The sequence below is a fragment of the Enemella dayhoffiae genome, assembly GCF_002250625.1.
Classification (GTDB): domain Bacteria; phylum Actinomycetota; class Actinomycetes; order Propionibacteriales; family Propionibacteriaceae; genus Enemella; species Enemella dayhoffiae.
This window is the reverse complement of the sequence record NZ_NMVQ01000009.1, coordinates 56,187-103,251: the sequence shown is the minus strand read 5'-3', so window position 1 is coordinate 103,251 and position 47,065 is coordinate 56,187. Positions and strand designations below refer to the sequence as shown.

Annotated in this window: 45 protein-coding genes; 21 read left to right on the top strand and 24 right to left on the bottom strand. The window is 69.3% G+C overall.

Translation table 11 applies throughout. The features are described 5' to 3' along the window. The first annotated feature begins 925 nt into the window (after positions 1-925). Positions 926-2,677 (top strand): hypothetical protein, encoded by a 1,752-nt coding sequence (locus CGZ93_RS07310; protein ID WP_141211122.1) that lies wholly within the window; start codon positions 926-928, stop codon positions 2,675-2,677. Between the two features lie 18 nt (positions 2,678-2,695). Here CGZ93_RS07310 and CGZ93_RS07305 read toward each other — a convergent pair whose 3' ends face one another. The 4 genes from CGZ93_RS07305 to CGZ93_RS07290 all read right to left on the bottom strand — a co-directional run bounded on the left by CGZ93_RS07305 (position 2,696) and on the right by CGZ93_RS07290 (position 5,114). Next, positions 2,696-3,301, bottom strand: coding sequence for a GAD-like domain-containing protein (locus tag CGZ93_RS07305; protein ID WP_094363483.1), 606 nt, complete (start codon positions 3,299-3,301; stop codon positions 2,696-2,698). After that, positions 3,301-4,032, bottom strand: a complete 732-nt coding sequence (locus tag CGZ93_RS07300; protein ID WP_094363482.1) for a polymorphic toxin type 15 domain-containing protein — start codon at positions 4,030-4,032, stop codon at positions 3,301-3,303. Before CGZ93_RS07300 ends, CGZ93_RS07305 begins: the two co-directional genes overlap by 1 nt. An 81-nt stretch (positions 4,033-4,113) precedes the next feature. Next, a complete protein-coding gene (locus CGZ93_RS07295) occupies positions 4,114-4,731 on the bottom strand; it encodes a hypothetical protein (RefSeq protein ID WP_141211121.1) in 618 nt (205 codons plus the stop codon). Further along, the gene (locus CGZ93_RS07290; protein WP_094363480.1) at positions 4,728-5,114 is read right to left on the bottom strand and encodes an SMI1/KNR4 family protein; all 387 of its coding nucleotides are present in this window, start codon (positions 5,112-5,114) and stop codon (positions 4,728-4,730) included. Before CGZ93_RS07290 ends, CGZ93_RS07295 begins: the two co-directional genes overlap by 4 nt. Before the next feature lie 476 nt (positions 5,115-5,590). Between CGZ93_RS07290 and typA the strand changes: the two genes are divergently transcribed. The 5 genes from typA to CGZ93_RS07265 all read left to right on the top strand — a co-directional run bounded on the left by typA (position 5,591) and on the right by CGZ93_RS07265 (position 11,639). After that, entirely contained in the window at positions 5,591-7,453 is a 1,863-nt protein-coding gene (gene typA, locus CGZ93_RS07285) for a translational GTPase TypA (RefSeq protein ID WP_094363479.1), read from the top strand. Between the two features lie 253 nt (positions 7,454-7,706). Further along, positions 7,707-9,911, top strand: coding sequence for a L,D-transpeptidase family protein (locus tag CGZ93_RS07280; RefSeq protein ID WP_094363478.1), 2,205 nt, complete (start codon positions 7,707-7,709; stop codon positions 9,909-9,911). A gap of 127 nt (positions 9,912-10,038) precedes the next feature. Next, a complete protein-coding gene (locus CGZ93_RS07275; protein ID WP_094363477.1) occupies positions 10,039-10,410 on the top strand; it encodes an RNA-binding S4 domain-containing protein in 372 nt (123 codons plus the stop codon). 180 nt (positions 10,411-10,590) lie between these two features. Further along, positions 10,591-11,013, top strand: coding sequence for a helix-turn-helix domain-containing protein (locus CGZ93_RS07270; RefSeq protein WP_094363476.1), 423 nt, complete (start codon positions 10,591-10,593; stop codon positions 11,011-11,013). Beyond that, entirely contained in the window at positions 11,010-11,639 is a 630-nt protein-coding gene (locus CGZ93_RS07265; protein ID WP_094363475.1) for a hypothetical protein, read from the top strand. Before CGZ93_RS07270 ends, CGZ93_RS07265 begins: the two co-directional genes overlap by 4 nt. A 7-nt stretch (positions 11,640-11,646) precedes the next feature. Here the strand turns inward: CGZ93_RS07265 and CGZ93_RS07260 are convergent, their stop codons facing one another. Further along, positions 11,647-14,088 (bottom strand): glycoside hydrolase family 65 protein, encoded by a 2,442-nt coding sequence (locus CGZ93_RS07260; protein WP_094363498.1) that lies wholly within the window; start codon positions 14,086-14,088, stop codon positions 11,647-11,649. Between the two features lie 196 nt (positions 14,089-14,284). Beyond that, positions 14,285-15,004: an HAD family hydrolase gene (locus CGZ93_RS07255; RefSeq protein ID WP_094363474.1), complete on the bottom strand. Its 720-nt coding sequence runs from the start codon at positions 15,002-15,004 to the stop codon at positions 14,285-14,287. 506 nt (positions 15,005-15,510) lie between these two features. Here CGZ93_RS07255 and CGZ93_RS07250 point away from each other — a divergent pair. Beyond that, positions 15,511-16,830, top strand: a complete 1,320-nt coding sequence (locus CGZ93_RS07250) for an HNH endonuclease signature motif containing protein (RefSeq protein ID WP_094363473.1) — start codon at positions 15,511-15,513, stop codon at positions 16,828-16,830. Positions 16,831-16,971: 141 nt separating this feature from the next. On the opposite strand, the gene CGZ93_RS18840 is transcribed toward CGZ93_RS07250, so the two are convergent. The 5 genes from CGZ93_RS18840 to CGZ93_RS07225 form a co-directional block, all read right to left on the bottom strand. Further along, positions 16,972-17,364: an ABC transporter substrate-binding protein gene (locus tag CGZ93_RS18840; protein WP_176451667.1), complete on the bottom strand. Its 393-nt coding sequence runs from the start codon at positions 17,362-17,364 to the stop codon at positions 16,972-16,974. Positions 17,365-17,707: 343 nt separating this feature from the next. Next, complete coding sequence (locus CGZ93_RS07240) at positions 17,708-18,346, bottom strand: FMN-binding negative transcriptional regulator (protein ID WP_094363472.1); 639 nt, start codon at positions 18,344-18,346, stop codon at positions 17,708-17,710. 3 nt (positions 18,347-18,349) lie between these two features. Next, on the bottom strand, positions 18,350-19,306 hold the full coding sequence (locus CGZ93_RS07235) for an asparaginase (RefSeq protein WP_094363471.1): 957 nt from the start codon (positions 19,304-19,306) through the stop codon (positions 18,350-18,352). Further along, the gene (gene ygfZ / locus CGZ93_RS07230; protein ID WP_229117274.1) at positions 19,303-20,253 is read right to left on the bottom strand and encodes a CAF17-like 4Fe-4S cluster assembly/insertion protein YgfZ; all 951 of its coding nucleotides are present in this window, start codon (positions 20,251-20,253) and stop codon (positions 19,303-19,305) included. The genes CGZ93_RS07235 and ygfZ overlap by 4 nt, the downstream gene beginning before the upstream one ends. Before the next feature lie 26 nt (positions 20,254-20,279). Further along, entirely contained in the window at positions 20,280-20,810 is a 531-nt protein-coding gene (locus CGZ93_RS07225; RefSeq protein ID WP_094363470.1) for an FABP family protein, read from the bottom strand. A 62-nt stretch (positions 20,811-20,872) separates the two neighbouring features. On the opposite strand from CGZ93_RS07225, the gene dtd reads away from it, so the two are divergent. Continuing rightward, positions 20,873-21,301 carry a D-aminoacyl-tRNA deacylase gene (gene dtd, locus CGZ93_RS07220; RefSeq protein ID WP_094363469.1) on the top strand — a complete coding sequence of 143 codons (429 nt, stop codon included), beginning with the start codon at positions 20,873-20,875 and terminating at the stop codon, positions 21,299-21,301. A gap of 43 nt (positions 21,302-21,344) precedes the next feature. Here the strand turns inward: dtd and CGZ93_RS07215 are convergent, their stop codons facing one another. Beyond that, positions 21,345-21,596, bottom strand: a complete 252-nt coding sequence (locus CGZ93_RS07215) for a ubiquitin family protein (protein ID WP_094363468.1) — start codon at positions 21,594-21,596, stop codon at positions 21,345-21,347. Between the two features lie 21 nt (positions 21,597-21,617). On the opposite strand from CGZ93_RS07215, the gene CGZ93_RS07210 reads away from it, so the two are divergent. Then, complete coding sequence (locus tag CGZ93_RS07210) at positions 21,618-22,274, top strand: winged helix-turn-helix transcriptional regulator (protein WP_094363467.1); 657 nt, start codon at positions 21,618-21,620, stop codon at positions 22,272-22,274. A gap of 163 nt (positions 22,275-22,437) precedes the next feature. Here CGZ93_RS07210 and CGZ93_RS07205 read toward each other — a convergent pair whose 3' ends face one another. Continuing rightward, positions 22,438-23,037 (bottom strand): hypothetical protein, encoded by a 600-nt coding sequence (locus CGZ93_RS07205; protein WP_094363466.1) that lies wholly within the window; start codon positions 23,035-23,037, stop codon positions 22,438-22,440. Between the two features lie 50 nt (positions 23,038-23,087). Between CGZ93_RS07205 and mshD the strand changes: the two genes are divergently transcribed. From mshD to CGZ93_RS07160, 9 genes are all read left to right on the top strand, one after another. Then, a complete protein-coding gene (gene mshD / locus CGZ93_RS07200; protein WP_094363465.1) occupies positions 23,088-24,047 on the top strand; it encodes a mycothiol synthase in 960 nt (319 codons plus the stop codon). Positions 24,048-24,058: 11 nt separating this feature from the next. Further along, entirely contained in the window at positions 24,059-26,167 is a 2,109-nt protein-coding gene (locus tag CGZ93_RS07195; RefSeq protein ID WP_094363496.1) for an RNA degradosome polyphosphate kinase, read from the top strand. A gap of 5 nt (positions 26,168-26,172) precedes the next feature. Further along, positions 26,173-27,075 carry an NUDIX hydrolase gene (locus CGZ93_RS07190; RefSeq protein ID WP_176451666.1) on the top strand — a complete coding sequence of 301 codons (903 nt, stop codon included), beginning with the start codon at positions 26,173-26,175 and terminating at the stop codon, positions 27,073-27,075. Between the two features lie 172 nt (positions 27,076-27,247). Further along, positions 27,248-28,351 (top strand): phosphate ABC transporter substrate-binding protein PstS, encoded by a 1,104-nt coding sequence (pstS, locus tag CGZ93_RS07185; RefSeq protein ID WP_094363463.1) that lies wholly within the window; start codon positions 27,248-27,250, stop codon positions 28,349-28,351. A 118-nt stretch (positions 28,352-28,469) separates the two neighbouring features. Next, positions 28,470-29,468: a phosphate ABC transporter permease subunit PstC gene (gene pstC, locus CGZ93_RS07180; RefSeq protein ID WP_094363462.1), complete on the top strand. Its 999-nt coding sequence runs from the start codon at positions 28,470-28,472 to the stop codon at positions 29,466-29,468. Beyond that, entirely contained in the window at positions 29,468-30,571 is a 1,104-nt protein-coding gene (pstA, locus tag CGZ93_RS07175) for a phosphate ABC transporter permease PstA (RefSeq protein WP_094363461.1), read from the top strand. The genes pstC and pstA overlap by 1 nt, the downstream gene beginning before the upstream one ends. Positions 30,572-30,590: 19 nt before the next feature. Continuing rightward, the gene (gene pstB / locus CGZ93_RS07170; protein WP_094363460.1) at positions 30,591-31,370 is read left to right on the top strand and encodes a phosphate ABC transporter ATP-binding protein PstB; all 780 of its coding nucleotides are present in this window, start codon (positions 30,591-30,593) and stop codon (positions 31,368-31,370) included. 140 nt (positions 31,371-31,510) lie between these two features. Then, positions 31,511-32,614: a substrate-binding domain-containing protein gene (locus CGZ93_RS07165; RefSeq protein WP_094363459.1), complete on the top strand. Its 1,104-nt coding sequence runs from the start codon at positions 31,511-31,513 to the stop codon at positions 32,612-32,614. A gap of 109 nt (positions 32,615-32,723) precedes the next feature. After that, a complete protein-coding gene (locus CGZ93_RS07160; protein WP_094363458.1) occupies positions 32,724-33,818 on the top strand; it encodes a substrate-binding domain-containing protein in 1,095 nt (364 codons plus the stop codon). A 38-nt stretch (positions 33,819-33,856) separates the two neighbouring features. Here the strand turns inward: CGZ93_RS07160 and CGZ93_RS07155 are convergent, their stop codons facing one another. Continuing rightward, entirely contained in the window at positions 33,857-34,369 is a 513-nt protein-coding gene (locus tag CGZ93_RS07155; RefSeq protein WP_094363457.1) for a hypothetical protein, read from the bottom strand. A gap of 89 nt (positions 34,370-34,458) precedes the next feature. Between CGZ93_RS07155 and CGZ93_RS07150 the strand changes: the two genes are divergently transcribed. Further along, positions 34,459-35,466, top strand: coding sequence for a DUF2510 domain-containing protein (locus tag CGZ93_RS07150; RefSeq protein WP_094363456.1), 1,008 nt, complete (start codon positions 34,459-34,461; stop codon positions 35,464-35,466). Positions 35,467-35,468: 2 nt separating this feature from the next. Here the strand turns inward: CGZ93_RS07150 and CGZ93_RS07145 are convergent, their stop codons facing one another. Then, a complete protein-coding gene (locus CGZ93_RS07145; protein ID WP_094363455.1) occupies positions 35,469-36,695 on the bottom strand; it encodes a glycoside hydrolase family 3 N-terminal domain-containing protein in 1,227 nt (408 codons plus the stop codon). Positions 36,696-36,785: 90 nt separating this feature from the next. Continuing rightward, positions 36,786-38,198 (bottom strand): mycothione reductase, encoded by a 1,413-nt coding sequence (locus CGZ93_RS07140; RefSeq protein ID WP_094363495.1) that lies wholly within the window; start codon positions 38,196-38,198, stop codon positions 36,786-36,788. A 147-nt stretch (positions 38,199-38,345) separates the two neighbouring features. Between CGZ93_RS07140 and CGZ93_RS07135 the strand changes: the two genes are divergently transcribed. Together CGZ93_RS07135 and CGZ93_RS07130 are read left to right on the top strand one after the other, a co-directional pair. After that, positions 38,346-38,639 (top strand): YciI family protein, encoded by a 294-nt coding sequence (locus CGZ93_RS07135; protein ID WP_094363454.1) that lies wholly within the window; start codon positions 38,346-38,348, stop codon positions 38,637-38,639. Positions 38,640-38,649: 10 nt separating this feature from the next. Further along, positions 38,650-39,456 (top strand): SDR family NAD(P)-dependent oxidoreductase, encoded by an 807-nt coding sequence (locus CGZ93_RS07130; RefSeq protein WP_094363453.1) that lies wholly within the window; start codon positions 38,650-38,652, stop codon positions 39,454-39,456. Here CGZ93_RS07130 and CGZ93_RS07125 read toward each other — a convergent pair. Genes CGZ93_RS07125 through hemL form a run of 8 tightly spaced genes read right to left on the bottom strand, consistent with a single transcriptional unit; the run spans position 39,419 to position 47,024 of the window. Continuing rightward, the gene (locus CGZ93_RS07125; RefSeq protein ID WP_094363452.1) at positions 39,419-39,832 is read right to left on the bottom strand and encodes a hypothetical protein; all 414 of its coding nucleotides are present in this window, start codon (positions 39,830-39,832) and stop codon (positions 39,419-39,421) included. The two genes, CGZ93_RS07130 and CGZ93_RS07125, sit on opposite strands and share 38 nt — an antisense overlap. Positions 39,833-39,859: 27 nt before the next feature. Then, positions 39,860-41,113, bottom strand: coding sequence for a multidrug effflux MFS transporter (locus CGZ93_RS07120; protein ID WP_229117273.1), 1,254 nt, complete (start codon positions 41,111-41,113; stop codon positions 39,860-39,862). After that, positions 41,110-42,093: a c-type cytochrome biogenesis protein CcsB gene (ccsB, locus tag CGZ93_RS07115; protein ID WP_094363451.1), complete on the bottom strand. Its 984-nt coding sequence runs from the start codon at positions 42,091-42,093 to the stop codon at positions 41,110-41,112. Before ccsB ends, CGZ93_RS07120 begins: the two co-directional genes overlap by 4 nt. 21 nt (positions 42,094-42,114) lie before the next feature. Beyond that, the gene (gene resB, locus CGZ93_RS07110; protein WP_229117272.1) at positions 42,115-43,605 is read right to left on the bottom strand and encodes a cytochrome c biogenesis protein ResB; all 1,491 of its coding nucleotides are present in this window, start codon (positions 43,603-43,605) and stop codon (positions 42,115-42,117) included. Between the two features lie 33 nt (positions 43,606-43,638). Continuing rightward, complete coding sequence (locus tag CGZ93_RS07105) at positions 43,639-44,403, bottom strand: cytochrome c biogenesis CcdA family protein (RefSeq protein ID WP_094363492.1); 765 nt, start codon at positions 44,401-44,403, stop codon at positions 43,639-43,641. Positions 44,404-44,411: 8 nt separating this feature from the next. Further along, the gene (locus CGZ93_RS07100; RefSeq protein ID WP_094363450.1) at positions 44,412-45,005 is read right to left on the bottom strand and encodes a TlpA family protein disulfide reductase; all 594 of its coding nucleotides are present in this window, start codon (positions 45,003-45,005) and stop codon (positions 44,412-44,414) included. Between the two features lie 3 nt (positions 45,006-45,008). After that, positions 45,009-45,665, bottom strand: coding sequence for a histidine phosphatase family protein (locus CGZ93_RS07095; protein ID WP_094363449.1), 657 nt, complete (start codon positions 45,663-45,665; stop codon positions 45,009-45,011). A gap of 45 nt (positions 45,666-45,710) precedes the next feature. Then, the gene (hemL, locus tag CGZ93_RS07090) at positions 45,711-47,024 is read right to left on the bottom strand and encodes a glutamate-1-semialdehyde 2,1-aminomutase (RefSeq protein WP_094363448.1); all 1,314 of its coding nucleotides are present in this window, start codon (positions 47,022-47,024) and stop codon (positions 45,711-45,713) included. Positions 47,025-47,065: the final 41 nt, after the last annotated feature.

Below are 47,065 nucleotides of genomic sequence, written 5' to 3'. Positions count from 1 at the left end.
GCACAACCGGCGACGTCGGCACAGCCAGCTCGGATGGCTCACGCCGATAGAGTTCGAACGCAACCACATCACCGTGGCATGAGAATCCCAAGAATCTCGACTACACGGAAGCCGGGGCACACCAGAGCCTCCAAAGAACCCAGTGCGGTTCACCCGTCTGTCGTTCCCGGCTCGGAATTGACCAGTTTGCGCGGAGTCGGCCACCTTGATCCCCAGAGTGGTCCATGCTGGCTGTGCGTCTGGGCCCGCCCTAGGTTTCAAAGCCTCAATGAGGACCAGGAGGCACTGTGAGCGGCAAACCGCGAGGCACTCGGGGCACAGGCAATGGAAATTCTGCCATGAAAGAAATCGATCGTCGTCATTTCGTTGGCGGGCGTCGCGGATCTACGTTGAGATTCCAGGTGGCGCAGCCTATCATCCACAGGCCCCCGGCCACCTAGATTTGGGGCCCTGTAACAGTTTGTCTGTCCAGGCTCATACCGATCGCAGGTCGCCTTTCCCGTCAGAAGTACACCACCGCTCACCTCCCCCGTTCCCGGCTTCCCGAAAATCGCCAAGGCACCCGCCGAGTCGACTCCGCCTGCCGGTCGAACTCCGCGCAAAAGCAGGTTCATGAACCATCGGGCCGGGGAACCAGCCGAATGTGATCGATCTGGCAACCGCCGCTGCCGAGATCTGCCATGCTCGGAGCATGTGGTATCGGTGCGTGGCCTTGCTCGTCGCGGTGGCGATGACCGTCTCCTTGGCTTCCTGCCACGTAAGCCCGCAGCCAGGCGAGTCTGCCCAGTCCCGGACAACTGTGGATCAGGTTGCTCACGAGTTGCGGAGCGGTGACTTCACCGTGACCGTGCCAGCTGGTGTCGCCCCGCCAGGTACCCCGGCTGTCGTTGAGCAAGCCCCTGCACCTGCAGTCGCAAACGACTCGGTGAAGAGCATCGGACCGGCCATCAAGGTCACCCTTGGCGGGCATCAGCCCGCCGTCCCTATGCCGATCAAGCTCAAGGCGCCTCGAGCCGAACTCGGGCTCGCACCCGATGAAGATCCCGACAAGGCGCTTTTCCTTCTCGCCATTTCTGAGGATGGAACAAGGGACCTCGTGCCCGGGCACTATGACGCGGCCACTCAAACGTTCAACGCGCAGTTGCCTCATCTGAGCCTGTTCAGCTTCATCCGAATCGACTGGCGATCCGTCGGTCAAAAAGCCCGTGACTACGTTCTCCAGACCACAAAGATCGAGAGCGCCCGACCTGCTTGCGTGGACAAGCCGGTGAGCAGGGAAGGCATCCGGTTCAGCGTCATTTCCGCCGCCCAGGCATGGGCCTGTGTTCAGCAGGACGGCGACCGGATCGGACTGAGCATCACCCCCAACACTCCAGTCACCTTCACGGTCAAGCCGCGCCCAGCCGGCAGCGCTTCACTCAACATCCAGGGCGACGGCGGCATGAATCTGCCCGCTGCCATAGCGGTTGCCGCAGGTCAGGCGTTCGCTCCGGGAGAAGGTGCTGTCATCATGGGGCCGGGCGTGAAGGTCGTCGGGTGGCCCGCCCAAAGCGCCACCACGTCCCTGGAGCTTGCGTTCACGCAAGCTCCAGAAGCTCTGCTCCTCATGGTTCTGGGAGCTGTCATCCAAGTGGTGGGCGACGCCATCGGAGCCAAGCTGCCGGAATACGTGGGCAACATTTCGAAGCTGGCTCAGGATTTTGAGCGCCTCGCATGCTGGACAGACGTCGCGCAGGCCGCCGAGAGCCTGCAACGCGGGCTGACCCCCGAATCGGCTGCCAAGATCACCATCAGCTTTTTCACCTGCGGGGGTCCTGTCATCCTCAACATGGTGGGTCAGGGGGCACGAGGTCCCGCGGCTGTGATCCTTGGCATCATCACGGCAGCGCCCGCACTCTTCAGTGGGACGGTTATCGGAGCGATAACCGGCCTCGATCCCAATCTGCGGCAGTTCACGATCAAGCTCGAGCGAACGGGCACACATTCCAAGGGAGAAGTCTTCTCACCGAGCCCGCGAGAGGTCCGCTCGGTCGCCGAGGCGGGGGCGCTGCTGCCTCCTGACCTGGCAACTTTCGCAGCAGAGCAGTTCCGTCGCGATTCCACCACCGCGTGCGCGTCGGGGAGAAAACCTGTCATGTCCTTGGACAAGATGCGGGCCTACGACCTGGTGTCAGGATCGGTGTCACTCTGCTTCGACGGTTACGCCTTCCTGTGGGCCAAGACCGACGGGCGCTGGAAGGTCGCTTGGGCTGGAATGGGTGACCCAGAGTGTGCTGAGCTGCGGCGGTCAGGGGTCTCAGCCATCCCCACAGGTTTCACGGGCGCGGAGTGCGTGGAGGACGGACAACTCGTTCCTTATCGTTCTGTCTCACCGACAGCCGGCGGGACGTGTTCCGTGCCTGTCGAGCTCTTCAGGCAAGGCCTCGGTAACCCCGAGGTTGTGATTCGGGGAACGCGGTGCTCGAGAGTTGACCCGTCATGGGCACGCGTCGAGCTCGCCGCCAGCGCGCACACGACGGGAGCGACGAGCAGCAACGGCCTCGGATTCGCCCACCGGGTTGACGGCGACTGGGTTTATGGCGCCGCCGGCTTCCGGAACGGGCGATTCTGCGAGGCCCGGACCGACCCGACCTTCCCGGCTGACTTCAGGAACGAGTTGGCCGCCTTGTGCCCTTAGGTTCACCGGCCACCCCACTCACCCCTCGGTGAGGATGACCAGGTGCGCGAGCACGTCCACCCGCTGCAGGTTCTCCAGCCGGGCCGGCCCGCCGAGCCGCAGCGGCGGGAAGAAGCCGTACGTCTCGCTGGGGCTCAACTCACCGAGCTCCGCTCGGGCCCGGTCGAACAGCCAGTCCCCGTCCTCGTCCTCGAGGTCGAACGAGTCCGGCCGGGCGATGGAGAAGAACGATCCGGCGACCAGCTCGGCGTCCTCGGGCAGCTCGTCGGAGGTGTCGTCGACGAACACGTTGCCGGTCGCCGGGCTGACGGTGACCACCCCGGTCTGCTGCGACCAGGCGTACACGTCACCGAAGGCCGTCCGCCCGAACGCCGTCAACTCCCCCACCGGCTGCGGCAGTTCGGCCGTCTCGAGCAGCATCTCCAACGTGGGCTGCCAACGCGCCGGATCCACCAGCCAGAACAGTCCCCGGCCAAACCCGCTGAACCCGTGGCTGATCATGAAATCGAGGATCGTCCGCGGCAGCCGTTGCGCGAAATCGCGCTCCAGCTCGGGGCCGGCCGACGGTCCGTCGATCACGCCCGGGAAGTCGTTCAGGAACAGCTCGACGTGCTCCGACACCATCAGACGATCACCTCCACGTTGACCAGGCTGTCGCCGTGGCCGGCCGCCTGCTGGCGCCTAAGGTACTGCTCATAATCCGGCCGCACCCGCGGACCCATCTCGCCGAACGCGTTGTTCACCCGGCCGTCACCGGTGGTGGTCGCGTGCGGGTTGCCGCCCAGGTGCATGTCCGGGTTGTGGGTGACCTGCTCGGGGTTCTTGCCGCCGGTCGGGAACGTCTCGTCGGCGTAGTGCCGGGCCATCTCCCGGGCCTCGGCCGGTGAATAGCCCTCCCGGATCAGGTCCCGCTCACCGCGCCGGGCGAGACGGTCGCGGGCGTCGTTGCGGATCTGCCTGCTGCTGGGTCGCGACGGCTTGTTGTTCAACCGGTGCAGGGTTTCGTTGACCGTCTGGGCGTTCATCCCCTCCTGATAGGCGTCGCGCTGCAGCCGCACCTCGCTCTCGGGGGCGCCGTTGCGGCGGGCCCGGTCGATCGAGCTGCGGCCGTCGATCGTGTGCCGCTCGGGGGCGCGCGGCAGGTCGTGCCGATTGTTCAGCCCGCGTCGGCGCGCCAAGTCGTCGAGCCGGTTGGCGTTGTGCACCCGTTCCAGCCGGCGCCGGGCCGCACGCTGGCTGGCCAGCGTGCCGTCGAGCACCTCGCGTCCGGTCCGCCCGCCGGCCCGTGCCGGGGTCCGCAACAGGTCGTCGACCAGGGGTTTCACGAACCCCTTCAGCGCCTTGCCCTTGCCCATCGGCCACCCTTCTGATCGCGCGGTCCCAAGTCTGTCGGTCCGGGGTTCACGCTGGTGGTCGGATCGGGCGGGAAGTTCCGCTCAGGCGGACCAACCGCTGGTCACCAGCGCCACAGGCCGCCCTTTTGCTTTGCGTACGCCCGGGTGCGCGCGATCCGGCCCCGCAACAGTGCGTGGTCGCCGCCGGGGTTGTTGCGTCGGGCCGAGCCGAGCGCCTCCTCCAGTACGTCGAGCAGCACCAGCGCCGCCGCCCAGCGCACCCCGGTTGTCGATCGTGCCGTCGAGGCGCTGCGCCAGATCGGCCAGCTCGTTGCCGTTGTTGCTCGCCAGGTGCGCCAGGCTCTGCCGGTCGACGCGGGCGCCGTGGGCGATCAGGGTGCGCACCACCTCATCGGTGGCGCGGGCGTGGTTGGTCGCGGCGTGCCAGCTGATCGGGTCGAGCACCGGGAGGCCGAGCTGGCTGCGCCAGTCGATCAGCGCGCGGCAGGCAAAGTCGATCAACCGCTGCGCGAGGTCGCCGGGCAGGGCGGCGTCGGTGATCTCGCGCACCAGGTCGCCGCCGGAGGCGTACTGCTGCACCGGATTGCGGGGGCGTCGATCCAGCAGAGCATCCGGAACGCCGCCGGGAGGTGTGGGGCGAGCACCCGCTGGGTACGCTCGTGCGGTCCGCTGGTCCAGCCCGGGGTGGCCTCCCGTCACACGATCTCCTCGCCGCTGCCGCGGTCGACGAACAACCGGTCGGGATATTCGAACCCGCCGAACGGGACCGCGGGCATCGCACCGTCCCAGTCGATGCCGAGCTCGGCGACCTCCTCGGTGGTGAGCTCGCGCTGGTCGTCGAGCCAGTCGATCAGGTCGTAGTAGCCCTCGGCGCCGACGTAGAACAGGCCGGTCCAGGAGACGCATTCCACGTTGCCGTCGCGCGGGACCCAAAGCTCATGGTCGAGCTCACCGCCCGCAGTGAACCGCCACAACTCGGCGAGCTGGTCGGGCACCGGGGCGCCGATCAGCTCCTCGACGCGGGCCAGGTCGGCGGCCGTGATGGGCGGCTGGGCGCGGTGCACGACACGGTCGGCGACCAACGCGAAACCGTGTGTACGCGGGGTTCTCAGCTCGGCGGCGGTGGAGGGGACGTCGCCGCACCAGAGGGTGTCCCACGCGTTCAGGGTAGGGATCGGGCGGGTCGCTCGCCCCGCTGATGAGTGGTTCCGGTCGGGCGTCCGGGTATCGACGAAATCGTGCGTCTTGCCCTGCCCCGGCCCCGGACCGTGCGTCGCGTGCTCGTCGCCGGGGGCGTGCTGAGCTTTGGTGTGGTTCGGCGGGTGTCTCTATTGGTTGGGGTTCCCGACCGTGGATCCGCCGCGGCAGACCGATGCGGCGTACGTGCTCGCCTCCGGTGTCGGACTGGCCAAGGTGAGCGCGGGCAATCTGCGCGCGCTGCCGGGGAAGGTGATCCCTCGACACACTGCACCGGCCTCCGCCCGGTTCCGTTACTCGGGGAACGTGGGAGGTGTCCCCTAGACTCCCTGAGTCACCCGCACCAAACGGAAAGAGCAACATGCCCACTCGCGCCGACCTGCGCAATGTCGCCATCGTGGCCCACGTCGATCACGGCAAGACCACCCTCGTGGACGCCATGCTGTGGCAGTCCGGGGCGTTCCGGGAGGGCTCCGACGTCGACAACCGGGTGATGGACTCGATGGACCTGGAGCGGGAGAAGGGGATCACCATCCTCGCCAAGAACACCGCGGTGAAGCACGTCATCGACGGCACCGAGGTGACCATCAACATCATCGACACCCCCGGCCACGCCGACTTCGGCGGCGAGGTGGAGCGCGGGCTCGAGATGGTCGACGGCGTGGTGCTGCTGGTGGACGCCTCCGAGGGGCCGCTGCCGCAGACCCGGTTCGTGCTGCGCAAGGCGCTGCAGAAGCGGCTGCCGATCATCGTGGTGGTCAACAAGGTGGACCGCTCCGACGCCCGGATCGCCGAGGTCGTCTCCGAGACCGAGGATCTGTTCATGGACCTCGCCGACGACGCGGCCGACGCCGACGTGCTCGACTTCCCGGTGGTGTACGCCTCCGCGAAGGCCGGGCGGGCCTCGCTGGAACGCCCCGCCGACGGTGGGATGCCCGACTCCGAGGACCTCGAGCCGCTTTTCGAGACGATCATGAAGCACGTGCCCGCCCCGACCTACACCGAGGGGGCCACCCTGCAGGCGCACGTCACCAACCTGGACGCCTCCCCCTACCTGGGCCGGCTCGCGCTATGCCGGATCATCGCCGGCGAGTTGAAGCGCGGGCAGGCGGTGGCGTGGTGCAAGCAGGACGGCACCGTGCAGACCGTCAAGCTGTCCGAGCTGCTGATGACCGAGGCGCTGGAGCGCAAGCCCGCCGACTCGGCCGGACCGGGCGACATCGTGGCGATCGCCGGCATCCCCGAGATCACCATCGGCGAGACGCTGTCCGACCCCGAGGACCCCAAGCCGCTGCCGCTGATCACCGTCGACGAACCGTCGATCTCGATGACGATCGGCATCAACACCTCCCCGCTCGCCGGCAAGGCGGGCAAGAACCTGACCGCCCGCCTGGTCAAGGCGCGCCTGGACACCGAGCTGATCGGCAACGTGTCGATCCGGGTGAACAACACCGAGCGCCCCGACACGTGGGAGGTGCAGGGCCGCGGCGAGCTGCAGCTGGCGATCCTGGTGGAGATGATGCGCCGGGAGTCCTATGAGCTGACCGTCGGCAAGCCGCAGGTGGTCACCCGCACCATCGACGGCAAGCTGCACGAGCCGGTGGAGCGGCTGACCATCGACGTGCCGGAGGACTTCGTCGGCACCGTCACCCAGCTGCTCGGCACCCGCAAGTCTCGGCTGGAACAGATGGTGAACCACGGCACCGGCTGGGTGCGGATGGAATACATCGTGCCGGCGCGCGGGCTGATCGGGTTCCGCACCGAGTTCCTCACCGAGACCCGCGGCACCGGGCTGATGCACCACGTGTTCGAGTCCTATGAGCCGTGGGCCGGCGAGCTGCGCACCAGGCCGACCGGGTCGTTGGTCGCCGACCGGCGGGGTGTGGTGACCAGCTATGCGCTGTTCAACCTGCAGGAGCGCGGCACCATGTTCTGCGGGCCGGGCACCGACGTCTATGAGGGGATGATCGTCGGCGAGAACTCCCGCCCCGACGACATGGACGTCAACCCAACCAAGGAGAAGAAGCTGACCAACGTGCGCTCCTCCACCGGCGACGAACTGGAGCGGCTGATCCCGCCCAAGCTGCTGAACATGGAGCAGGCGTTGGAGTTCTGCCGCGAGGACGAGTGCCTGGAGGTCACCCCGAACGCGGTGCGGATCCGCAAGGTGCAGCTCACCGCCAACGAGCGGGCCAAGTCGCGCAACCGCGCCAAGAACGGCTGAGGCGTACGCCCGGCAGGGCCGTGTCGACAACTGTTACTTTTCCGTGACCTGCCTGTCCGGGTGTGCTGAAATGCCCCCTGACAAGGGGAGATGTGGCGTACCAAGAATGGACAGGGATTAGGCGATGGCGCCGCCGGGACGTACGTTAAGCGTGTTCATGGGCGTCGGGGTCTGATTCGTCGGCGGTTCATGGCGCGCCGGGTCTCCCTTCCCCACCCGGGACACCACGACGGATCGATGACGAGGACGACAGATGAAGCCAGTCGTTTCGACCGCGGTGGGGGTGGCAGTCGCAGCGTTCGCGCTGACCCTGCCCAACCTCGCCGTGGCAGCACCCACCCCCGGCACAACCCCCTCCGCCAGCGCCAGCGCGTCCCCGTCGGCCCGGCCGACCGCCGCCCCGACCCCGCGGGCGACGGCCAGCCCGGCGTCCCCGACCGGGGCGCCGAGTCCGACCGCGACCGCCAGTCCGGTCACCGTGACCCCGCAGATCGTGGCCCTGTGGACCGCCCAGGGCGGCGCCGCGGGCTGGCTCGGCGCACCCGTCGGCGCCGAGACCGCCGTCCCCGGCGGCGTCAAGCAGGCGTACGCCAGCGGCGACATCTACTACTCCTCGGCGACCGGCGCCCACTACGTGCGCGGGATGATCAAGAAGAAGTACGACGAGCTCGGCGGCGCCGGCTCGGCCCTCGGCCTGCCGACCACCAACGAGATGAACTCGGGCGCGGTCGCCGACGCCAAGGTGAACGGGTTCGCCGGCGGCACCATCCTCTGGAGCCCCGGCACCGGTGCCGCGGCGGTGAAGGGCGCGATCTATCAGAAGTTCGCCCAGCTCGGTTATGAGTCGGTGATGGGCCTGCCGCTGGGTGATGAGTTCAACGGCCAGAACAACACCATCATCGGCCGGTTCACCAACGGTGTCATCGTGTACGCCAAGGACACCGGCCGGGTGCAGGCCGTGCGCGGGCGCATCCTCGACGAATACGGCGTGCACGCCTGGGAGGGCGGCATCCTCGGCCGCCCGGTCAGCGACGAGTATCCCGGCGCATCCGGTGCCCAGGTTCAGAATTTCGAGGGCGGCCTGATCGTCTGGAAACCGGAGACCGGCGCCCACGCCGTCTATGGCGCGATCATCGGCGCGTTCGCCGCCACCGGTTATGAGGGCGGCGCGCTCGGCGCCCCGACCAGCGGTGAATACGTTGGCGCCGGCGGCGCCAAGGTGCAGAACTACCAGCACGGCATCGTCGTGTTCACCCCCGAGTCCGGCGCGCAGCCGGTCTATGGCGCGATCCTGGGCGCGTTCGCCGCCAACGGGTTCGAGACCGGTCCGATCGGCGTACCGACCAGCGCCGAATATGCCGGCGCCAACGGAGCCCGCGTGCAGAACTTCCAGCACGGCCAGATCGTGTTCACCCCCGGCACCGGCGCCCACGCCGTGTTCGGGGCGATCATGAACACCTACGCCGCGATGGGCTTCGAGGGTGGCCCGCTGGGCGCCCCGGTCGGCCCCGAATATCCCGGTGTGCCCGGGACCCGGATCCAGAATTTCCAGCACGGCATGATCTTCTGGTCCCCCGGCACCGGCGCGCACGCGGTCTATGGCGCGATCCGCGGCGAATACGGCGCGCTGCGGTTCGAGGGTGGCCCGCTGGGTCTTCCGATCAGCCCGGAATACAACGGCGCGGGCGGTGCTCGGGTGCAGAACTTCCAGCGCGGCCAGATCGTGTTCACCCCCGGCGGCGGCGCCCGCGGCGTCTACGGCGCCATCTGGATGACGTTCGCCGACATGGGTTATGAGGGCGGTCCGCTGGGCGCACCGGTGAGCGGTGAGTACGCCGGCGCCCGCCAGGCACGGGTGCAGAACTTCCGCAACGGCCTCGTCGTCTACACCCCGCGCACCGGGGCGTACGCCGTCCGCGGCGCGATCCTGCAGGAATATGGCCGGCAGGGCTATGAGGGTGGCCGGATGGGCGCCCCGATCGGTGACGAGCTGCCGATCCCCGGTGGCTGGTCGCAGGACTTCGAATTCGCCCGGATCGAGTTCGTGAACAACACGTTCCGCATCGTCTGGCCCGGCCCCAAGGTCGACGCCCGGTGCATGACCGGACGGGTGATGTGCATCTCGAAGGCCGATCGCAAGCTGCGCTGGATGATCAACGGCCAGGTCGTTCGTGAGATGGACGCCCGCTTCGGCGCCGCGGCCACCCCGACCCGCGAGGGCGAGTTCTCGGTGTTCTCGATGGTGCGCGACGAGATCAGCTATCTCTACGGGAACACCCCGATGCCGTTCGCGATGTACTTCTCCGGCGGGCAGGCGGTGCACTACTCCTATGACTTCGCGGCTCGTGGCTATGCCGGCGCCTCGCACGGGTGTGTGAACATCCGCGACTGGAACGGGATCCAGTGGCTGTTCGACACCCAGGTCCGACGCGGTGACAAGGTCGTCGTCTATTGGTGAGCCGACGCTGATCCTCGGACGGGCCCTCGACCTCGGTCGGGGGCCCGTTCACGTTCCCTGCGCGAGCGAGGAACGAGGAGTCGAAGGGGAACGCCACGTCTGGGATGCCGAAGGCTACGCTTGCCGGATGGAGAGCGTGCGCGTGGACACCTGGCTGTGGACGGTACGCCAGCTGCGCAGCCGCTCCTTGGCCACTGCGGCCGCTCGCGCCGGTCACGTGCGGGTCAACGGGCGTCCTGCCAAGGCGTCCACCCCAGTGCGGGTGGGAGACGAGGTACGCCTGCGGGTGCAGGGATTCGACCGGATCCTCGAGGTGCGCAAACTGCTGTCCACCCGCGTGGGCGCCCCGCTCGCGGTCGAGGCGTACGCCGACCAGTCACCCCCACGGTTGCCGCGTGAGCTCGCTCCGGCGCCGATCATCCGCGACCCCGGGGCGGGCCGGCCCACCAAGCGCGAGCGTCGGCAGCTCGATGAGCTGCGCGGACGCCGGTCCCACTGACCCGCACCGCACAACTCCGGTGTCTTGATGGGCGGTGCCGCGCAGACCCGCGTCCTGCCGTCGGCCTCAATCCATGCGACCGGAGTTGTGCGGGCCGCTCACGGGCGACTCCCTCAGGGAACGCGGAGGTTCGCTTGCAAGAGTTTGCAAAACGCTAGCCGCAGCTAGCACAATGGGAGTATGGCCCGGAAGTCATCGACCGTGACGAACAGCTGGGGGGAATCCCTCGGCGAGTTCATCGCGGAGCAGCGGCGCAACGCGTCGCTGTCGATGCGTCAGCTCGCCGAGCTGGCCGGGGTGTCCAACCCCTATCTGAGTCAGATCGAGCGTGGCCTGCGGCGGCCGTCGGCAGAGGTGCTGCAGCAGCTCGCGAAGGCGCTGCGGGTGTCCGCCGAGTCGCTCTATGTCCGCGCCGGGATCCTCAGCCCCGACGACGACGGCACCACCGACGTGACGCGAGCGGTGCTCTCCGACACGGCCATCAGCGAGCGTCAGAAGCAGGCGCTGCTGGAGGTGTATGCGGCCTTCGTGCACCAGCACACCGCCTCGACCCTGCCCACCCAGACCCCACGATCCTCACAACGTAAGGAGAAGACAGCATGAACAAGCCCAAGGAAACCCCGTTGGTGGAGACCAGCCTCAAGGCGCTCTATGTGGCGGCCGGCCTCACCGACGTGCTCGCCGAGCGGGTGATGGAGTACGCCGAGACCAAGCAGGCCGAGGCGCGCAACCGGCGGGCGAAGCGCAAGGAGCAGCTGGACCAGGCCGCCGAGCTGCTGCGCGAGGCGCCGAACCGTGCCCAGGGCCTCCTCGACCAGGCTCCCGAGATGGCGCGCAACCTGCCCGATCAGGTACAGAGCCAGCTGGAGGAGCTGCTCAAGGAGCTCAACCTCAGCTTCGACGAGATGGCCGTCCGCGGAGAGAACCGGATCGCCGAGGTGCGCCAGCAGGCCGCCGGGACCGCCCGCCGCGGCGCGCGGCGTACCGCGAAAACCGCTGACAAGCTGACCGACGACTTCGTCGCCGACGTGGACGATCTGGCCGACGCCACCGCGCGCACCAAGCCGGCCGCCAAGCGCGCCGCGAAGAAGTCCCCGGCCCGGCCGGCCGACAAGCAGACGACGACCGCGACCAAGAAGACCCCGGCGAAGAAGGCTCCCGCCAAGAAGGCCCCGGCCAAGGGCGCGGCGGCGAACAAGGCCGCCGGCACCTCGGGCGTCACCGAGTAAGGACGGCTCAGCCGTCGCGGGAGCGGGGCACCGAGGCGGTGATCAGGCTGCCGTCCTCGCGGTAGCCCCCCTTCAGCGGCCACTGCACGATCTCGCCACGGCGCCGCTCTCCCTGACCGGAGAGCGGCACCGTGGTGGGTTCGGAAGGGTCGAGGTCGAACTGCTCGGCTCCCACCTGGACCCGGATCCCCGGACCGGAGACCACCTCGAAGCGCATCTGGTCGTTGCGCAGCGTGACCAGCAGGCGGGTGTCCCGCCAGTGCAGGCGGAACCGTAGCTCCGGCCAGGATTCCGGCAGCCGCGGCTGGAAGCACAGCTTGGCGTCGTTGTCGTGCATGCCGGCGAAGCCGTATACCAGCGCCGACCAGACGCCCCCGGCCGAGGCCACGTGCACGCCGTCGGAGGTGTTGCCGTGGCGGTCGGCCAGGTCGACGAACAACCCGGCATAGAAATAGCGCAGCGCCAGGTCGTGATAACCGGTCTGCGCGGCCATGATCGACTGCACCACCGCCGACAGCGTCGAGTCGCCCGTGGTGATCGGGTCGTAGTATTCGAAGTTGGCCCGCTTCTCCTCGGGGGTGAAGTCGTCGCCGAGCAGGAACATCGCCAGCACCACGTCGGCCTGCTTGAGCACCTGGAAGCGATAAAGCACCAGCGGGTGATAGTGCAGCATCAGCGGGCGCTTGTCGGCCGGAGTGTTCGACAGGTCCCACACCTCGCGCTCGAGGAAGTGCATGTCCTGCGGGTGCACGCCGACCTCGTGGTCGTAGGGGACGTACATGGCGGCGGCGCAGCGCGCCCACTCGTCGACCTCGCGCTCCTGCAGGTCGAGCCGCTTCGCCACCCGGGCGTACGCGTCGGGGTTGCGGACGCGCAGCTCGTTGACCGTCTCGGCCGCTCGGGCCAGGTTGAACCGGGCCATCACGTTCGTGAACAGGTTGTCGTTGACCACGGTGGTGTATTCGTCGGGGCCGGTCACCGAGTGGATGTGGAATTCCTTGTCACCGTTGGTTCTCCAGAAGCCGAGGTCGGCCCACAGCCGCGCGGTCTCGACCAGGATCTCGACCCCCTCGTGCAGCAGGAAGTCGATGTCACCGGTTGCGTTGACATACTTCACCAGGGCGTACGCGATGTCGGCGTCGATGTGATATTGCGCGGTACCGGCGGCATAGTAGGCCGAGGCCTCCTCACCGTTGATCGTCCGCCACGGGAACAGCGCGCCCAGCTGAGCCATCTCGGCCGCGCGCTTCCGGGCGGCCTCCAGCATCGTGTAGCGGAAGCGCAGCGCGCAGCGAGCCGCCTGCGGGAGGGTGTAGGTGAGGAACGGCAGGACGTAGATTTCTGTGTCCCAGAAGTAATGCCCGGAATATCCCGGACCACTCACCCCCTTGGCGGCGACACCGTACGCCTCCGCGCGCGCGGTCGCCTGGGCGACCTGGAACAGGTTCCAGCGCACGGCCTGCTGCAGGGCCGGCTGGCCCGGCAGCTCGACGTCGGCGTTCTTCCAGAAGTCGGCGAGCCAGGCGAGCTGGTCGTCGTGCACCGACTCGACCCCCTGCTCACGGGCGCGATCGAGGGTACGCCGGCAGCGGTCGATCAGCTCGCGGACCGGGACCGAACGCGACGAGTGATAGGCGACCAGCTTCTCCAGATGGATGGGTACGCTCTGCTGGGCGTTGATCCGATACACCATCTTGCCGGAGTCCGGATCGGCCGAAACCTGTTCTGAGTAATGGTTGTCGGTGAACAGGGAGTGGTCGACGCCGACGGCCAGGGTCATCCGGGACTCGTGCGCGCGATAGCCGAGCATGATCCGACCGTCGCCGCACCACTGGGTGATGGGGTCGAGGATGCGCCGGTCCAGGGTCTCCTGCTTGCGCGGATCGTTGTGCACCGGGGCCGCGCTGTAGTCGTCGTGGCCGTCCTGACGGTTCAGCACCTGGGAGGAGATGACGATCGGAGCGTCCCCCTCGAGCATGGTCACGTCCATGGTCATGATCGCCAGGTGCCGCTGGGCGAAGGAGACCATGCGGGTGGTGTTGATCTGCACCCGCTTGCCGGCGGAGGTGCGCCAGATCACCTTGCGGCGCAGCACGCCGGAGCTGAAATCCAGTGTGCGTTCATATTCGTCGAGGTCGGCCACGTCGAGGGTGAGCGGTTCGTCGTCGACGTAGACCTTGATCACCTTGGTGTCGGGGACGTTGACGATCGTCTGGCCGACCCGGGCGAACCCGTGCGCGTCCTCGGCATGCCGGATCTGCCACACCTCGTGGAAACCGTTCACGTAGGTGCCGTGGGTGTGCGCGTCCCTGCCCTCCTCGGGGTTGCCGCGCATGCCGAGATAGCCGTTGCCGACCGCGAACAGGGTTTCGGTGGTACCCAGATCCTTCGGGTCGTGGTCGGTCTCGACCAGGCGCCACTCGTCGATCGGGAACCGGGTGCGGTCCATCGGGTCCTCGGCCTCGGGCGGGGCGTCGCTCGGTCCGTCGGGCGCCTCGGCGGGTGGTTCGAAGCTCCAGGGGTCGGCGTAGACGTGGCCCGGATCGGGGGCGCTCGATCTGCGCTGGGAGCCGTCCTCGGCGGGGAGGGCGGTGGCGGTGTCGGTGGTCCCCTCATCGCTCATCGGGTCAGCTTCGCCCATCGGATCAGCCTCGCTCATCGATCAGCTCCGCCAGGTCGGTCACCACCACGTCGGCGCCGGCCTCGGTCAGCCGGTCGGCGCCGGTACCACGGTCGACGCCAACGACGAGGCCGAAGTCACCGGCCGCGCCCGCGCGTACGCCGGACAGGGCGTCCTCGAAGACGACGGACTTCTTGCCCGGTACGCCGAGCCGCTCGGCCGCGGCGGTGAAGGTGTCCGGTTCCGGTTTGCCCGGAATGCCCTCCTCGGCGGCCACCCGCCCGTCGACGATGACCGGGAAGCGGTCGAGGATGCCGGCCGCCTCGAGCACGGGGCGGGCGTTCTTGGAGGAGGAGACGACGGCGAACCTGATGCCGCGTTCGGCGAGGGCGTCGAGCAGTTGTACCGAGCCGGGATAGGGCTGGATCCCCTCGCGCTGGAGCACCTCGTTGAAGGCGGCGTCCTTGCGATTTCCCAGCCCGCACACGGTTTCGGCGTCGATGGGGTCGCTGGGGTCGCCCTGCGGGAGCTCGAGGTCGCGGCTCTGCAGCAGTGCGGCGACGCCCTCGTAGCGGGGGCGGCCGTCGAGGTGGTCGAAATAGTCGGCGTCGGTGTAGGGCTCTGCGCCGCGACTGTTCAGGAACTCGCTGAACATGTCCGCCCAGGCGCGCATGTGCACCTCGGCGGTCGGAGTCAGCACCCCGTCCAGGTCGAAGAGGCAGGCCTCGTATACATCCCAGTTCACCCTCCGGACTCTAGTCGTAACCGGTGGCTCAGCGAAGGGGCTGGCCGCGGCTCTGCGTGGAATCGTTGTCAAACGGTCAGAACGGTGGCTGAGGCTGTCGCAGCCACCCGCCGTAACGCGGGCTGAGCCGAGCTTGCCAGTCGAAGCCCTCACGTTGGCTGAGCCTGTCGAAGCCTGTTGGTTGTGGTCACCTCCTGTGGTTGCGTGCGGTGGTTGCGGCGGAAAGGGCGTCCCGCCCACCTCGCTGGTGGTTGGGTTTGTGCTGCCGCGATTGGGTCTCCAGCTCGGTACGCCCGACCACGCCCCGACGCCCTTTCCGCCTCCACCACCTCAGCGCCCCACATCCAGTTTCCAGGCCGGCGGTCCGCGTGTCGAGGGGAACGGCCCTCACCCCTCGTAAAACGCTGTGCTGGAGTGGCCAAAACTTTTCGACCTTTTCTGCCCACACAGCCATTTCGGGCCGTTTTCGGGGTCGGACTGTCAGACCCGACTGATGTACTTGAACCATGAGCACAGCAGCCGACACCCCCACGGTGATCACCGCGGTGTCGATGCTGCCCGAGCTCGACAACCTCGCACTGCTCACCGACGAACAAATCCTCGCGTTGCTGGACCGTGCGGACGCGATGGCCGCCGCGGTCGCCGCAGCGCGTGCGAAGGTGATCGCCGAGACCGAGCAGCGCGAAGCCGCCGAACGAACCCACCTGTGCTCCACCGCTACCTTCCTCACCCGGCAGCATCGGCACAGCAGCCGGGAGGCACGCCGGATCGTGAAGCAGGCCACGATTCTGTTCGGCCGGTTCAGCCTGATCGCCGACGCCGCCTGTGCTGGGTTGCTGTCGGACAGCCAGGTCCGCGGCATCCTCAACGGGCTGCAGGACCTCCCCGACACCCTGTCGGCCGAAGAGGTGCAGCAGGCCCAAGAGCTGATGGTGGGGTTCGCCGCCGACTTCGCCCCCGACGACCTGCGCATGCTGTCCCTGCACGTGCGTCAAACCATTGACCCCGACGGCACCGACGCCGTCGAAGCGGCGCGGTTGGAGGCCGAACGGCTGCAGGCCGAGAAGAACCGGCGGCTGTCGTTGGCGCCGGATCATCACGGTTCCTACCTCCTGGCCGGCAAGCTCCCGCTCGCTGACGGGGAAGAACTGGCCGCGTTGTTGAAAGCGCACGAGTCGGCGCTGTGGCGAGCGGTCACCGAAACGGATGCGGTCCCGCCGACCCGGGCGCAAATGCGGGCGGATGCGTTGATGATTCTGGTTCGCCGGGCCGCGAAGGTCGGTGATGCACCCCGCAACGGTGGTGATCGTCCGCGGATCTCTGTGCTGGTGTCGTTGGAGACGTTGCGCACCGGTCTGGGTACGGCGCAGGTGTCGTGCGGGGAGCACCTCTCCGCCACCGAACTCCGCCGCCTGGCCTGTGATGCCGACATCCTGCCGGTCGTGATGAACGGCAAAGGGGTTCCGATGGAGGTCGGCACCCCGCAGCGGCTGGTCACCCCCGAAATCCGGGCCGCGCTCGTGGCCCGCGACAAAGGCTGTGTGTTCCCCGGCTGTACGCACCCGCCGGAGGACTGCGAGGCCCACCACATCCAACCGTGGTGGGCGCTCGGCCCCACGAAACTGTGGAACCTGGTGCTGCTGTGCCCCCACCACCACCGCCAGGTCGAACCCGCCCGCGACCGACCCTGGAACGCCGACAACCCCGACCGCTGGGCCATCCGCCTCGACGAAGACGGCCTCCCCTTCGTCATCCCACCGACGTGTTTCAACGCAGACCGCACACCACGCCGTCATGCCCGCTTCCGAATCCCCAGACCTGGTTGACAATCCCGTCGACGAGGAGACCCGCAGGAAATTCCCCTCGACACGGCCGGCATCGCTCCGCAAGCTCCACATGCCGACCTAGTCGGGGAACGTAGGTTCGACTCGCAAGCTCGCTCACCCAGTGGACGGCTGGGAATCAGCTCACAGGCCGAGACCGGTCAGCAGACGGTTCAGCAGGGCGGTGATCCCGGTCAGGGGCCCACCACGATCGAGCAGTCCGGCCACGGCGCAAACCAGGTTGCCGAGAAGGTTGCCCCCCGCCCCCGGTACCGCGGTCGCGTCAAGGCTGACAGGGGCCAGATCCACGACCAGGCCCAACAGGTCGAGGTTGAGCGGCCCCAGGTCGAGGGTCAGCACCTTGCAGCCGTCCGGAGCCGCGAGCGACTGGATGGGTGCGGTGAACTCGGTGCCGCCAGCCGGCAGTTCGGTACCGGAGATGGTGCCGGTGAGCTGCTGGGCGCCGTTGACCACCGAGGCGGTCAGGTTGCTGATGGTGCGGGTGAACGTCTGGCCGTTGCTCAGGGTGCCGGTCACCGGAAGGCTGGTGGCCTGGGTCTGCGCCGGGGCCTGGACGGGCCGGTGCCGCATGGGCGGTCACGGCTGCGGGCAACAGACCGGCAACGCGACAACGGCGATCATGGACGTCAACTTACGCTTCGTGAACATGGTGTTCCTTTCGCTCGGACGTGATGCACAAGTCGTGAGCGACACACCTCTGGGGGCGTCGAGATGAGCTGAGTGGCTTGTCGACGCTCTATATGGACATGCTGTGCCGGAGGGCGCAAGGGAGGACACTCGCGTGGCTCTTTGCACTCGCACAGTTATCTGGGTAGCGCCTGGGAAACTTCCGTTAGCAGGCGGAAAGATTGGTTATCCCTCAGCGGAGCCGGTGGCGGTTGGCGTCGGCGACCGCGGAAGCGCCGTCGTGGTCGCCCACCGAACGCAAACCCTGCACCAGCGACACCACGTCCTCGGCCGGGCGGTTCTGACTCTGCTTCGCCTTGGCCTCGATCCGCGACACCCGGAGCTCGACCCCGACGATCGCCCGCGCTAACCCGGCAACGAAATCCGCCGGCGCGTCGCGCACCCGCCACGGTTCGGCGAAGGGCTCCTCAAACTTGTCGGTCTGCGCGTTGACCTGGCGCAGGATCCAATCCGGTTCCTCGTGCACCACCACCCGACCGTGCACGTGCACGGTGGTGTAGTTCCACGTGGGCACGACTTTCGGGTTGGTCGCCTTCGAGGCGTACCAGTTCGGGCTGATGTAGGAGTCCGGACCGTGCACGATCAGCAGCGACTCGGCAGCGGTGTCCCGGAGCAGCTGCCAATGCGGGTTCTGCCGCGCCAGGTGACCGCGCAGCACCCCCAGCTCACCGGTTCCCTCGTCGAACACCCACGGCACGAACGTCGCCTGCAACCCGTCGGGTCCTGGGGTGACCAAGTCGCCCGATCCCATCTCGTGCAGGATTTCCAGCGCCTCGTCTGCTGGCAGCGCGAACCGGTCGGGGATCCACATGGCTCAATCCTGCGACTCGAAGAACCCCGCGCGAACCCGGATCTCACCGACCGGACGACCGTGACCGAGCACCGGCACCGTCAGCTGCTCCACCAGCACCGGGTGCGCATAGCCGAGCCAGCGCAGCACGGACGCCATCAGCGCCGCTCGCCCCCGCGGAGTACCGTCCTCGATCTTGAGCGCAATCCCTGTCCCGTCAGGCAATCCGGCCGCCTGCACCGCCTCGGCACCAGCCTTGGTGACGATCCCCGGCACGGCCCCGTGCAGGGCGGCCTCGTCGCGGCGACTTCCCGACGCGTACGCCGGATGGTTGCGAAAGGCGTCGGCGACCAGCCGCTCCGGACCGCTGCCCGCGGCAGCGATCCGACCGAACGCGCGCGCCAGACCGGCCAGCGAGATGGCGTACAACGGCGCACCGCACCCGTCCACGGTCGCCGGCGGCAGCCGATCCCCGGTCAGCCTGGCGATCGCCGCGGCCACCGCCCGCTGCACCGGATGTCCGGGGTCGCGATAGCCGCTGGTCGGCCACCCGTTGCGGACACTCGTGCGCAGCATCGCGGCGTGCTTGCCGGAGCAGTTCATCGCGACCGGTTCCGCGCCACGACCGGCGCGCAACCACTCGGCGCGCGCCTGCTCGTCCAGCGGCAGGTCCGCAGTGCAGTCCAGGCCATCCTCGGGAATCCCTGCCTCGGCCAGGATTCGGCGTACCCCCGCCAGGTGGAAATCCTCGCCCGAGTGCGAGGCCGCGGCCAGGGCGAGCAACTCGCCGTCGAGGTCCAGCCCGGCCTCGAGCATCCCGATCGCCTGCATCGGCTTGGCCGCGGACCGTGGATACATCGGCGCGTCCACCGCGCCGAGCGCCAGCCGGACCCGACCGTCCGGATCGGTGACCACGACCCGGGCGGTGTGCACGGACTCGACCAGACCGCCGCGCACCACCTCCAGCGCGACAGGGTTCACGGGCGGGCCCGCACGTGCAGTCCGACCTCCGGATCGACCAGAGTCTCTTGTGCGGCAGCGATTCCGTCCACCACCAGGGGCGCGTCGACTGCCACGTTGCGCTTGATCAGCCCCAGTGCGATCGGTCCCAGCTCGTGGTGCCGGGCCGAACCGCCGACGAGTCCGACAGCCCGCTCCCCCAGCGTCAGCTCAGCGCCCGGGGTCGGCAGTGCGTCCATCGACCCGTCCAGGTGCAGCCGGACCAGCCGCCGCGGCGGGCGCCCCAGCGTGTGCACCCGGGCGACGGTCTCCTGGCCGCGATAACACCCCTTGTCCAGGTGTACGCCGTCGGAAAGTCCAAGCTCGTTGGGGATCGTGCGGTGGTCGGTGTCGAGGAAGATGCGCGGGACCCCCGCCGCGATCCGACGAGCCTCGTAGGCCCACAGCCCCGCCAGCTGCCCGCCGGCCACCCCGAACAGGTAGTCGTCGAGGTGATCGCGCGGGATGAACGACTCGAAACCGCCCAACGAATCCGCCGTGGCCCGGGTGATCCGCCCCTGAGGCGGTTGCCCCGGCTGCCACACCACGGCCAACCGGTCGGTGCGCAGGCTCACCTCGACCTGGCGCATGAAAACCATCCTGGACAGGAAATCCACGAGTGCCTGACCCCGACCGGGCTCGGTGTGCGCCCACAGCACCTCACCGTCGTCGACGGCGTAGAGGACGTGCTCGATGTGACCCTGTGGGGACAGCACGAAGGCGGTGGTGCCGACGCCGGGGGCGAGCTGCTCCAAGTGCTGGGTGGTGAGCGAATGCAACCAGGACAGCCGATCCGGGCCGGATACCTGGAGCACGTCACGGTGGTCGAGTCGTACCGCACCGGCACCGGACTCCAGCATCCGCTGCTCGGCCACCGGGTCGCCGTAGTGCCAGATGGCGCCGGCGTCCGGGCCCTCGGTGAGTGGCACCCCACCGTTGGCTGAGCCTGTCGAAGTCACCGTCGCTCCAGCTCCCCGGTGAGCCAGGACCGCAGCGGGATGTCCTGATCGGCCCGGTCGCAGGCGAACATCAGCTTGTCGGCCACCTTGCCATAGAGCCGCGAACCGGCCGTGTGAGTGCCCTGGCTGAGCACGGCGTCGGTGGTCAACTCGATCTTGGTGCCGAGCTCGCCGCCCGGGGTGGACTGCAGCCCGGTGATCGATCCGTGCCACTTCTGTGCGACGCCCTCGGGGTTGGTGATCACCGCCATCACCTCGTTCTTCTCCCCCGGCACCCAGAATCCGGTCTCCATGTAGAGGGGGCGGCCGAGTTGACCGTCCTCATCGGCGTACGCCTGAAGGAGATAGTGCAGATAGGGCTCACCGTTGTGGTGGAAGTCGACCTGTTCCAGGACGCGGGCGTTGTCGGAGCCGGGCCACTGGGTCTGGCCGAAGCCCTCCCAGTGCCCGATCAGCCAGGCCAGCCCCTTGAGCCGCGGGTGCAGCCCCTCGGGAAACGTGAAGTCGAGGTTGGCGTTGTCGGTCATGCGGGCCAGCCTAGTTCCCCGCCCCACAGGAGTCACCGGCCCGCACTGCTAGGTTCCGCTGCATGCGAGTGGTGGTGCAGCGGGCGGCGTCGGCGGAGGTACGCGTGGACGGCGCGGTGGTCGGACGGCTGCCGCGGCCCGGTCTGCTGGTACTGGTCGGGGTGACCCACACCGACACCGAACAGACCGCGACAAAGCTGGCCGAGAAGGTGTGGCGGCTGCGCATCCTTGACGACGAACGCTCCGCCGCCGACGAGGGGGCGCCGCTGCTGGTCGTCTCGCAGTTCACGTTGTACGCCGACACCCGAAAGGGCCGGCGCCCGTCCTGGAACGCCGCCGCTCCGGGGCCGGTCAGCGAACCGCTCGTCCGGGCGTACGTCGAGGCGCTGCGTCAGCTCGGCGCCGAGGTCGAGACCGGCGTGTTCGGCGCCGACATGGAGGTCGCGCTGGTCAACGACGGCCCGGTCACGCTGATCCTGGACGCCGACTGAGCCCGTGGGCCGGCAGGTCCGCTCGACAGGCTCAGGGACCGGGTCAGCCGCCGGCAAAGGGCGGCAGCACCTCGAGCCGCGTCGGGGCGGTGAGCGGTCGGTCGAGCTGGTCCGGGCGCTGCCGCTGCCCGTCGACGAGCAGGCTGCTCACCGACAGCACCTTGCCCAGCGCGGCACCGCGGGTCTCCCGGGCGGTGGTCAGTGCATCGGCGAGCGTTTCGGCGGCGATAGTCTCTTCCTCGACTCCGGCCGCCGCTGCGGCGCCGGCCCAGTAGCGGATCTGCACAGCAACCATGTCCGCATTCTCGCACGGGAGGTGACTGCCACGGCCACGCTGCTGCTGCTCAGCCGCGAGCGCCAGACGGCGGCGGACATTCTGCCCGCGCTCGGGCTGCTCTCGCACACCGTGCGGGTGGCCGCGGCCGAGGCGGCGAGTCTGCTGGACGCCGACCCGGACCTGATCCTCGTCGACGGGCGGGTCGACCTGGTCGGCGCCCGCAACCTGTGTCGCACCCTGGCCGCCACCGGCAACGGGCTGCCCGTCATCCTGGTGCTCACCGAGGGTGGTCTGGCCGCGCTGTCGGCCGAATGGGCCCCCGACGACTTCGTGCTCGCCGGCGCCGGCCCGGCCGAGGTGGAGGCGCGACTGCGCCTGGCCAGCCGGGTCGAGAACACCGAGGACCTGATCCGCGCCGGCGGCGTGGAGATCGACGAGGGGGCCTACACCGCCCGCCTCGACGGCAGGTCACTCGACCTCACCTACACCGAGTTCGAGCTGCTCAAATATCTCGCCGGCAACCCCGGGCGGGTGTTCAGCCGCGAGCAGCTGCTCAGCGAGGTGTGGGGTTACGACTACTTCGGCGGCACCCGCACCGTCGACGTGCACGTCCGCCGGCTCCGCGCCAAGCTCGGCGACAAGGAGTCGCTGATCGGCACCGTGCGCAACGTCGGCTACCGGTTCGACCCCCGCTAGGCAGTCGGCGCGCGCCCTCCGGATCGACCACTGGTCGCAGCCCCCGGTCGGCAGACCGTCGGCCGCTGGTCGGGTCCCGACGACGGGTGGTCGATTAGGAGGGGCCCCGCCAGACGCCACCCAACTCACAGGTGCACGGGACCACCCGCGACACCGCGCAGCCTCACTCCAGGATCGCGGCGGCCGGGTCCTTGCGGTCGACCGCATCCGGGTTCTGCGAACGCACCAGGCGCCGGAAGTGGTTCGGCAGGGTGCCGGGCGGACCGTCCAACCGCAGATATTCCACCGCGGCCAGCACGTGCGCGACCAGCAGCAGCGGCAGCATCGCCAGCGCGGTCCAGCAGGACAGGTCGGCCCAGCCCGCCTCCCGCGCCTGCCACACCGCCGACACCGCCCCGGCCAGCGCCACCGGATAGGACACCAGGTGAGCCCACCACGACGGCGCGAGCACCCCGCTCAGGTTCACGTCCTTCACGCCCCGCCACTCGGCCATCGCCTCTCCCCAGGCCCACGCCTGGAGTCCGCAGATCCCGAGCATCAGCACCGCGCTGACGATCCCGGCGATCGACCAGCCGATCGACCCGTCGTCCCAGCGCGGCAGCAGCACCGAGGTGAGCACGGCGGCCAGCGTCGCCAGCACCGCCGAGCCCAGTCCGATCCGGGCCCCGCGCAGGTGCGGCCGCATCCGGCGTACCACCAGCGGCTGAGCGGTGACGCCATAGCCACCGAGCTCCTCGCTGGTGTAGTCAGCGGGCTCGCCCATCGCCGCCTCCCCGTCGCCGAACTGGTCACCGAGAGACTACCGTGTGGCCCATGGCAAGCGCACCGATCCGGACCACCGCCGTCGCCGCCCTCTCCCCGGAGCAGCGGCAACGGGTGGGCGAGATCGTGAACCGTGCCAGCGCCACCGACGGGGTCGTCCCGCTCAACGAGCACGCCCGGCTGGAGGTGGCCCGCGGTCAGGCCAGCGACGGCATCGCGCACCTGCTGGCGAGCATCGACGACCAGCTCGTCGGCTATGCGTTCCTCGACTCGACCACCGACGATCCGATCGCCCAACTCGTGGTCGACCCGAACCACCGCACCCGTGGTGTGGCCACCGCGATGATCGGCGAGCTCGGCTTCGACCCCCGCGACCCGCACGGCCGCTGGCAGCGGCAATCCCTGCGCACTTGGGCGTTCGGCGACCTGCCGGCCGCCCGCGACCTGGCCGCCACCCTCGGCCTGCGCAAGGTGCGCGAACTGCTGGTGATGGAGCGCGACACCGAGGAGCTGCCGGAGCCGCAGGTCCCCGACGGCGTGCAGGTACGCGGATTCCGACCCGAGGACACCGACCAACTGCTCCGGGTCAACGCCAACGCGTTCGCCCACCACCCCGAGCAGGGTGGGATGACCCGCCAGGACCTGCAGGACCGGATGAACGAACCGTGGTTCGACCCCGAGGGTCTGCTCGTCGCCACCCGCCCCGGCCCCGACGGCACCGAGCAGCTGATCGGGTTCCACTGGACCAAGGTGCACGACCCCTCACTCGGCGAGGTGTACGTGATCGCGGTCGACCCCGCCCACGCCGGCGGCCTCGGCCGGCAGCTGCTCCACCTCGGCCTGCGGCACCTGGCGGCCACCGGCGTACGCCGGATCATCCTCTATGTCGAGGGAGACCAGGAATACGTGGTGCAGCTGTACCTCTCCACCCGGTTCGTGATCGCCAACCGCGACGTGGTGTACGCCTCCCCCCTCCCGGAGCACGCCGTGCCGGAGGGGACCGCGTCGTGACCCAGGACCCGATGCACCGGGGCGGCGAGCCGCCCCACGAACCGTGGCTGCCCAAGGACCGCTTCGCCGACCGCGAGCTGAGCTGGCTGGCGTTCAACGAACGGGTGCTGGCGATGGCCCGCGACGAGGGCCGGATCCCGCTGCTGGAGCGCGCCAAATATCTGGCCATCTTCGCGTCCAACCTGGACGAGTTCTTCATGGTCCGGGTGGCCGGACTGAAACGGCGGATGGCGGCCGGCGTCGCGGTCCCGAGCGTGTCCGGGTTCCTGCCCAGCGACCTGCACACCGCGATCCTGCGGCGTACCCGCGAACTCGTCGCCGAACAGACCCGCATCTTCGCCACCGACGTCCGCCCGCGGCTGGCCACCGAGGGCATCCAGATCCTCACCTGGAGCGAGCTGAGCGCCACCGAGAAGGACCGGATGCGGACCCTGTTCGCCGAGCGCATCTTTCCGGTGCTCACCCCGCTCGCGGTCGACCCGTCGCACCCGTTCCCCTACATCTCCGGGCTGTCGATCAACCTGGCGGTGCTGCTGAAGAACCCGCAGACCGGCGTACGCCAGTTTGCCCGGGTGAAGGTCCCGAACGTGCTGCCCCGCTTCGTCACCCTCGGCGAGGGCCGGTTCGTGCCGCTGGAGGACGTGATCGCCCGCCACCTGGACCAGCTGTTCTCCGGCATGCAGGTGCTGCAGCACCACGTGTTCCGGGTCACCCGCAACGAGGACCTGGAGGTCGAGGAGGACGACGCCGAGAACCTGCTGTTCGCCCTCGAGCAGGAGCTGCTGCGGCGCAAGGTGGGCCGCCCTCCGGTACGCCTGGAGGTGACCGCCGACATCGACGACCGGCTGCTGGAGATCCTGGTGTCGGAGCTGGACATCAGCGAGCGCGAGGTGTTCAAGGTCGAGGGCCCGCTCGACCTGACCGGCCTGTTCTCGCTGGCCGACCTGGACCGCGAGGCGCTGAAATATCCGGCCTTCCTGCCGATCACCCACCCGCACCTGTCGGAGGTGGAGACCGCGCAGCCGGCCGACCTGTTCGGCGCGCTGCGCCGCCGCGACGTGCTGCTGCAGCACCCCTATGACTCGTTCGCCACCAGCGTGCAGCGGCTCGTCGAACAGGCCGCCGCCGACCCGCACGTGCTGGCGATCAAGCAGACCCTCTATCGCACCTCCGGCGACTCGCCCATCGTGGACGCGCTGATCGACGCCGCCCAGGCCGGCAAACAGGTGCTGGCCGTGGTCGAGATCAAGGCCCGCTTCGACGAGCAGGCCAACATCGGCTGGGCGCGCAAGCTGGAGCAGGCCGGCGTACACGTCATCTATGGCATGGTCGGACTCAAGACGCACTGCAAGCTGGCGCTGGTGGTCCGCGAGGAACCCGAGGGGTTGCGCCGCTATGTGCACATCGGCACCGGCAACTACAACCCCAAGACCGCGCGCAGTTATGAGGACATGGGGCTGCTCACCTCCAACCCGATCGTCACCGAGGACGTGGCCCGGGTGTTCAACCACCTGTCGGGGATGACCCGGGAGACGCAGTATCGCCGGCTGCTGGTGGCGCCGGACTCGATCCGCAACGGGCTGATCGAGCGGATCGAGACCGAGGTCGCGCACCATCTGGCCGGGCGCCCGGCCGGGATCCGGTTCAAGGTCAACTCGATCGTCGATGAGCGGATCACCGACGCCCTGTACGCCGCCTCGCAGGCGGGCGTACCGGTGGACCTGTGGGTACGCGGGATCTGCGGCCTGCGACCCGGCATCCCCGGGTTGAGCGAGAACATCCGGGTCCGCAGCATCCTCGGGCGCTTCCTCGAGCACTCGCGACTGTTCTGGTTCGCCGGCGGTGGGCAGCCGACCGTGGGGCTCGGGTCGGCGGACCTGATGCACCGCAACCTGGATCGGCGGGTGGAGGTGCTCGTCGCGCTCACCAACCGGGCGCACGTGTCCCAGATCCAGGACCTGTTCGACCTGGCGTTCGACCCCCGCACCGCCGCCTGGCTGCTGACCCCCGAGGGGTGGCGCGAGCAGACCTACGACGAGCACGGCGCACCGCTGCTCGACCTGCAGGCGCGGCTGATCGAGGTGGCCCGGCACCGCCGCGCCAACTCCGCAAAGGGATGATCAGAGTGGGACGCAAGCCAGACATCTCGGCGGCCGGCGCGGTGGTGCTGCGACCGCAACAGACCGCCGACGCTGGCGTACGCCAACTCGTGCTGGTGGTGCACCGGCCCGCCTATGACGACTGGTCGCTGCCGAAGGGCAAGGTCGAGCCGGGTGAGGTACCGGCGGTCAGCGCGGTCCGCGAGGTGCTGGAGGAGACCGGCGTCCGGGTGCGGCTGATCGCCCCGCTGGATGCGCACTCCTACCGGATCGGCAAGCACACCAAGCGGGTGCTGTGGTGGCGGGCCGAGGTGTTGTCGGAGCAGCCGCACGAGCCCGACGACGAGGTGGACACCGTGCTGTGGGTCACCGTGCCCGAGGCGCTGCAGCTGCTGTCCTACGAGGCGGAGGCCGAGCGGGTACGCCAGGCGGTCGAGCAGCCGGAGACCACCACCCTGATCGTGGTCCGGCACGCCAAGGCGATGGAGCGCAACAAGTGGTCCGGCCACGACTCGGCGCGCCCGCTGACCCGCCGCGGGCGTACCCAGAGCCGGGAACTGGTCCCGATCCTGGACGCGTTCGGCGTACGCCGGGTGGTCAGCTCATCGTCGAACCGGTGCGTGTCGACCGTGCTGCCGTTCGTCACCAAGCACCAGCTGACCATCGACCGGCAGACGATCCTCAGCGAGGAACGCGGGGTCGGCGACCCGGCCGGGGTCGGCGACCTGCTGTTCGACCTGCGCCACGAGGTGGTCCGCACCCGCCGCCCGCTGGTGATCTGCGGGCACCGCCCGGTGCTACCGGCGATGCTGGTCGCCCTCGACCTGCCAGACCGCTCCTTCAACACCGCCGAGTGCGTGGTGGTCAGCCTGACCGCCGACAATCAGGTGTACGCCGCGCAATGGATCACGACACCGCACCGTAAGTGAGCGGGTTCGCGCGCAGCCCGCTAGATAACAATTCAACCAACCGGGACGTTCGTTCACCTTCCGTTCACCTTTCCGGCCGTAACGCGTCACCACCCCTCCCTATGTTCGTGGCGTCAACGCACTCCGGCCGACTGGGTCGGAGCGAATCCGGGGCAAACCCTTGACCTGAAGGATGATTTCCGTGTCGCTGAACCGACGTTTCGCCAAGCTGGCCGCCGTGGCCGCGATCGGCACCCTGGCGCTGTCCGCCTGCGCCGCCAACGAGCCCCAGACCCAGCCCGGTGGCAACACCGGCGGCGATCAGCTGTCCGGCCAGCTCAAGGGCCAGGGCTCCTCGGCGCAGAAGGTCGCCCAGGACACCTGGATCAAGGAGTTCCAGACCAAGAACGGTGGCGTGACCATCAACTACTCCCCGGACGGCTCCGGCGCCGGGCGTGACGGCTTCAAGAACGGTGCCGTCGACTTCGCCGGCTCCGACCGGGCCTACAAGCCCGAGGAGAACGAGGCCGGCAAGTTCGCCAAGTGCGAGTCGGCCTCCAAGGCGCTGAACATCCCGGTCTACGTCTCCCCGATCGCCGTCTCGTTCAACGTCGAGGGCGTCAAGGAGCTCAACCTGGACGCGAAGACCACCGCCGCCATCTTCAAGGGCGACATCAAGAAGTGGAACGACCCGAAGATCAAGGCGCTCAACGCCAACGCGCAGCTGCCGGACGCCGACATCACCGCCGTGCACCGCTCGGACAACTCGGGCACCACCGAGAACTTCACCGACTGGCTGAACAAGGCCGCCGCCGACGTGTGGACCGAGAAGGCTTCCGGCGACTGGCCGGCCGCCCTCAAGGGTGAGGCCGCCAAGGGCACCGCCGGTGTCGTCGCCGCGGTGAAGAACGGCAAGAACACCATCGGCTACATCGACGAGTCGCAGGCCCGCGAGCTGACCAACGCCAAGATCGGCGAGGGCAGCAACTTCTCCGCGCCGAGCGTAGAGGCCGCCGGCAAGGCCCTCGAGGCCTCGCCGATCGAGACCGGCCGCGACGCCAACGACCTGGCCATCAAGGTGGACCGCAAGGCCGCCGGCTACCCGGTCTACATGGTGTCCTACGCCCTGGTCTGCGCCGACTACAAGGACGACAAGACCGCCAAGCTGGTCAAGGCCTACGTGAGCCACATGGGCTCCTCCGAGGGTCAGCAGTCGGCCGCCAAGTCGGCCGGTGCCGCCCCGCTGCCGAGCAAGCTGGCCGCCCAGGTCAAGACGGCCGCCGAAGCCATCAAGTGACCTCTGGCCCACACCGCCACACGCCCGCCCCTGACAAGGGATGGGCGTGTGGCGATTACCGGGTCATCACTGACCACCGATAAGATCCACCCGGCGACCGCCTGTTCCAAGGAGAAGGATGTCCAGTCGCACCACAGCGGGGCCGCAGCAGACGGCCGTTCCGCCCGATAAGCAGGGCGACGGCAAACGCGTCGCCGCCGTTGCCAAGCAACGCGCCAGCGGTGCTGGCGAGTCCTTCTTCAAGGGCCTCTCGACCGGCTCCGGGATCCTGATCCTGGTCATCCTGGCGGCCGTGGCCGCCTTCCTGGTCGGCCTGTCGATCCCCGCGCTGACCGCCGATGTCCGTCAGCTGCCGTTCGGCGAGTTCTGGTCCTTCGTGCTGCCGTATGCCTTCGGCACCGTCTGGGCCGCCTTCCTGGCGCTGCTGATGGCGCTGCCGGTGTCGATCGGCATCGCGCTGTTCATCTCGCACTACGCCCCGCGCCGGCTGGCCGCCGGCCTGGGTTATGTGATCGACCTGCTGGCCGCCGTGCCGTCGGTCGTGTTCGGCCTGTGGGGCATCAACGTGCTCGCCCCGCAGATGCTGCCGCTGTTCACCTGGCTGAACACCTACCTGGGCTGGATCCCGCTGTTCTCCGGTCAGGTGTCCGGCACCGGGCGTACCGTGCTCACCGCCGCCGTGGTGCTCGCGGTGATGGTGCTGCCGATCATCACCGCGCTGTGCCGGGAGGTGTTCCTGCAGACCCCGCGCCTGCACGAGGAGGCGTCGCTGGCGCTCGGCGCCACCCGGTGGGAGATGATCCGCCAGGCGGTGCTGCCGTTCGGCACCCCGGGCATCATCTCCGCGGCCATGCTCGGCCTCGGCCGCGCGCTCGGTGAGACGATGGCGGTCGCCATGGTGCTGTCGCCGGCCCACCTGATCAGCGTCCAACTGCTCACCTCGCAGAACCCCAACACCATCGCGGCGAACATCGCGCTGGCGTTCCCCGAGGCGAACGGCCTCGGCGTGAACCAGCTGATCGCCTCGGGTCTGGTGCTGTTCGTGATCACCCTGGCGGTGAACATGGGCGCCCGCTGGATCATCGCCCGCCGCTCGGAATTCTCGGGAGCCAACTGATGTCCTCCACCGTTGAACCCACCAACCAGCAGCTCGCCGACAACGACCGCTCGAAGGCCGAGACCCGGCGTACGCTGACCTCCGGGCGGCTGCCGAACTTCATCGCCATCGCGGTGCTGGTGGTCGCGATCGTGGTCGTCGCCGCGGTGCTCGCCCTCCTCGGCGCGTTCTCCATCGCCTCCACCCTGATCCTGGGCACCGTCGTGTTCCTGGTCGGCATGCTGGTGCTGTCGACCGTGGTCGAGGGCGGCCGCCGGGCCCGGGACCGGTTCGCCCGCTATCTGGTCACCATCGCGTTCGTGATCGCGCTGCTGCCGCTGGTGTCGGTGATCATCGGCACCATCTCCAAGGGCGTGCAGCGGATGGACGCCCAGTTCTTCACCTATTCGATGCGCAACGTGATCGGTGAGGGCGGCGGCGCGATCCACGCCATCTACGGCACGCTGATCATCACCGGTCTGGCCACCCTGATCTCAGTGCCGATCGGCATCCTGACCTCGATCTATCTGGTCGAATACGGCCAGAAGAGCCGGATCGCGCGCGCCACCACGTTCTTCGTTGACGTGATGACCGGCATCCCCTCGATCGTGGCCGGCCTGTTCGCGTACACGATCTTCTCGCTGGTGTTCGGCCCCGGCACCCGGATCGGCATGGCCGGTGCGGTGGCGCTGTCGGTGCTGATGATCCCGGTCGTGGTCCGCTCCACCGAGGAGATGCTGCGGCTGGTGCCCAACGAGCTCCGCGAGGCCTCGTACGCCCTCGGCGTACCGAAGTGGCGCACCATCCTCAAGGTGGTGCTGCCGACCTCGATCGCCGGCATCATCACCGGCGTCGTGCTGGCCATCGCCCGCGTCATCGGCGAGACCGCCCCGCTGCTCGTCGCCGCCGGCCTGACCAGCTCGCTGAACACCAACCCGGTGGACAACGCGATGACCACGCTGCCGGTGTTCGTCTACTACTCCTATGTGACCCCCGGCCTGCCGCCCGAGCCCGACATCGCGCGGGCCTGGGCCGGCGCGCTGACGCTGATCCTGATCGTGATGGCCCTCAACCTGCTGGGTCGCCTGATCGCCGCCAAGTTCGCCCCCAAGCCGGGCCGCTGACCCAGAAGAGAAGGAAGACATGTCCAAGCGAATCCAGGTCGAGAACCTGAACATCTACTACGGCAAGTTCCACGCCGTGCAGGACGTCAACATGACCATCGAGCCCCGCTCGGTGACCGCCTTCATCGGGTCCTCGGGCTGCGGCAAGTCCACCGTGCTGCGCACCCTGAACCGGATGCACGAGGTCATCCCCGGCGCCTACTGCGACGGTTCGGTCAAGCTCGACGGCGTCGACCTCTATGGCAAGGGTGTCGACGCGGTGGCGGTACGCCGACTGGTCGGCATGGTGTTCCAGCGGCCCAACCCGTTCCCGACGATGTCGATCAAGGACAACGTGCTGGCCGGCGTACGCCTGAACAACAAGCGGATCAGCGCCTCGGCGGCCAACGAGCTGGTCGAGAAGAGCCTGCGCGGCGCCAACCTGTGGGACGAGGTCAAGGACCGGCTCGACAAGCCCGGTTCCGGCCTGTCCGGTGGTCAGCAGCAGCGGCTGTGCATCGCCCGGGCGACCGCGGTGAACCCCGAGGTGATCCTGATGGACGAGCCGTGCTCGGCGCTCGACCCGATCTCCACCCTGGCGATCGAGGACCTGATCCAGGAGCTCAAGGAGAACTACACCGTCGTCATCGTGACGCACAACATGCAGCAGGCCGCCCGGGTCTCCGACCGGACCGCCTTCTTCAACCTCGAGGCGACCGGCAAGCCGGGCAAGCTGATCGAGTTCGACGACACGGCGAAGATCTTCTCCAACCCGGCCAAGGAAGAGACCGAGAACTACATCTCGGGCCGCTTCGGCTGATCCACACCAACGAACCACGGCGCGGGCCGGCACCTCGGGGGTGTCGGCCCGCGCCGCTTGTTCGGCGGCCACCTAGAATCGCCAGCACCACCCCGATTCGATCAAGGAACTTCCAACTGATCACGGAATGCCCGGACCCGATGTCCCGTCACCGCCCGCCGCGCCGCCTCGGCGCGGCCGCCCTCGCCATGCTGCTGCTCGGGGCGCTGGCGGCGTGTGACTCGGCCCCCCAGCCGCCGGTGGTGCTGCCGTCGCCCAGCAACGTGTACGCCTGTCCGTCCGGCCAGCTGCTGGTCGAGGGGGCGACCGCCTCGGAGCCGATGGTCAGCTCCTACATCTCCTCCTATGCCGAGGCGTGCCGCAACCGGGCCACCGTGGTGTGGAGCACGGCCGAGGATTCGGGCCACGAGAGCTTCGTGAACGGGTTGGTCCAGGTGGCGACCACCGAGACCTGGCTGACCGCCGAGGAGACCGCCGCCGCCCAGCGCCGCTGCCAGCAGAACCCGGCCTGGCATCTGCCGACCACGGCCAGCCCGGTCACCATCATCTTCCGGCTGGACGGGGTGGAGGAGCTGAAGCTGAGCCCGAACACGCTGGCGATGGTGTTCAGCGGGCAGGTGACCCGGTGGAACGACCCGCTGATCGTCAAGGAGAACCCGGGCGCCAAGCTCCCCGCCCAGCCGATCCAGGTGTGGTATCCGAACCGTCCCTCGGGGGCGTCGGAGGCGCTCGGCCGCTATCTGGCGCGCACCGCCCCGCTCAAGTGGAGCCCCCGCAACACCACCCCCAACTGGCGCGGTCAGGGGCAGGGCAAGGACCGGCCCCAGGACGTGGTCAGCTCGGTGCAGGCGAAGTCCGGGACGATCGGCTTCGTCGGAGCCGCCCAGCGCGGGGACGCCAAGGTCAGCGAGCTGGCGATCGACGAGGGCGCCGGCCCGCTGCGGCCCACCCAGGAGGCCAGCGGCCGTGCGCTGACGGCCGCCCGCTTCGTCGACCCGGGCAGCAACGACCTGCGGATCGACCCGGCGTCGCTGTCGGCGCCCGGGGCGTACCCGGTCCAGTCCGTCACCTATCAGCTGGTCTGCTCCCAGGGGCTGCCGGTGGAGGTGACCAGCCTGGAGCGTGACTTCCTCGGTTACATGGTCAACCCGGAGACCCAGACCGGGCTGCCGGCGATCGGTCGGGTGCCGCTGCCCGACGGGCTGCGGCGGCGTACCCAGGAGGCGGTGGCGGCGATCCGGTGAGCCCGGAGCGTTTCGTGGAAGTTCGGGTGCGGCCGGGCCCCTATGCTGGTCCAGGCTGATGGGCGCGGAGGATCCGAGCAGATCCAAGGAGCAAGGGGAGGAGGCCAGCATGCGGATCGGACGGTGGGTCGTCGGCGGGGTGGTGACCGCGCTCGCGCTGACCGGTTGCAACACCGCCACCAGGACCGACGCCGCCCCCCGCGCCAGCGCCTCCGCCTCCACCCCGGCCGGGCTGTCCTGCCCCAGCGCGATGATCATCGGGGTCGTGCCCGCCGTGCAGCGGGAGCCGATAGCCGAGGTGCTGGACGGCTATGCGAAGACGTGTCGCAACAAGGGCTCGGCCTCGATCCAGGTGAAGAGCACCGACGAGTCGATGCTGATGTTCCGCAATGCGCTGGCCACCTGGGTCGCCGTTGCCCAGCCGCTGCCCGCCGACCAGCTGACCGGGTTCAGCGAGCGCTGTTCCGGGGAGCCGCCACGGCACCTGCCGACGAGCGCCGCCCCGCTGGTGGTCAGCTGGAACCTGCCGGGGGTGGACCGGCTGCAGCTCACCCCGACGGTGCTGGCGCGGATGCTGAACGGGTCGATCACCCGCTGGGACGATCCGGCGCTGAAGCAGCTCAACCCGGGCGTACCGCTGCCGGGGGTCCCCGTGACCGCGATCCACCCCGAGGACTCCCCCGGCCTGCTCGCCACCGTGTCGGACTGGTTGCACACCACCGCCCCCGCGGACTGGCCGGCAGCGGCCTCGGCACCCTGGCCCGGCAAGGGCGTACCGGCTCAGAACCTGGCCGCCGCGGTCTCCCAGCTCGGCGCCACCCCGGGGGCGCTGACCGTGCTGCCGCAGTCCTATGCGCGCACCAACTCGCTGCCCGCGGCGAGCATCGACTTCGGCGCCGGACCGGTCGCCCCCGGTCCGGAGTCGGCCACCAAGGGGCTCGCCGCGGCAAGCCTGGCCGAGGGGACCGATCTGCGGGTCACCCCGAAGTACGCCGGGGCGCCCGCTGGGGCGTACCCGTTGAACCTGATCAACTATCAGGTGGTGTGCACCAACAACGTGGCCAAGCAGGGGCCGCTGCTGCGGGACCTGGTCACCTATTGGGTGATGCCGGCCACCCAGCAGTCGCTCGGTGAGCTGGGTTATACCCCGGTGCCGGAGGCGTGGGCACAGCGGATCGGCGAGCGGGCCAAGCAGCTGCGCTGACCCTTCGACAGGCTCAGGGGTCGACAGGCTCAGGGTGCTCAGCGGCGCGAGGAGCTGCGACTGCCCGAGGACGAGGATGAACCCTTGCTGCCCGAGGACGAGGATGAACCCTTGCTGCCCGAGGACGAGGAACCGCCCTTGGTGCCGGCCGAGGAACCCTTCGAGCCGGAGGATCCGCGGGTGCCCTTGGTGGTGGTGTCGCTGCCGGAGCCAGAACTACCCGAACCGGAGGAGGCGGCCTTGGTCTGCGGCGGCCGCGCGGGGCGCCGGGTGGCCTGGGTCCGCTCGCCGCGGTCGTTGACCGGATAGCGATAGTAGCGATAGCCCGGGCGGTCGTAGTAGCCCGGCACGTAGTGGCTGCGCTCGGCCCAGACCCAGATGTAGCGCGGCTCACCGGAGCTCTCGCAGTAATTGTCCTCGACCCGGACCTCGCGGGTGGTGTCCACGCAGTATTGCCGATCGCCGACGCTGTCACCGCCGCAGCCGACGAGGCCACCGGACAGCAGCGCCGCGGCGGCGATCAGACCAAGGGTTCGCTTCGTCCCAGACATGGTGCTGCTGACGATAGTGGGCGCTCAGGGGTTCCCCCTAGGGGTCGCGCGCGGTCGTTGGTTGGCCCGTTCTGCCTAGACTTGGAGCCGTGAGCAGCGCAGGGTGGTACCCGGATCCGGGCAAGCAGGCCGGCATGTACCGGTACTGGGACGGGCAGGCGTGGTCCGCGGCGCTGTCCCCCACCCCCGAGGCCGCCCCGCCGCACGGATCGCTCGGCGGGCAACCGGGTACGCAACCGGTCGGTGGGCAGGGTGCGCAACCGGTCGGCGGCGGCGCTGGCACCCAGCCGCTCGGCGGCGGCCAGTACGGGGGCAATCAGTACGGCGGGAATCAGTACGGGGGCAATCAGCACGGCCAGGGTCGGTTCGGGCCGGGCGTACCACCAACGCCCCAGCCACAACGCAACCGCGGTGGGATCGGCCTGTGGATCGCCGCGATCGCCGGTCTGATCGTGATCGTCGTGGTGGCGGCCCTGGTGGTCCGCGGCATGGGGGGCGGTACCGACGTCGCCAACAACCCCGGCGGCCGCTCCACCCGTGCGGTCTGCCCCAACCCCGAGAGCATCGCCCCCACCCGGGCCAACGCCACCCGGGACGGGCGGGTCTATGGCGGCAAGCTCTCCTATGCCATGCTGCCGCCGCCGTGGGCCGAGCCCACGCCGGAGAGCCGGGTGCCGTTCGGGCGCAACGCGTGGCACCAGAACATCCTGGTCGAGCAGTACGGGCCCGGTCAGTCCTGGGTGGCCTCGGTGCTGGTCGCCGAGTTGCACGCCGGGGACGGGTTCTATACCCCGCAGGCCGGCTCCGAGATCGTGGTGAAGTGCATCGTCGGCGCCTTCTATGGCGACGCGAAGGTGGATCGTCAGGACCGGGTGAACCGGGCCACCACCGTGCAGGGCAAGGAGGCGTGGCTGGTCGAGTCGCACCTCACCTTCAACATCCCCAACCTGAAGACCAAGGGCGAGTTGGCGATCGTGCTGATCGTGCAGACCAGCGAGAACACCTCCAGCATCTACTACGCCTCGATCCCCGACACCAGCCCGCAGTGGGAGGCGCCGGCCCGGCAGGCGATGGCCGGGCTGCGCGTCGACGGCTGAGCTCAGCGGTTCGGCGTACAGGGGGCGGCGCCGTGCCGCGCCTTCCAGGAGACCACCCGGCCGGCGCTCTCGGTGACCCGCTGGGCGAAGGCCGGGTCGCGCTCGGCGCGCTGGCGTACCGCGGTCACCATCTGTCGCTGGATCGCCGGGTCGCCGTTGATCACCACGTCTCCGCCGGCCTCCACGAAGCGCACCGCGCGGTCGCCGGGGCTGACCTGAGCGACCTGCTTGGCCGCGCCCAGGTCGTCGGAGATCACTACGCCGGTGAAGCCGAGGTCGCCGCGGATCATCTCGGTGACGATCACCTTCGAGAAGGTGGCCTGCCTGCCCGGGTCGATCTTCGAATAGATCGCGGTGGACACCATCACCAGGTCGGCGCCGGCGGCGATTCCCGAGCGGAACGGGCCGAGGGTGGCGTCGGTACGCGTCGTCTGGGTATCTGCGACGCCCGCCTGCAGATCGGTGTTGCCGCGGACCCGCCCAAGGTTGGGGAAGTGCTTGACGCTGGTCGACACGCCGGCCGCGGTCATCCCGCGGGCGAACGCCGAGGACTTCTCCTCGATCACCTTCGGGTCGCTGCCATAGCCGCGACGCAGGGCGCCGATCGGCTGGTTGGCGGTGCCGACCTCGCTCGGCACGGTGTCGGTCACCGGAGCCAGGTCGACCTCGATGCCGGCGGCGCGGAGCTGTTCTGCCCAGCCGCGGGCGCGGCGTTCCAGCTCGTCGTTGGGCAGTTTGGCCTGCTCGGTGGCCGAGGGGATCGTGTCGAAACCAGCGCCCTTCAGCCGCTGCACCTGGCCGCCCTCCTGATCGGCGGCGAGCAGGGGGCGTACGCCCTTCGGCGCGACCGCGGCGGAACGGACCTGGTCGGTCAACCGCTTCACGCCGGCCTGGCCGGCAGAGGTGTTCTCCAGCAGCAGCACGCTGCCGGTGTGGGTCTCCCGGAGAATCGTCCGGAACTCCTCGTCGACCGGTGCGTTGGCGCCCTTGCCGACCATGAACAGCTGGCCCACCTGCTCGGGCTGGGTCAGGGAACGGGCCAGGTCGGTGCACGCGGCCACGGTCGGGCTCTGGCTCGGCGGCTGGCCGGGTGGCGCGGTTGACGAGGCCGCCGGGGCCGCGGTCATGGTGGACGCCGGGCCGCCGGCCGCCGGGCCGGAACTCGGCGGCGTACCGCAGGAGGTCACGGCCAGAACGAGCAACAGCAGACTGGTTCCTGGGCGCTGCATGGGAGCCACCCTAACGAGCTATCCCGTGGCCGGGCCTCACTCGTCGACCGGGCCTCACTCGTCGACCGGGCCTCACTCGTCGACCGGGCCTCACTCGTCGACCGGGTCGGGCTCGCGCTCGTAACCCTCCAGCGGCAGGGACAGCAGCGCGTTCTCGACCACCTCGGTGAGCGCGGGGTGGATCCAGTACTGACCACGGGCCATCTCGCGGGCGGTCAGGCCGGTGCTCATCGCCTGGATCAGCGGTTGGATCAGCGTGGACGCCTGTTCGCCGATCAGGTGGGCGCCGAGCAGCTTGCCGGTGTGCGGGCAGGCGAGCAGCTTGCAGAACCCGTCGCGGTCCTCCATCGCCCAGCCGTAGGCGACCGAACCGTAGTCCTGCACCGCCTTGACGTAGTCCCGTCCCTGCTCGCGCAGCTGCTGCTCGGTGGCGCCGACGGCGGCCACCTGCGGGTGGGAGAACACCGCGTGCGGGATGGCGTCGTGGTTGGCGGGGATCAGGTCGTCGGGGTGCAACAGGTTGTGCTGGACGACGCGGGTCTCGTGGTTGGCGACGTGCTTGAGCTGCCACGGCGAACAGACGTCGCCGAGGGCGAAGATGCCGTCGGCGGTGGTGCGCTGATATTCGTCGACCTTGACATAGCCGCCCTCGGTCACCTCGACCCCGGTCGCGGACAGGTTCAGCCGGTCGCTGTTCGGGATCCGCCCGGTCGCGTTCAGCACCACCTCGGCGCCGTATTCGTATTCGATGGCCTCGGCGTCGCTGGCCACCACCAGTACGCCGCCCTCGTCGGGCTCGAGGCGGGTCAGGTGCTGGCCCAGGCGGACCGGGATGCGTTTGGACATCAGCCTGGTGAACCGCTGGGACACCTCCTCGTCCTCCTGGCGCAGGAGCGCGTTGGAGCGGTTCACGATGGTCACCTTCACCCCGAAGGAGGCGAACACGTGGGCGAACTCGGCGGCGATGAACCCGCCGCCGATGATCACCATGGTGCGCGGCAGGGTGTCCAGCCGCATGATCGTGTCGGAGGTGTGCACCGTCACCTGGTCGGCGCCGGGCACCTCGAGCGCGTGCGGGCGCGAACCGGCCGCCAGGACGTACCGGTCGGCGGTGATCTTGCCGCCCGCCACGCCGAGGGTGCGCTCGTCGACGAAGCGGCTCTCACCCTCGAGCAGGGTGATGTGCTCGTTGCGGATCCGCCAGTCCCGTCCGGCGCTGGAGATCGCGTCGATCCGCCCGAACACGCGATCGCGGATCTTCGGCCAGTCCGCGCTGCCCGGGGCCAGGCGTACGCCGAGCCGCTCGGCCTCCACGTGGGCGTACGCCAGGTCGGCCGGGCGGACGAACATCTTGGTCGGGATGCAGCCGACGTTGAGGCAGGTACCGCCGAAGTGGCCCTGCACCCCCGCGTCGACCAGGGCGACCTTGAGGTGGTTGAACCGTTCGTCGAGCAGGGAGTTCCCGGACCCGGAGCCGATCACGCACAGGTCGAAGTGGGGCAGATCCATGGACCCATCCTGCCATTGCGGTCGGGCTCGCCGGCGGATGGTCACCGACTGCCACTCATCCGGCTGAGGGGGCCGGATTCGGGTGGTTTCCGCGGTTGAGTGGCAATCGGTGACCAGGCTCGGGGATCTATTGTTGGCGCCATGCCGACCTACGCCGTGCACTACACCTACATCGACGACGCCGCGGAGCGGGACCGGGTCCGTCCGGCGCACCGGGAGTTCCTGGCCGAGCTGCCCGAGCTGCTCGCCGCCGGCTCCTACGCCCCGCACGAGGACCCGGGTGCCTTGCTGCTGTTCCGCGCCGACTCCCCCGAGGCGCTGGACCGGGCGCTGGCCGACGACCCGTTCCGCACCGAGAACGTCGTGACGGCGATGCGGATCGTCGAGTGGCGCCCGGTGCTCGGCCCGGCCTCGGAGCAGCTCACGTCCCACTAGGGTGGCGCCCATGAGCGTTGTTTCGGGGACGTCCTTTCCGTTGCGTGGTACCGCCCTGGTGACCGGGGCCTCCGCCGGGCTCGGCGCCCAATTCGCCGATTTCCTGGCCCGCAGCGGGATGGACCTGCTGCTCACTGCCCGCCGCAAAGAGACGCTGGACGCGCAGGCCAAGCGGCTGCGCGAGCGGCACGGGCGCCGGGTCAGCGTGCTGCCCGCCGACCTGACCGCCGCCGCCGCCCGGATCCGGCTGCTCAAGGAGGTCGACGACCTGGGCACCCCGATCAGCGTGCTGGTGAACAACGCCGGCTTCGGCAGCGCCGGCCGCTTCGTCGAGCACGACACCGACCGGGTCACCCGCGAGGTCGAGCTGAACTGCGTGGCCCCGACCCACCTGGCGCGGCACCTGCTGCCCGGGATGTTGGAGCGCGGCTACGGCGCGGTGGTCAACGTGGCGAGTGCTGCGGCGTACCAACCGATCCCGTCGATGGCGGTGTACGCCGCCACGAAGTCGTATCTGCTGAGCCTGAGCCAGGCGTTGTGGTCCGAGACGGCCGGGACCGGTGTCCGCGTGGTCGCGGTGTGCCCCGGCCCGACCGACACCGACTTCTTCGTCAACACCGGCGAGCCCGACGCGATGACCTGGCGGCGTACCCCCGAGCAGGTGGTGCAGTCCACCTTCCGCGCGCTCTATCGCAACCAGCCGAGCGTGGTCGACGGCGGCGCCAACGCGGTGCTGGCCAAGCTGTCGCAGATGCTGCCGGTGCGGATCGTGCTGCCGATCAGCAAGCTGTACGCCCAGCCGCGCCGGCGGCGCTGAGGCTCAGACGAGCGCCGGGATCGGGAACCCGTTGCGGCCGGGAAACTCCGGCGCCAAGGTGCGGGCGTTCGGCATCTTCAGCCAGGTCGGTATCCGGATAGCGGTCGACGGGCAGTCCGCGCAGCACCGCGAAGCCGCGCCCGTTCTCGAGTTCGTCGGCGTACGCCTGCAGGCGGCTCGAGAGGGTGGGCAGGGGGAAGTCGTCGCGGGTCAGCCGGGGCGGCGTACGCCCGGCGTCGCGGACGTGGGCGAGGGCCCGGTCGAGCTCGTCGAGCTCGTCGGCGCTGAGCACGTGCAGCCAGTCGGTGACCCCGGCCAGGTCAGCGCCGCGCCAGGTGGCCGGTCCGGTCAGCGGTTGCTTGACGATCATGCTCACGCCCCATTGTCCCGCGGCGCGTACCGGTCAGGGGTGTGTTCCGCTGCTGCGCACGCTGATCAGGTGCCAGCACCAGAACAGCCCGCCGGCCGCGAACACGCACAGCGAACCGATCGCGAACTGCAGCAGCGAACCGGCCACGTGCGGGGCGACGAAGGCGGTCACCGCGGCCCCGAGCAGCAGTTGCAGGAAGCCGGAACCGGAGGCGACCGCGCCGCGCCGGTCGGGGAAGTGGTCCATCATCCGGAGCTGGATCGCGGGCAGCTGCATCATCATCCCGAACGACATCACCCCGATCCCGAGCACGGCGAACGGCAGCGGCGGGGCGTGCAGCGCGGCCTGCAGCACATTCAGCAGGGCACCGATCAGGGCGACCACGAAACCGAGGCTGATCACCTTGTCCCGGCTCCAGTGGGCGGCCAGCCGACCGGAGGTCCAGGAGCCGGAGATGATGCCGATGATCAGCGGAACGAACAGGATCCAGAAGTCCCGCTCCCCCTTGCCGAGCAGGTTCACCACGAACAGCGGCGCCCCGCCGATGTACGTGAACACCCCACCGAAGCCCAGCCCGGCGGCCAGCGCCATCCGCAGGAAGCTGAGGCTGGTGAGCACGCCGGACAGCGACTTCAGCACCCGGGTCGGGTGCAGGGGCGTACGCCGTTCGCGCGGGTGGGATTCGGGGAGGGAGGCGGCGCTGATCAGGCACACCACGCCATAGACGGCGAGGAACCAGAAGATGACCGGCCACGGCCCGAGCTTGAGCAGCCAGCCGCCCAGGATCGGGGCTGCCGCCGGGGCCAACCCGAAGATCATCTGCACCTGCCCCATTGCCCGCTGGGCCGCGGGCCCGGTCATCAGATCCGGGATCACCGCTCGGGCGACGATCGTGCCACCGCCGGCGCACAGGCCCTGGATAGCGCGGAAGAACAGCAGCACCGGCAGGCTGGGCGCCAGCGCACAGCCGACGGAGGCCAGCGCGAAGACCGCGGTCGAGGCGATGATCACCGGGCGGCGGCCGAGCGCGTCGGACAGCGGCCCGTGGAACAGGCTCATCCCGGCGAAGGCAAGCATGTAGACGCTGGTCACCTGCTGCATCGCGGCGGCGTCCACCTGGAACTGCACGCCCATGCTCTGGAACGCGGGGAAGATGGTGTCGGTGGTGAACGGGCCGAACATCGACAGCAGGGCCAGGATCAGCGTGACCCGCAGACCTGGGTGCTCGGAACGGCGCTCGCCCTCGTCGTGCGTCTCTTCATCGCCCGGGCCGGGCGCCGCGCTCACTTCGCGTAGGAGTGCAGGCCAGAGACCAGCAGGTTGATCCCGACGAAGTTCCACCAGAACGAGACCATCCCGATGATCGCGATGATCGCGGCCCGCTTGCCCTTCCAGCCGGCGGTCGAGCGGGCGTGCAGATAGCAGGCGTAGATCACCCAGGTGACCAGCGACCAGGTCTCCTTGGGATCCCAACCCCAGTAGCGGCCCCAGGCGTACTGGGCCCAGATGGCGCCCGCACAGATCACGAAGGTGAACAGCGGGAAGGCGAAGGCGAGCAGGGAGTACGCCACCGTGTCGATCTTCTCCGCGCTCGGCAGCTTGGCCAGGTAGCCGCGGATCACCTCGTTGCGCTGCTCGGCTCGGGAGCGGATCAGATAGAGCACCGAGGCAGCACCGCCGACGGTGAACGCGGCCCCGGCGATGGTCGCGGCGAGGATGTGGAAGGCGAACCAGATCGAGTGCAGCGAGGGTTGCAGCGGGCCGATGTCGACGTAGAAGACGGTGACCGCCAGGCCGAGCGCGATGGTCGCGAACATGGTCACCGGCAGCCCGAGCCAGCGCATGGTGAAGCGGGTGGCGGCGACCAGGTACGCGGTCACCGCGAAGATCATCGAGGTGGTGGAGAACTCGTACATGTTGCCCCACGGCAGCCGGTCGGCCGCCAGCCCGCGGAGCACCACCCCGATCACGTTGCAGATCAGTGCGACCACGGTGAGCGCGATCCCGATCCGGCCGAACTTGTCGGTCCGCAGCCGGTCCTTCTCCGACTCGCCCTGCTCGGCCGGTGGCGGGTCCTGCGGAGCCTCGGTGTCGGCGCCGGCGGCGCCGGCCCCGACGAGCACCCGGTCCCGGAGCCGTCGGCGGCGCACCACCGGGGCGCTCGCGTTCTTCGCCGAGGCCCACTCCGCGGCGTGTGCGAACACCGCCAGCAGGTAGACCACCGCGGCGGTGACCATCGCCAGCATCGAATAGTTGCTGTAGTCCATTGCGTCCTCCCAGCCGCCAATCTAATCCGTCTTGCCGTCTTCGACCGCATCGGCCAGTCCGAGGACATCGTCCTCCAGCCCGGTCCGGGCATCGGCCCGGTCCAGGCCGGCGACCTCGGCGGTCCCGTCCGGGCGTACCCGGATCCAGAGCCGGCGTGGCCGGACGAACAGCGACAGACACAGCCCCGCGACGCCGATCATCACCGAGGTGAGGGTGAGCCACATCCCGGGAGTGCTCGAGACCTGCAGGGTGACCCAGCGCTGGTAGCCGTCGAAGCTGATCGAGCCGCGGCCCTCGGGCAGCGTCCAGGTCTCGCCCTGTCTGAGCCGCTGGCGCAGCAGGTCGCCGTTCGGCCGGGTGAGCTGGGTCATTCCGCGCTTGTCGAGGGAGTAGACGTTCTCCGGTACGCCGTCCTCGACCCGCGGCGGCCCGACCCAGGCGTTCAGGAACAGCGCCGGGTTGTAGGCGTCGGGGAACAACGAGCGTGGCATCGCCGAGTCGACGGGCGCGGTGGGCACGAAGATGCCCTCGAAGGCGAGCCGCTCGGGCCGGGCGTCGGGCGCCTTGACCACGCCGATCGAGTAGAAGGTGCCGTCCTGGGGCAGGAAGATCACCGGACCCGACCAGGCCACGTTGCCCTGGCCGTCGCGGACGGTGACCTTGGGTGCGTAGCCGTGGCCGAGCAGGTGCACCTCGGCGCCGGCGACATCGATCGGCTGGTTCACCTTGATCACCGCATTCCGCGGTGCCGCGCCGGGGCTGTCGACAACGCGCACCAGGGCGGTGAAATCGGTCGGCTGGCCGGTGTTCACCGGCCCGGTCTCGAAGCGCACGTCGAACCGGTCGATCAGCACCGAGAACGGTGGCAGGTCCTGGTCGGTGAAGGCCGCCCCGGAGCGGATGTCGTCGTACTGGCTGAGGTTGTTGGAGAAGCCGCTGCCGACCAGCACCGTCGAGGTGCCGCGATAGCCGAAGAGCACCCCGACCGCGATACCGAGCAGGATGAAGACCAGCGAGGTGTGGAAGACCAGATTGCCAAACTCCCGCAGGTAACCGCGTTCGGCGGAGATGCTGGCGTCGGCGTCGTCGCGCCGGATCCGGAATCTCTTGCCCCGCAGGAATTCCTCGGCCCGATCCAGCGGATCCGCACCGGCGGGGACGATGGTGGAGGCGGGCAGCCGGGTCAGGTTCCGCGGTGTCGGCACCGGCTTCGCCCGGACCGCTCTGGCATAGGTCATGATCCGCGGAATGATGCAACCGACCAGGGACACCAACAGCAGCAGATAGATCGCCGAGAACCAGGGTGAGGTGTAGGCGTCGAAGAAACCGAGCTTGTCATAGATCGCGCCGACCTTCGGGTTCTCATCGAGGTACGCCTTGACCTTCAGCGGCGAGGTGGGCCGCTGCGGCAGCAGACCGCCGGGGATCGCGGCGAGCGCGCCGACGAACAGCAGCGTCAACGCGGTCCGCATCGAGGTCAGCTGGGTCCAGCAGAACCGCAGGAATTCCAACGGGGTAAGGGTTCCCGCGCCACGTTCGGCCAATCAGATCACCGTTCCGAAACTCAGGGCCCACTGCCGGACCACGCCCATCAGCGCGTCCCACCAACCGGTGATCAGCAGGATCCCGACCAGCACCATCATGGCCCCGCCGAGACGCAGCAGCGCGAGCTGATGCCGGCGGACGAAGGCCACCACCGGCTTCATCCGGGTGAACGCGATCGCGGCCAGCACGAACGGGATGCCGAGCCCCAGGGCGTACGCCAGGGAGAGCAGCGCGCCGCGGACCGCGGAACCCTCGTTCAGCGCCAGGGTCAGCACCACCGACAGCGTCGGCCCGATGCAGGGCGTCCAGCCGAGACCGAAGAGCAGTCCGAGCACCGGGGAGAAGGCGACCCCCACCTTCGGCATCCGGTGGATCCGCAGCTCCCGCTGCCCCAGCGGTACCACGCCGGCGAAGATCAACCCGAGCAGGATCGCCAGCACCCCGAGCACGATCGTCAGCGGGCGGGCATAGCTCAACAGTAGCGTGCCCAGGCCGCCGAGCAGCGCCCCGGTGGCGACGAAGAAGAGCGCGAAGCCGAGCACGAAACCCAGGCTGCCGAGCAGCATCCGGTGCCGGCTGCCGCGCTCTTCGATCACGTCGGCGGCGCTCAGCCCGGTGGCGTACGACAGGTAACCCGGCAGCAGCGGCAGCACGCACGGGGAGAAGAACGAGACCAGCCCGGCGAGGACCGCCACCGGGACGGCCAGCAGCAGTGTCCCGCCGGCCGCGTTGGCGGCCCAGTCACCGATCTCGAACGGCAGCATGGCGCCGTTCACTTCCCCGCCGCGGTGTCGTTGACCAGCCCGACCAGGGTGGTGGTGTCGACCGTGCCGATCACCCGAGCCGCCACCCGGCCCTGCGGGTCGATGACCAGGGTGCTGGGGATGCCCGAGGGCGGCAGCTCACCGGAGAACTGCAGCAGGGTGCGGCCCTCGGGGTCGTAGATCGAGGGGTAGGGGATGCCGAAGGTGCGGACGAAGGCCTGCGCGGGGGCCGGGTCGGGGTCGCGGGTGTCGATGCCGAGGAAGACCGCGGTGTCCTTGGTCTGCTGGTAGGCCGCGACCAGATCGGGCGCCTCCTTGCGACACGGCGCGCACCAGGAACCCCAGACGTTGATCACCACCACCTTGCCGGAGTGGGCGGTGGTCAGCTGCTCACCCTCCAGCCCGGTACCGGTGGCGGTCGGGGCGGGCTTGCGCTGGTCGACCGGGACCCTGGTCAGCCCGGTGCTGCCGGCCACGAAGCCCGAACCGCCCCCACCTGAGGACACCGGATTCGCCCCCGCGCAGCCGCTCAGCGCCAGCGCCAGCGCGGTCGCCGCGAGAGCGCTGCGCCGGAGTGGACGCCACCAGTGAGTCGAAGCCACCCCTCAGGCCCCCGCGACGAACTTCTTCGAACGCCGGGTGTCCTTGACCGGGACCAGATCGATGCACGGCTCGGCATAGTCCACCCGGGTGACCCGTCCGTCGACCACGGTGAACGAGGTCAGGCTGGCCAGGGTGCACTGGCGTTTGCGCGGGTCGTGCACCAGAGAGCGGCCCTCGGCGTCGAGCCGGGCCATCCAGATCGGCAGCTGGTGCGACACGATCAGCGCCTCGCGCCCCTCGGCGGCCTGGGCGGCGTCGGCGATCGCCAGCCGCATCCGCTTGACGATGTCCTTGTACGCCTCACCCCAACTCGGGCGCAGCGGGTTGTAGAGCCGGCGCAGCACGCTCGGCTGCAGCAGCTGGGTCAGCTTGCCGGTGAACACCCGCCCGGCGAGCTTGTTGCCGGCCTCGATCACCCGCTCGTCGAGCACCGGTTCGATCCCGTGCAGCTCGGCGATCGGGGCCAGCGTCTCCCGGGCCCGCTCCAGCGGCGACACGCGCAGGTGCACCAGGTCGAACTCGGCGGTGTGCGAGGCCATCCGTTGGGCCATCTGGCGCCCGATGTCGGAGAGGTGGAAATCCGGCAGCCGTTCATAGAGGACGCCGTTCGGGTTGTCGACCTGCCCGTGGCGCAGCAGGTGGACGATGGCCTTCGACATGGTGCGGGAGCTCCTGGAGTTCTGGTCGGCGGTGGTCGGGCGGGGTCAGGCGCGGGAGGCCGCCGCGGCGGCCCTGGGCAATGCCTCAACGATACGCGTCAGCGCCGCATCGTCGTGGGTGTGTGACAGGAACCACCCCTCGTAGGCGCTGGGCGGCAGATAGACCCCCGCGTCCAGCATGGCGTGGAAGAAGGCGGCGAACCGGTCGGTGCGCTGGGTCTTGGCGGTGGCATAGTTCGGGACCGCTGTGACCGACTCGTCGGGGGTGAAGAAGACGCTGAACAGGTTGCCGGCGGCCTGGATCACGTGGGGTACGCCGAACGCGGACAAGGCGTTGGTGACCTCCGCCTGCAGCGCCGCCGAGGTGGCGTCGACGTGGGCGTACACCTCGTCGGTCGCCAACCGCAGGGTGGTCAACCCGGCGGCCACGGCGACCGGGTTTCCGGACAGGGTGCCGGCCTGATAGACGTCACCGGCCGGGGCGAGTCGCTGCATCAGCTCGGCGCGTCCGCCGAACGCCGCGGCCGGGAAGCCGCCGCCCATCACCTTGCCGAAGGTCATCAGGTCGGGGCGTACGCCGTCGAGGCCGAACTGGCCCGAGCGGGACACCCGGAACCCGGTCATCACCTCATCGGAGACGAACAGGGCACCGTTGGCGTGGCAGATGTCGCGCAGGAAGGCGTTGAAGTTCTGCCCGTCATCGCCGACCGCCGGGGGGACCACGCCCATGTTGCCGGCGGCGGCCTCGGTGATCACGCAGGCGATCTGGTCGCCGTGCTCGGCGAAGAACCGGCGTACCGCCTCGCGATCGTTGTATTCGCAGACCAGGGTGTCGGCGGTGGTCGCCGCGGTGACCCCGGGGCTGCCGGGCAGGCCGAGGGTGGCCGCCCCCGAGCCGGCGGCGACCAGCAGCGCGTCGACGTGGCCGTGATAGCAGCCGGCGAACTTCACGATCTTGTCCCGGCCGGTGATCCCACGGGCCAGGCGGAGCACGCTCATCGTCGCCTCGGTGCCCGAGCTGACCAGGCGTACCTCCTCGACCGGCGTACGCCCGATGATCTCCTCGGCCAGCTCGACCTCGGCCTCGGTCGGCGCGCCGAAGGAGGTGCCGTCGACCGCCACCTTGCCGACGGCGGCGAGCACCGACGGGTGGGCGTGACCCAGCAGCATCGGCCCCCAGGAGCAGACCAGGTCGACGTACTGGTTGCCGTCGGCGTCATAGAGGTGGGGCCCCGAGGCGCGCTGGATGAACCGCGGCGTACCACCCACCGACTGGAAGGCCCGGACCGGTGAGTTCACCCCTCCGGGGATCACTCGCTGGGCGCGTTCGAACAGGTCGGCGGATCGGGTCGTCTGCACCCACGCATCCTATCGGCCGGCACCAACGCGCCCCGCCACCC

What these genes read in the sequence shown, in the direction of transcription:
- CGZ93_RS07165 (WP_094363459.1), top strand. Translation starts at nt 31,511, where the DNA reads ATGTCCCGTCACCGCCCGCCGCGCCGCCTCGGCGCGGCCGCCCTCGCC.
- mshD (WP_094363465.1), top strand. Translation starts at nt 23,088, where the DNA reads ATGGCAAGCGCACCGATCCGGACCACCGCCGTCGCCGCCCTCTCCCCG.
- CGZ93_RS07205 (WP_094363466.1), bottom strand. Translation starts at nt 23,037, where the DNA reads ATGGGCGAGCCCGCTGACTACACCAGCGAGGAGCTCGGTGGCTATGGC.
- CGZ93_RS07105 (WP_094363492.1), bottom strand. Translation starts at nt 44,403, where the DNA reads ATGCTGCCGTTCGAGATCGGTGACTGGGCCGCCAACGCGGCCGGCGGG.
- dtd (WP_094363469.1), top strand. Translation starts at nt 20,873, where the DNA reads ATGCGAGTGGTGGTGCAGCGGGCGGCGTCGGCGGAGGTACGCGTGGAC.
- CGZ93_RS07155 (WP_094363457.1), bottom strand. Translation starts at nt 34,369, where the DNA reads ATGTCTGGGACGAAGCGAACCCTTGGTCTGATCGCCGCCGCGGCGCTG.
- pstS (WP_094363463.1), top strand. Translation starts at nt 27,248, where the DNA reads ATGATTTCCGTGTCGCTGAACCGACGTTTCGCCAAGCTGGCCGCCGTG.
- CGZ93_RS07300 (WP_094363482.1), bottom strand. Translation starts at nt 4,032, where the DNA reads ATGGGCAAGGGCAAGGCGCTGAAGGGGTTCGTGAAACCCCTGGTCGAC.
- CGZ93_RS07195 (WP_094363496.1), top strand. Translation starts at nt 24,059, where the DNA reads ATGCACCGGGGCGGCGAGCCGCCCCACGAACCGTGGCTGCCCAAGGAC.
- ccsB (WP_094363451.1), bottom strand. Translation starts at nt 42,093, where the DNA reads ATGGACTACAGCAACTATTCGATGCTGGCGATGGTCACCGCCGCGGTG.
- pstC (WP_094363462.1), top strand. Translation starts at nt 28,470, where the DNA reads ATGTCCAGTCGCACCACAGCGGGGCCGCAGCAGACGGCCGTTCCGCCC.
- CGZ93_RS07270 (WP_094363476.1), top strand. Translation starts at nt 10,591, where the DNA reads ATGGCCCGGAAGTCATCGACCGTGACGAACAGCTGGGGGGAATCCCTC.
- CGZ93_RS07160 (WP_094363458.1), top strand. Translation starts at nt 32,724, where the DNA reads ATGCGGATCGGACGGTGGGTCGTCGGCGGGGTGGTGACCGCGCTCGCG.
- CGZ93_RS07275 (WP_094363477.1), top strand. Translation starts at nt 10,039, where the DNA reads ATGGAGAGCGTGCGCGTGGACACCTGGCTGTGGACGGTACGCCAGCTG.
- CGZ93_RS07265 (WP_094363475.1), top strand. Translation starts at nt 11,010, where the DNA reads ATGAACAAGCCCAAGGAAACCCCGTTGGTGGAGACCAGCCTCAAGGCG.
- CGZ93_RS07250 (WP_094363473.1), top strand. Translation starts at nt 15,511, where the DNA reads ATGAGCACAGCAGCCGACACCCCCACGGTGATCACCGCGGTGTCGATG.
- CGZ93_RS07225 (WP_094363470.1), bottom strand. Translation starts at nt 20,810, where the DNA reads ATGACCGACAACGCCAACCTCGACTTCACGTTTCCCGAGGGGCTGCAC.
- CGZ93_RS07095 (WP_094363449.1), bottom strand. Translation starts at nt 45,665, where the DNA reads ATGTCGAAGGCCATCGTCCACCTGCTGCGCCACGGGCAGGTCGACAAC.
- CGZ93_RS07240 (WP_094363472.1), bottom strand. Translation starts at nt 18,346, where the DNA reads ATGTGGATCCCCGACCGGTTCGCGCTGCCAGCAGACGAGGCGCTGGAA.
- CGZ93_RS07260 (WP_094363498.1), bottom strand. Translation starts at nt 14,088, where the DNA reads ATGGACCGCACCCGGTTCCCGATCGACGAGTGGCGCCTGGTCGAGACC.
- CGZ93_RS07145 (WP_094363455.1), bottom strand. Translation starts at nt 36,695, where the DNA reads ATGCAGCGCCCAGGAACCAGTCTGCTGTTGCTCGTTCTGGCCGTGACC.
- CGZ93_RS07130 (WP_094363453.1), top strand. Translation starts at nt 38,650, where the DNA reads ATGAGCGTTGTTTCGGGGACGTCCTTTCCGTTGCGTGGTACCGCCCTG.
- CGZ93_RS07280 (WP_094363478.1), top strand. Translation starts at nt 7,707, where the DNA reads ATGAAGCCAGTCGTTTCGACCGCGGTGGGGGTGGCAGTCGCAGCGTTC.
- typA (WP_094363479.1), top strand. Translation starts at nt 5,591, where the DNA reads ATGCCCACTCGCGCCGACCTGCGCAATGTCGCCATCGTGGCCCACGTC.
- CGZ93_RS07305 (WP_094363483.1), bottom strand. Translation starts at nt 3,301, where the DNA reads ATGGTGTCGGAGCACGTCGAGCTGTTCCTGAACGACTTCCCGGGCGTG.
- CGZ93_RS07215 (WP_094363468.1), bottom strand. Translation starts at nt 21,596, where the DNA reads ATGGTTGCTGTGCAGATCCGCTACTGGGCCGGCGCCGCAGCGGCGGCC.
- CGZ93_RS07135 (WP_094363454.1), top strand. Translation starts at nt 38,346, where the DNA reads ATGCCGACCTACGCCGTGCACTACACCTACATCGACGACGCCGCGGAG.
- pstB (WP_094363460.1), top strand. Translation starts at nt 30,591, where the DNA reads ATGTCCAAGCGAATCCAGGTCGAGAACCTGAACATCTACTACGGCAAG.
- pstA (WP_094363461.1), top strand. Translation starts at nt 29,468, where the DNA reads ATGTCCTCCACCGTTGAACCCACCAACCAGCAGCTCGCCGACAACGAC.